We start from the raw sequence: 57,671 nt of genomic DNA on the forward strand, positions 1-57,671 counted from the left end.
AACTCAGTAGTGAAACGATGCATCGCCGATGGTAGTGTGGGGTTTCCCCATGTGAGAGTAGGTCATCGTCAAGATTAAATTCCGAAACCCCTGATTGCTAACGCAATCAGGGGTTTTGTTTTGGGCGCTCGAAAAGCGCCAACTTCAAAACCTCTACGCCTTGATCAGCTCAATCGGCATCATCCCGATCGCCATTCTCACACGCGCCCTGCACAAAGCTGGAAGGTCATGTGATTGATCGCACTTGCGTGATTAAGGCCTTTTGCAGCCCAAATCGGTCCGTGTCTGACAAAACAGCATGCCGTTGGGGAAATCGATGCAAAGTGTTTCTGCATTTTTGGTATGGTGCAGCACATTTTCACAAGGATTGATCTTTCAACCGCAGGACGCGGCGTCGAACTTCTTCAACGAGATGCTGTAGAAATGCCTGAACCGATACCGATCAAGGATCACGAAAAAGAAAACCGCCTGGTCAACAAGCGCTTGCTCGCCTGCGCACTCTTGGTGATTGGTATTACCTGCGCCCTGGTCGGGCGCATGTATTTCCTGCAGGTGGTGCAGTACGACTATCACTCGACGATTTCCGAGAACAACCGGGTCCACGTACTGCCGATCACGCCGACGCGCGGGCTGATTTATGACCGCAACGGCGTGGTGCTGGCCGACAACCGTCCCAGCTACAACCTGACCATCACTCGCGAGCGCACCACCGACCTCAAGGGCGAGCTGGACGCTATCGTCAGCCTGTTGCACTTACCCGCGGAAGACCGAGCAGTATTCGACAAGGCATTGAAACAAGCCCGCCATCCTTTTGTGCCGGTAACGCTGTTCTACGAATTGACCGAAGAGCAGATTGCCTTGCTGGCCGTTAACGAGTTCCGCTTGCCGGGCGTCGATGTTGAACCTCAGTTCGTGCGGCATTACCCGTTGGGCGCGCATTTTGCCCACTCGATTGGCTACGTTGGCCGAATCAACGAGAAAGAATCCAAGGCCCTCGACTCGGTGGAATACCGCGGTACCCAGTCCATCGGCAAGACCGGTATCGAGCGTTTCTACGAGTCCGAGCTGCACGGCCATGTCGGCTATGAAGAGGTCGAGACCAATGCCCAGGGCCGCGTGTTGCGCGTGCTCAAGCATACCGACCCGATCCCCGGCAAAAACATCGTGCTGAGCCTCGACGTCAAGCTCCAGGAAGCCGCGGAAGAGGCCTTGGGCGATCGCCGTGGTTCGGTGGTGGCCCTCGACCCGCAGACCGGCGAAGTGCTGGCCATGGTGAGTAAGCCGAGCTTTGACCCGAATCTGTTCGTCACCGGCATCAGTTTCAAGGAATATGCCGCGCTGCACGACTCCATCGACCGACCGCTGTTTAACCGCGTGCTACGCGGGCTTTACGCGCCTGGCTCGACCATCAAGCCGGAAGTGGCCATCGCCGGTCTCGACAGTGGTGTGGTGACCGCGCAAACCCGAGTGTTCGACCCCGGTTATTACCAACTGCCCGATTTTGACCACAAATACCGCAACTGGAACCACAGCGGTGACGGCTGGGTGGACATGGATGCGGCGATCATGCGCTCCAACGACACCTACTTTTACGACTTGGCCCACAAGCTGGGTATTGATCGCCTGCACGACTACCTGGCCGAGTTCGGCCTCGGTCAGAAAGTCTCTCTCGACATGTTCGAAGAATCAGCTGGCCTGATGCCTTCCCAGGCCTGGAAGCGTGCAACCCGTCGCCAGCCCTGGTTCCCGGGCGAAACCGTGATCCTCGGCATTGGCCAGGGCTATATGCAGGTCACGCCATTGCAGTTGGCCCAGGCCACCGCGTTGATCGCCAACAAAGGTGTGTGGAACCGTCCGCACTTGGCCAAGACCATCAATGGCGTGCCGCCGGTGGACGAGAACCCAATGCCTAACGTAGTGCTCAAGGATCCGCGTGATTGGGAGCAGGTCAACCACGGCATGCAGCTGGTGATGCATGACCCTCGCGGTATCGCCCGTGCAGCAGCGGCCGGTGCTCAGTACCGGATCGCTGGCAAGAGTGGTACTGCGCAGGTGGTGGCGATCAAGCAGGGTGAGCGCTATGACCGCAACAAGACGCTGGAACGGCATCGCGACAACGCCTTGTTCGTCGGTTTTGCGCCGGCCGAACATCCGAAAATCGTGATCTCGGTGATGATCGAAAACGGCGAGGCCGGTGGCCGCGTGGCGGGCCCGGTGGTGCGGCAGATCATGGACGCCTGGCTGCTTGACCAGGAAGGCCATCTCAAGCCGCAATATGCGACGCCGGCCAAGGCGCCCGGTGACCCGCACGTCTAGTCAAACCTTCCACTCATCCCAGTGCTCTACGCCTGCGTAAGCAAGCCAGGGCACATCATGGGCCGTCCAGATGTGCGAGGTGGGCCGCACGCCAGGGTCATCATCCAGTGTCGCCACCCGCACAATCACATGGGGCTGATGCCCACGCTCAGCCATCAGGTGTGACCCGCAGCGCGAACAGAAATGCCTGAGCTTGCCCGGTGAAGATTCAAACGACGACAGCAGCGCCTCACCCTGCATCCAGCGAAAGTGCTCGCGCATCACTCCGGCGGTGGCCACGAATGCGGCTGCGTGCACCTTGCGGCAACTGTCGCAATGGCAGTGGCTGATGGGCATGTCCAAGCTGTCGATTTGATAGCGCACGGCTTTGCAGAAGCAACTTCCATTCAGCGGGTCAGTCATACACGTATTGCCTGATTAAGGACGGGGACAATCATCATTGCTTACAACCTGAGGTTGCGCATTGTTTGTTGTCGCCTACTTTCAATGGAGGAGGTGACTTATGCACGTGTTAGATCGCATCGAACGAAAAGTCCTGCTCAACGTACCGCGCAAGCAGATCTGGGAAGCGCTCACCAAAGCCGAGCAATTTGGCGAGTGGTTTGGCATCGCCCTCAAGGGTAAAACCTTTACCGCTGGAAAAAACATCGAGGCGCCGATCACCTACCCAGGCTATGAACATGTGGTGTGGAAGGCGGAAATCGTGCGCATCCTGCCCCAAACCCTGTTCTCATTCAGATGGCACCCTTACGCTGTCGAGAAGGGCGTCGACTACGACCACGAAACTCCGACCCTGGTAGAGTTCACCCTCGAAGACCGCGCGCCGGGCATCCTGCTGCGGGTGGTCGAATCCGGTTTTGACGCAGTGCCCGAACCCCGTCGCCAAAAAGCCTTCAGGATGAATTCCCGAGGCTGGGACGAGCAAATGGGTAACATCGAAAATTATCTGAACCAGGCCCACCGCGCCTGAGCCAGCGATGCGCAAATCCGCTGACTCATGTGGTTACAACGCGTTTAGAAATCCACCGTCGCCGAGAACTTGGCGACCCGCGGATCACCTTGGGTCAGATAACCGCCCAGCGCCGATTCCCAGTATTTGGTATTCGCCACGTTCTCCACCGTGGCACCCAGGCTCACATCACGCTGGGCCACCTTGAAGTTGTAGCGGGCGCCCACATCGAAGCGATTCCATGCCGGCAGGCTGAGGTTGTTCGCCGCATCGGCGTACTGGCCGCCGGTACGCAGCATACGGCCGTTGACGCTCACGCCTTGCAGACCCGGCACATCCCAATCCACGCCGGCATTAAGTTGGAAGGACGGCACGCCAATGGCGCGGTTGCCGTCGTTGGCGCCGTTTGCCGTGCCGTTGACTTCGGTGTGGATGATGGTCGCGCCGCCCAGCAGGCGCAAGCCGCTGACAGGTTCGCCGAAGACGTTCAGCTCTACACCTTTGTTGACTTGCTCGCCTTCGAAGACAAAGGTCGCGGTGCCGTCCGCATTCAGTTGGGAAAAACCCTGGGTCGGCTGTTCGATTCGGTACACACCCAGCGTTGCGCCGTAGGTGCCCATGTCGAGCTTGACGCCAGCCTCGGTCTGTTTCGAACGCGCGGGTGCAAAGGTCTGGTTGGCGTTGGTTACGATGGCGCTGCTGAAGGTGGAGGGAGCCGTCGGCCCTGACGCCAGGCCTTCGATGTGGTTGGCGTAGAGAGACACATGCTCCCATGGCTTGAACACCAGGCCATACACCGGCGTGGTGATGCCCTTGGCGTAGTTGGCGGTGCGTGTGCCGGTGCCGTAGGCGTAGCCCTGAACCACCAGCTCCTGGCGGCGCAGGCCGGCGGTGAACAGCAAACGGTCATCCATAAAGCCGAAGGTGTCCGACACCGCCGCGCTGCGGGCGAAGGTCTTGGCGGTGATGCCGGGGTCGTTCAGGTCGCTGCCGGAGGTGAAGCCGCCTTTGGCTGGAGCGGTCACATCGGCCGGGCTGTAAATATTGGTCGGCTGGCTGCCGGAGGCAAAGTCAAAGGCGTTGCGGGTCTGGGTCCAGATGCCGGTCAAGCCGAGGTTCAATTTGTGGCTGACAGCACCGGTCTTGAACTTGCCGTTCAGGCCGGCCATCAGGCTGGTGTTGTCTTCCTGATGCGCAATGTTCGAGCCGCTGACTGTGGCATTGCCTAGTGTGTCCCTCAGGGTCACCGACGAATAGCGGCCCAGCTCGTTGGTGTGCTTGGCGCCCCCGGCGATGTAGGCGGTCCAGTTATCGTTGAGGTCATACTCGCCGCGCAACATGCCGAAGGTGTCTTCCAGGCTGGTGGTGCCCCAGTTCGGCGCGTAGTTGGTGTCGGCCGACGGCGCATTCGGGATATGGGTCAGCCCGCTGCCAAGCAACACCGTGTTGCGTCCGCCATTGACCTGCTGCTTCTGATAAACAAAGTCGCCTGACACCCGCAGGGCATCGCCGCGATAGTCCAGGCCGACCGAAAACAGCTTCGAACGCTGGCTTTCGTCGTCGATGGCGGTGTCGCCTTCGCGCTGGGAAATATTCACCCGCGCGCCAAAACGGTTGTCTTCGCCGAAGCGCTGGCCGATGTCCAGGTGTTCACCCACCCGGCCGTCACTGCTGATGTCGGTGCTCAAACGGCGCAAAGGCACATCATCAGCGCGCTTGGGTTGCAGGTTAACGCCGCCGCCGATGCCGGAGCCGCTGGGTGTGACGCCGTTGATAAACGCGTTGGGGCCTTTGAACACTTCAACCCGTTCCAGGGCGTCGGTGGACATGATCTGGCGCGGCAGGATGCCGTACAAACCGTTGAACGAAATATCGTCGCCGTTGAGCGGCAGGCCACGAATCACAAAGGCTTGAGCCTGGTTCGCATAGCCCGATGCCTGGCGCACGGACGAGTCATTGAGCAACACATCGCCGACGGTTTGCGCATGCTGCTCGCGGATCAACTTCTCGGTGTAGGAGGACATGCTGAACGGCGCGTCCATGATGTCCTGGTTGCCCAGCACGCCTAGCTGACCGCCGCGCGCGACCTGGCCGCCAGCGTAAACCGGCGGCAATGCATTCGGTGCAGGTGCGTCGGCGCTGATGTTGGTTGCACCCAATTCCAGTGTGTTGCCGTCTGGACGGTTGTTAGTTTCTGGGGCTGCCGCGTGAGCGGCAAGGCTCAGTGAGCAGCAAAGGGCAAGCAGGGCAGGGCGAAACGGCACAGAAATTTGGTTGCAGGTGGGCATGGTCGATCCGGACGGCGAACCGTCAATGTGAGGAAAAGGGCAACAACGTTGCGCTTCCTCACTGCGCGGATACGACTCCGGTGCGAATGATAGTAATTGTCATTAATGTTTCGCAACCAGTTTGTGAAATCGTCGTCCGCGCAGGCGCGAGCTGCCGACCAGCGGCGGCAAAGGTGCGTGCGGCGCACGCTTCTTCGGGCGCCTGGGCAAGGGTGATAGACCGTGCGCTGAGTACAAACGCAAAGGTAAATGCCATCGCCCATCGCGTTTGCCCGGATGCCGAGTAGAATCACGCCCTGAAAGCGATTCCTGAGGTGCGGTACGGTGGATTTACAGCAGGGTTTTGTCCTGACCCGGCATTGGCGCGACACGGCGGCGGGCACGGAGGTGAGTTTCTGGCTGGCCACCGACCAAGGCCCACGGTGCGTGCGCCTACCCGTGCAAACCTCGGTGATGTTTATTCCGCAAGCCCATCGCAAGCCGCTCGACTGGCTACTCAAGGGCGAGCGCGAGATTGAACTGCGCCCGTTGCAATTGTGCGACTTCCATCATCGCCCTGTCCTTGGTCTCTACACCCGCCAGCACCGCCAGTTGATGGACCTGGAAAAGCGCCTGCGCGCCGCCGGTGTCGACGTCTACGAAGCCGACGTGCGCCCGCCCGAGCGTTACATGATGGAACGCTTCATCACCGCGCCCGTGTGGTTTGGCGGCACACCGGATGCCAGCGGCACCTTGCTTGAGGCGCAGATGAAACCCGCGCCGGACTACCGCCCGCCGCTCAAACTGGTGTCCCTGGACATCGAGACCACCGCCCAAGGCGACCTGTATTCCATTGCCCTGGAAGGCTGCGGCGAGCGCCAGGTGTACATGCTCGGCCCGCCAAACAAAGCCGATGCGGTGGACTTCAAACTCGACTACTGCGATACCCGCGCCCAACTGCTCGAGTGCCTCAACCAATGGCTGGCTACCCACGACCCCGATGCCATCATCGGCTGGAACCTGGTGCAGTTCGACCTGCGCGTGCTCCACGAACATGCCCAGCGCCTCAACGTGCCGCTGTTGCTCGGGCGTGGCGGCGAGGCGATGGCCTGGCGTGAACATGGCAGCCGCAACCACTACTTCGCCGCTGCCGCCGGGCGGCTGATCATCGATGGCATCGAAGCCTTGCGTTCGGCCACCTGGAGTTTCGAATCCTTCAGCCTGGAAAACGTCGCGCAAACCCTGCTCGGCGAAGGCAAGGACATCTCCACGCCGTACCAGCGCATGGACGAAATCAACCGCATGTTCGCCGAGGACAAGCCCGCATTGGCGCGCTACAACCTCAAGGACTGCGAGCTGGTCACGCGGATTTTCGCCAAGACCGAACTGCTCAAGTTCCTGCTCGAACGCGCCAGCGTCACCGGGCTGCCGGCCGACCGTAATGGCGGCTCCGTGGCGGCGTTTACGCACCTGTATATGCCGCTGATGCACCGCCAGGGCTTCGTCGCGCCAAACCTGGGCGACAAACCGCCCCAGGCCAGCCCCGGCGGGTTCGTGATGGACTCGCGTCCCGGCCTCTATGAATCGGTGCTGGTGCTGGACTACAAAAGCCTTTATCCGTCGATCATCCGCAGTTTTCTCATCGACCCGGTGGGCCTGATCGAAGGCCTCAAACATCCCGAGGACAGCGAATCGGTAGAGGGCTTTCGCGGTGCGCGTTTTTCCCGCACCCGGCATTGCCTGCCCTCGATTGTCGCGCGGGTTTCCGAAGGCCGCGAAGTGGCCAAGCGTGAACACAACGCGCCGTTGTCCCAAGCCCTTAAAATCATCATGAACGCGTTTTACGGCGTGCTTGGCTCCAGCGGTTGCCGCTTCTTCGACACGCGGCTGGCGTCCTCGATCACGATGCGTGGGCACCAGATCATGCGCCAGACCCGCGAGCTGGTCGAAGCCAAGGGTTATGACGTGATCTACGGCGACACCGACTCCACCTTCGTCTGGCTCGGCAGCGCGCATGCTGCGGAGGACGCCAGCCGCATCGGTCGGGAACTGGTGCAGCACGTCAACGAGTGGTGGCGCGCGCATCTGCACAACGAATTCGGCCTGCAAAGCGCCCTGGAACTGCAATACGAAACCCACTTCAGCCGCTTCCTCATGCCGACCATCCGCGGCGCTGAGGAGGGCAGCAAAAAGCGCTACGCCGGCTTGGTTGTACGCGCCGACGGCAGCGAAGAAATGGTCTACAAAGGCCTGGAAACCGTGCGCAGCGACTGGTCGCCGCTGGCCCGGCAATTCCAGCAGGAACTCTATCAGCGCATCTTCCATCGCCAGCCGTATCAAGACTACGTTCGCGACTATGTGCGGCGTACCTTGAGCGGCGAACTCGACGACTTGCTGATCTACCGCAAACGCCTGCGCCGCCCACTCGACGATTACGAGCGCAACGTGCCGCCGCATGTGCGCGCCGCACGCCTGGCGGATGAATATAACGACCGTCTGGGGCGCCCGCGCCAGTATCAGCGCGGCGGCTGGATCAGCTATGTGATCACGGTCAACGGCCCGCAGCCGCTGGAAGTACGCCAGGCGCCGATCGACTACGACCACTACGTCACCCGGCAATTGCAGCCGGTGGCCGATGCGATCCTGCCGTTCGTAAATGATGATTTCGGCACGCTGGTCGGCGGGCAAATGGGCTTGTTTTAAAACGCTTGCCTGTACGTGGGGCGAGCCTGCACTCTTGGCCGCTGACGACCACTCTCAGACGGCGCAGCTTCCATGACTCAGATCACGTTGACCGGCAGCACGGTCGAACTCCAGCCCCTGCAACGCGAACACAAAACCGCCTTGCTTGAAGCGGCCGCCGACGGCCAATTGTGGAACCTCAAGGTCACCAACGTGCCAGGTCCGGACACCATCGACACCTACATCGACACGGCCTTGGCCGGCCGCGACGCGGGCAGCGTGATCCCCTTCACCCTGGTGCGCGCAGGCACTGGCCAGGTGGTGGGCAGCACGCGGTTCTGGAAGGTCGATCGGGCCAATCGCAAGCTGGAAATCGGTCACACCTGGCTGGCCGAGTCCACGCAAAAAACCGGCATCAACACCGAAGCCAAGCTCTTGCTGCTGACCTACGCTTTTGAAGTGCTCGACTGTGTGCGGGTGCAGTTCACTACCGATGAACTCAACGAAAAATCCCGTGCCGCGATCCTGCGCCTTGGCGCCGTGCAAGAGGGCATTGTGCGCCACGAGCGCATCATGCCCGATGGGCGCAAGCGCAATTCGGTGCGGTTCAGCATCATCGATTCGGAATGGCTGCAGGTGAAGGCCAGCTTGCAGGCCAAACTGCAGCGATAAGGAGACAACCCCCATGTACACGCTCTACGGCATCGACGAATCCGGCTCCTGCATGATCGAAATCGCCCTGCAGCGTTGCGCGGTGGCATGGCGGCGCATCGACGCCAGCTCTTGGGAAGACGGCGAAGGCAGCGACGCCCTGGCCCGCATCAACCCACTCAAACAAATTCCCACGTTGGTGACGCCCGAGGGCCAGGTGCTGACCGAAAGCGCCGCGATCCTGATCCACCTGGGCCTGGAGTTTCCCGCCTCCGAGCTGCTCGCCGGCAACCGTGCGCAGATCCTGCGCGGGCTGGTATACATCGCCGCCAATTGCTATTCGGCGGTCGGCATCATCGACTACCCGCAACGCTGGCTCGGTAATGTGGATGACGCCGCACAGGCGCAATTGATCAGCGGCACGCGCCGTTACCTGCACCAGGCCTGGGTGGTGTTTGCCGAGCAGTTTGCCGACCAGCTGTTCGGCCCCGGCAATGTGCCGAACGCGCTGGGCATTATGGCGGCCGCGGTGTCGCGTTGGGACGCGGCGCGGGAGGTGTTGAACAACCTCGCGCCAGGCTTTGCCCAAACGCTGGCGCGAGTGGATGCAGACCCGGTGGTGGCGCCGGTATTTGCGCGGCATTGGCCGCAATAGAACGCCTCGTAATGGTTCCGCAATCTGAAGAAACAATGACTGATAACCCCATTCGAGCCCTTGCGTGGCAGGCTTACTGACCTACGCTTCTTAACGAGGTGTAGGAATCATCCTTGAAATTGACTGTCGCAGACATGAAACTCAAGAACCCTGCATGGAATTCAAAGGAGGTGCGCATGCTCATCCGGTCGCTGACCCTGGCTACCTTGATGGCTTTTACGGGGCCGCTGTTGGCCGCTGATGATATCAACCCGCTCAAGCAGGACTTGGGCAAGGCTCGGCCGCTGGTGGTGGTGGAGCTCGATTCCGGCAACGACACTTTGGCGACCCTCAAGAAACAATTGGATGAGCCTGCTACCAAGCAGTCCTTTGAAGAGCGCAGCATGGTGTTCTACACCGTGAAGTTCGGCAGCATCGGTGCTGAAGGCGAAAAATTCGCCAAGGACCCCAAGGACAACAAGAAGCTCACGCCACCTGAAACCAACGCGCTGATCCGTGCCCTCAAGCTCGGCGCCGGCAGCGGTACAAAGGTGATCCTGATCGGCAAGGATGGCGAGAAGAAACTGGAGAAGACCGTACCGCCGGATCCCCTCGACCTGAAGGTGTTCTTCAGCACCATCGACCAGATGCCGATGGCCGAGAAAGAAGCAGCTGCTCCGGTTGTGCCAGAACCTGCGCCTGCGCCTGGCAAGAACGCTACCAAAGCGGGTAAGGCAGCCAAGCCGGCTGCGCCTCAACAGCTGGATGACTGAGTCCGTGCAGGAGCTGGCTTACCAGCTCCTGCGCAGGCCGTTGCGGTGGTGGTTCCAGTTCACTGTTTCCACGGCTTGAACCACCCAGCCAACCCTCCCAATACCAGGGCTGCCGTCACGGTACTCAAGCCCAGTTGCCAGCCATCGTTTTGCAGTGGATGCAAGATGACGGCTGCAAAACCCAGTAATACCGCACTCAGCCCCCATTGCAGCGGCCAGCCCAGTTGGCCAAGCAATTGCTGGCGTTGCATCAGCAGCAGGTTGGTGACGATAACCCCGCCCAATGCCGCCAAGGCGATACCCGGTAAACCCAGAAAGTACGGCAGCAGCACCAACAGCAAAGCGTTGACCCCGCTGCCCAGCAATTCGCAGCGCAAGGGCAGGCGCGTGTCGCCGCTGGCATAGGCATAGCGGGCGAGCATGGCGTTCCAGGCGCCGAACACCAGTGGCGTCGCGAACCAGGCCAGCAGCGCCGGCAGTGGGCCGTCGGCGCTTTGGGTGGGCATCAGCAGATGAATCAGCACCGGGCTGGCGCCGATCAGTCCGAGGGCGGCCGGCAGGCTGAGCAGGGTCGCAGCATCCAGGCCGCGACGCAGCAGGGCCAGGCGCTGTTGGCCTTGTTCGCCGCTCATCATGCCCAGCAGCACCTGGTTGAGGCTCATCAGGGCGATCAATGGCAGGTTGATCAACTTGCGGGCAAGGTTGACCCACGTGACGGCACCTTCTCCCAGATAACTGGCGATCAAGCGTTCGAGCAGCGCCAGTCCCTGGCTGGCGACATTGCTGGCCAACAATGGCCCGATGCGCCCCAACAGTTCGCGGCCCGCCAGCTTGTCGCCAGTGACTTGCCATGGCCGCCAGCCGAAAGACCAGACCGGCGCCAGCAGCGGCAGGCACATCAACACACTGCCGGCAAAAAAGCTCATGGCCAGTTCGCCGCTGTCGCTTGCGCTGCCACGGATAAACAGGTACAGCACCGGTGGCAGATTGAACAGTAAAGAGCCCAGGCCCGGCAGCACAAAACGTTGGCGTGCCTGCAAGGGAATACTGAACAACCCATGCATCACCAGGCCCGGCGCACAGGCCGCAAGCCAACGCAAGTTAGCGGCGGCTTCGGCATGGGCCTCGGCGTCCAGGCCGGGGCCGATCAGGCGCACCCACAGCGGCGCGCCCAGCGCCAGTACGGCAAACAGGGCCAGGCCCACGCCCAGCAGGCGTGGGGAAAGACTGGCCAGCCAGGCTTGCTGGCGTTGTGGGTCGCGTTGTTGATAAAGGGGCAGGGCAGCCGCCGCAAGCAAGCCGGCGGCCAGGGTCATGCGCAACGCTTCGGGCAAAAACACCGCCACCAGAAACCCGTCGCTGCGACTGCCCGCGCCCCAGGCCGCCACCAGCAGCCATTCGCGGGCAAAACCGGCGACCAGCCCGGCGAGGGTCGCGACGGTCAGCCAGAGCGTGCTGCCGAACATCAGTGGAACAGGGTGAACAGGCCCTTGCCACCCACCTTATAGTTCAGATCATGGCAGCGTTCGCCCATGATTTTGGCCCCGGAACCGCCAATGATTTTGTAGGGGGCCACAGCCTTGGCCACCACGGTATTGGCGCTGATCACCGAGCCATGCCCCAGGTGCGTGCCGTAGCCGATCAACGCCCGGCTGCCGATCCACACATAGTCGTCGATGTAGATCGGCCCGGAAATCGACCAGAACTCCGGAGCCTGCAAGTCATGACTGCCGGCGATGATCAGCACGTGGGAGGCGATCGCCACGTGGTTGCCGATCACCAGCCCGGCGCGGGCGTCCACCTGGCAATGCCAGGCGATCACCGTATCGTCACCGACTCTCAAGTTGTGGATGCCCAACACTTCGGTGTTACGCCACAAGCTTGTGCCCTTGCCGATCTTCGCGCCGCCCAGGCGCAGCCAGGCAATGCGCACATGGTGGCTGGGGATCTTGTTGATCAAAATGTTGTAGGCCATGTCCCAGGCGTTGCGCCAGCGATCCTTGATAGTTGCCCAGTTTTTGCCATAGCGCGGAAGTAGCTTGCCCGGCAGGTCCTGTTTCATACGACGGAACAAAAGGCGGGCCACCGGGTGCTCAAGGGCGGGTTCCAGGTCGATGGAGTTTATCCAGAAGCGCTTGTTGTCGCCTTCGCCCTCTTCAAACACCACGTCGTTGGCCAGGCACCAGTCCAGCGCCTCTTCCAGGTCCGGCAGGCTCACGCCTATTTCAGCGGCCAGTGTGGGGAGGCGGTCGCGCAAATCGGTGGAGTGAATCATCCGGTGCTTCATGGTTGGTTATCCTTTGGCGCAATAGCAGCAACAGGGGCGGTAATGGAGGGGCGCAGACGCACCTGTTGCAGGCTCATGCCCATCAACAGCCAGAACAGCGCGATCAGTACAAAGGTGAAGCTGAAATAGTGGTCGAAAATCCCCGTCAACAGCGCTGCCATCACGCCGCAGATACACCCCAGCCACAGGGCGTTGTCGGCGGTGACCTTGCGCACCTGGCCCAGGGGCCGCACTTCCCGCCACCACAACACAGTGACGGTGATAAACAACAGCATCCCAGGAATGCCGACCTTGTAGATGAAGTTCAGCCACAGGTTAGAGATGCCCAGCAGGTTGGTGCCGGGTACGGGTGGGTCTATCTTGAAGCCGATCCCCAGGGGATATGTCGACATGGCCTCGGGGAATCTTGCGTACTCGTCGAAGCGGATTTCGGTACTGGCATTGGTGGACGAGAAGATGGTCAGCAAGCGCTCCTGCAACGGCGGATAGAACATCACCAGCGCAACCCCAAACGCCACGCCGATACCGATGATGCGCCCGCTGTTAGGCACGCGCTTATAGGTCAGCCAGATCAGCACCAGCGCCAGGGCCACGATGGCGCCACGGGAAATACTCAGCAGCAGGCCGGCGCACCCCAGCACCGCCACCGCCAGGCCCAGCGCCCGGCGCCAGCCGCTGCGGGTCCAGCCGTAGAACAGCGCCAGGGGGATAAACAGCACCAGCACGCCACCCGTCAGGTTCGGGTGCACCCAGGGCGAGGCCATGCGCGTGTAGTTGGCGGAAAAAATATCCTTCACCGCTTCCGGGTGGGCGTACTTGAGGTCGGTGAGCACCTCGATCATCGACATGGCGTTGCGCGTCTTCAGAAACATGAAAATCGACAGCAACAGCATCGCCAGGTTGCCCAGCAGCAGGGCGACCACCACCTTGTCGCGGTCGGCGTCGGTGCGCAGCAGCAACGGCACGATAAACAGCAACGACAGGTTCATCAGCCAGCGTACCCAGTTCACCGGCCCGTTGCCTTCGGCATGGATGATGACCATGCCCCAGATAAACGGAATAGTGCTGAACAGCATCAGCCACATCAGCGCGCGCTCGGTCGGACGCCACAGGATCAAGCCGCGGGTCTTGCCGATAAACGATTGCCAGAACACCCCGACCCAGGTCAGCCCCAACACCGCTTCGCTGATGGTGGTGCGGATCCCCAGTTCCAACGTGGTGTAGGGAATGCTGGTGGCCAACACCGCGAAAATCAGCAAGCCCCACAGGGGAAAGCGGATCAGGGTCAAGGCCACACCCGCGCCGGCCACGACCAGCAAGGTCTTGATCGGCGACAGGGCCAACAGCAAAATGCCGAAGACCAGGCCCAGGAGCAGGCTGATGAATTTTCCTGGCAGCATTAGCGGTCCAATTCCTTGAGCAAAGTATCCAGGCGCGAGCGATAGGCCGGTTCGGCAAATTGCCGGGCCCAGGCGCGCTGCGTTTCGGCGTCTGCCGTGTTGCCTGCGGTTGCCATTTGCTGCATGACGTTCTGCAATTGCCTGGCAACGCGTGGGTCGAAGCGCGGGGCGCCGGGCGGCGCGACTTCATCCAGTGCGGAACCGCGTGCCACCGCCACCGGCGTGCCCACACTCAAGGCTTCCACCACCGGCAGGCCAAAGCCCTCGGCATAAGACGGCTGCCATAGGCAGTCGGTATGACGGTAAAGGGCTTGCAGTTGGCCGTCGGATAAACCGCTGCACCAGTGCAGGCCCGGCAGTTCGCCAAGGGCGGACGGTACATCGCTGGCGTGGCCCACCAGTACCAGGTCCGGCACCTCAGGGTTCGCCGTACGGCAGGCCTGCCATTGGCGCAGGAAAAATGCCATGTTCTTGCGCGGCTCCCGTGTGCCCACCACCAACCAGTAACGCGCCGGCAGTTTGTCTGGCAGCGGTTCTGGCGCTGCATTCAATTCGGGCACCAGGTTGCTCAACACCCGGAACTTGGCCCGGGCCCAGGGGAATACGCGGGCGGCTTCGTTGCAGGAAAACTGCGAAGGGCACCACACCCGGTCAGCCTGCCACACCGACCAGGCAATCGAGGCACCGTCGATCAAGCGATAGGCCAGGGCCTTGAGCCTGGAGCGATGGAAGTTACGCTGAGTCAGCTGAAACAGGTCATGCAGCACCAGGACATAACGGGTGCCGGCGGGTTTGCGGCACAGCGGCAAGCCCATATTGGCCGTGGCGATGTGCAGGTCGATCTGTTGCTCATGCAAGGATCTGGGCAAAAATTTTCGCTCAAACCGCAAGCGTACCTGCGGCCGTTGCAGGCCATCCAGCGGGCTGGCCCACGGTGGGCATATGGCGGTCTGGCGTTGCGGGTGGTCCAGGGGCGCCTCAGTGAACAGCAGCACCTCAGTGTTGTCCCGCGCGCGCAGGGCATCTTCCAGCGCCAGGACCTGGCGGGCGATGCCCGACGAGGGCGCAACCGTGGCGGGGCGATAGTCCAGGGCTACGCGCATGGCTGAAATTCCTTAGAGTCGATCAAGGTGTTGTAGATGTGCTCCAGTTCGTCACCGGCCACCGCCCAGTCGTGGTACTGCCGCGCATACTCGCGTGCCGCATCGGCCAGTTGCCGGGCCAGCAGCGGCTGATCGAGCAGGCGCACGATGGCGTCGGCCAGAGCCTCGGCGCTTTCGCCCGCCAGATAATGCGCCTGTGGTTGCACCGCCAACCCGGAAACACCCTGGGCCGTGCTGACCAGCGGCAAGCCGGCGGCCATTGCCTCCAACACCTTGAGCTTGGAGCCGCCGCCATGGCGCAACGCGGCGACAAAACCGGCGCAGCGCCGTTGCAGAGCGCACAGATCAGGAACAAACCCCAGCCACTCGACACGTTCATCCGGCCAACGGTCGCGCCAGTGTTCGGGCAAGCCGTAACCGGCCACCGCCAGGCGCGCGTTCGGACACTGCAGCCAGACCCGGGGGAATATCTCCTCAAGCAACCACTGCACAGCGTCCAGGTTCGGTGCGTATTCGTAATTGCCGACAAACAACAAACGCTGGCTCTGCGCATCGGCACTGACCTGGGCGAAGGCACGGCTGTCGACGCCATTGACCACCACGCTTACCGGCGTTGCAGTCAACGGCCGCATGGCCTGGGCGTCCGCCTCGGTCACCGCAATCACATGGGCGGCGGCATCGAAGGCCTTGCGCTCCCATTGTCGGCAGCGCCATTGGTCGTACTGCACGAACGGCGCGGCCCACTTGGGGAAACGGTCATAAGTGGCGCCGCCCAGGCTTGATTCCAGGTTGTGCTCGGTCAGCACAAACTCGCGCTTGCGCTGCTGCAAGGTGCGCAGAAACGGTTGCAGGCTGTAGCTGTGTTCCACTTGAATCACGTCCCAGCGCTCGTTCAACAGTTGCGCAAATTGGGCTTGCAACGGTGCCGACAGGCCATTGACCGTGGTCAGCAACGGCCACGGTGCGAATACGCCCGCGAGCAGGGTCATCGGGTGTTTCAGTGGCCGGCGCGGCACCACGATCAGGCGCTCGAGCAAGGGTTCAAGGGCTGCGTGCGCCGCGTCATCGGCCGGTGTCTTCGATTGCGCCAGCAGCGTGATGCGATGCCCGCGCTCACTCAAGGTGCGCAGCAAATGATACTGCCGGGTCTTGCCGCCGCTGGTGGTCGGCCACGGCAGGTAGGGCACAATCCATAGGATTCTCATGTACAGCTCTCCATGCCCGGGGCTACCACACCAGTATCTGCAAACTCGGCTTCACCACTGGGCGAATACCGTTGTCGTCGCTCAGGGTTTGCCGGGCTCCGGTCAGCGGGTCCAGCAGTTCTGCGCGTTTAATATCCGGCAGGCTGATGCTGCTGCCTTCGGCACTCCAGTACATCAACAGGTGTTTTCCGTCAGGCCGTGTCCAGGCCACGCTGTAGAAACTGTCCGGCACGTCCTTGAGTTGTGGCGTGGTGCCGGGTTTAAGAGAGGGACCGGTGATCTCAAGGAAGCGGGCGAGGGCGGTGTACACCGGCTTGGGTTCGCCGTCCAGGTTCAGCAGGCCGTAATGCTGGTCGCGTGGCGAGGCGCGTTGGTCGAGGTCGGACAGCGCGAACAGGAAAATCTTCTGATAGTCCTGGGACGCCATCAACGCCAGACGGCGCAAGGTGTAGTCGGCCTGCCCGTCGATACCGATCAGGTCCTGCATCTCTTTGGGGCCGGCATAGCTGGACCAGCCCCACTCGGTAGCCCATACGTTCTTGATCCCGGCGCCGTGCAGCATGGTATTGAGTTGATCACCGCGCAGCAGCACTTCGTTCTTGCCCGGTTCATCGGTTTCCGGGGTCATCGAATAAGGGTGATAGGCCGCGACCATGCCCAGGTTTTGCACGCCCAGCGCGCCGAGCGCTTCGAACATCAGGGTTTTGCCACGCGGCGGCATTTGGCTGTAGTACGCCATGCCGCCCATGACCTGCAGTTTGCCGGGCGCGGCAATATTCAACGCCTGGTGACTGGCCAATAACAATTGCCCGTACTCCTTGGCGTTGACTTCGGGGCGCCAGTTGTTCGGCAGGTTCTGCTCGTTCCATACCTGCCAGGCATCAATATTGGGGTAGCGCTTGGCCAGGAGTGCCAGGCGCAGCGCATAGATTTCGGGGTCCCGCGGGCGATACTGGTCCTGGAACTTCGCGCCCTTGGGGGCGGTGGTGATAAAGGGCGCCGAACCGACCAGGTAAAACACCGAGCGGATTTTTTCAGCGCTCAGGGTGCGGTCCAGTTCATCGAAGGTGCTGAGTTGATAACCGTCTTCTGTGGGCTCCAGGCGATCCCAGTGCAGGTCGACCCGCACCCATTGCAATCCAAGTTTCTTGTATTGCGTGATCTGCTGGCGGTACTGCTCGGGCGTGAACCACAGAAAGTGCGCGTTCACGCCGAGGAAGTCCTTCCATACCACACTGCGCTCCGGGGCCAGGTTCACCGGCTGCGCATCGACTTTTTCACTCGACAGCAGGGCGCCACCCACGGCGATTGCCAGCACCAGCGGCAGATAGCGCCACATCGGGCGAACAGATGAAATATTCATCGCAACGGCTCCTCACAAGCATCTCGAAATAGTTCGGCAAAACGTCGGGCCGTGGTGGCCCACTGGCGTTGGTGGCCGATTTCCGCTGCCCGGGTAGCCCATTGCCGGGCCTGCTGCGGGTCGAGGATCAAGCGGTTCAAGGCGTTGCTCAAGGAATCGATATCGCCCTGCTGATAGGTGATGCCATTGCCGCCGGCCACCTCTTCAGCAAAGGCACGCGCATTGGAGGTGATCACCCCGCGCCCGCAGGCATTGGCCCATGACAGCGCGCCACTGGTGCCACGCATCTGTCCCAGGAAACCGAGTTTTTTCGATTCGCGGTAGGGCAGCACCATCACATGGTGCGCCTGGATCGTAGCGGCGATCTGCGCTGATGGCAGGTCCAACTGCCAGTCCACCACATCCTCCAGGTGCAGCGCGATGATCTGTTGGCGCAGGCCGTCGAGGTAGTTGCCGGCCGGGTCAAAGGTCATTTCCGGGGCGGTGCCGCCGGCCAGGGTCAGGCGCACCTGGCCTCGGCATTGCGGGTGGGTGGCCAGTGACTGGGCCAGGGCCTGGAGCAGGTCCTCAATGCCCTTGCCGCGATAGATAAAGCCGAAATACAACAGACGCAACGGCGCAAGTGGCGGCAAGTCCTGGGCCGCGATGGGTAGGTTGCCGTGAGCAATCACCGCCACTTGCTGCGGACGCAGGCCCATGCGTTGGCGCAGGCAGTCGCCTCCCAGGTGGGTGAGGGTGATCAGCCGGCGCATCCCTTTGGCCAGGCGTCGTTCTTCGTGCAAGGTCAGCGGGTCGGCCAGCAGTGCCGCCGCCTGGGGCAACGGGTGGGGCAGGCGTTCGAGCAGGGTCAAGGGGAAAAACAGCTTGGCCCGGCGCCAGATCAAGCGCTCCGGGTCATGCACCGTAGCGGTCAACGGCAGTTGTGGTTGTGCCCGACGCAGGTAGTCAAGCGCCTGGAACTCACCGAAGCGCCCACCTCCCAGTTCGGCATGGACCAGATCCACACCGTGCCAGTCAAAGGCTTGCAAGCGCCGCAACTGTTCAGCCAGGTCCTGGCAACCCGCGAGGGGGGTCACCACTTCAAGGCCCAGTTCGATCAACGCGTTGCGCAAATGCGCGGCGTAATCGGCGATCCCGGTCTGCTCCGGCGGCAGAGGTGCCAGCAATGCAATACGCATCAGGCCGCACCGCGCCAGCTGTTGATCCGCGCCAGGACCTTGGCCGGTACTTCGAAGCGGCGGCGGTTGAGGATCATGCCGTCGACTTTGCCGAACGCGGTGGTCAGCAGCGACACCGCGTTTTCGATGGTCGGTACGGTACTGGTGCGGGCTTCGATCACCAGCACGATCTGGTCGGCACGGCGCAGCGTCAGGAAGGCCTGCGGGTTGGATGACAAGGCCGAGGCATCCAGCAACAGCACTTCACCCGCCGTGGGCGCGTTCGCCCCGTCGACCGAGACGCGATGGCCACGTTCTTCCAGCAGGCGCTTGAGCTGCTCGATGATAAACGTCACACCCTCGCCATGCCGCGCCGAGGTCAGGCCCAGGGCAAAGCCTTCACTGGCGATGCGCTCCAGGGGCAGCAGGCTGTACAAGCGATAGAGGCTGGCGGTGACGGCGGCCGGCGTGGCGTCTTGCACGTCGGGGATGCTGCTCCACAACGGCACCTGGAACATCTCCTGCAAGCGTGTGCCATCGTGGATGCGTTGGTCCAGCAGGTACAGCACATAAATGGTCAAGAAGCCCACGGCCACGCCGGCGGGAATGGCGAACAACAGAATCAGCAGGCTTTTGGGAAACACACGTGACGGGTTCAGGGTGGCGTGTTCGATCAGGGCGATGTTGCTGATCTGGCTGTTGTCCAGTTCATGATCGATTCGCGCCTGTTCAAGGTTGTCCGAGTACAACGCGTAGCTTTTTTCGGCGGCGCGCAGTTGTTGGCTCAGCTTGTTGAGTTCCGGCTCATCGGTCATCGCCTTGTCACGCTGATCGCGCAGCTCGGCAAGGGTTTTGTCGTAGTTCTCGATTTCGCCGGCCAGTTTGCGCTCTTGTAATTGGGCGTCGATCACTTGCTGCTTGATGTTGATCACCAGGCTGTTGGGCGCGGTGTTTTGCGAGCGTTCCAGGCGCGTGGCTTCCTGAGCGCTGAGGGCTTCGATGTCGCGAATATTCTGCTCGATCTGATTGACCTGCGGCGTGCCCGGCAGGTAGGTGCGCAACAGGCGTGCGCGTTCCACTTGCAGCGCATTGAGCTGGCGCTTGAGGTCCAGTTGGGTGGGGTTGAGGCTGGTTTCGCGCATCGTCACCACGTCTGCCGGCTGGCTCTTGATCTGCTGGCTGGCGTTGGCCAGGAGGCTGCGAATGCCCGAGATCTGGTTTTGTGCGCTGACCTTGGCGTCGGTGACACGGTCGATCTGGCTGGTGAGGTTCTTCAGGCGCGCATCGACACTGATCGAATCGATCTGCTTCAAACGGACTTGCAGTTGGTCCTTCAGGCTCTGGATATTTTCCGCCACCTTGGCGCGTTCGGTTTCATAGAAGGTATGCAGGCTCTTGCGCCCGAGAATCCGCGCACGTTCCTCAAGGTAGGCGTTGACCCATTCTTCGACGACTTTTTGCGCCACCGCCGGGTCGTCCCAGGTGAAGGAAATCTCGATCACCGAAGAGCCTGGCTCGTGAGCGGCTTTGAAGTTCTTCTCCAGCGAGGTCGCCAGGCGCTCCAGCGGGCTTTGTTTCTCGGCAAGGCCTACGAACTGCAGCACGCTGCGCACGCCGTTGACGACTTCGCCAACGCCCTTCTTGACGTAGAACTTGGTGACCTTCCAGAAGCCCTGCGGCGGCTCGGAGGTCATCGCCATATAGCGCTCGGCAACGATATGCACGATGGGCCGGCCCGTGAGCATTTTTTCTTCGTCGACAATCGGGTCGTGCTGGGTGCTCGGGGCAATCAGCGTCTGGCGGTTGGCGGCTTCGATCGGCAAGGTGGTGTTGTCCCGCCCCGGCTTGACCAGCAAGCGCGCGTCGGACTCGTAGCGAGCCGGCAGCAGGAAGGCACCCAGCACCGCGACGACGATCGTGGTGATCACTGCCAGTTTGAATTCGCGGCGGTAGATGAAAAACAGCCGCAGCAGGTCGCGAAGAGAGCGGATTTCGATCACAGGATCACTCCATTGCATATGGGGTTTACGAAAAACGGGAACGCTTGGTTCGAGTGATACGACGCCCGCTTCATAATCCTTGGCCTGTGTTGATGGTTGGGTTGTTGTAGATGGTGTTGCCGCTGTTTTTCACGTCGCTCTTGTTCAGGTCGTAATTCAAGCCAATGCCAATCCCCTTGTTGATCGGAAACAGCTTGGTGAAGTACATATCCACGGCCTCCACCGTCGCGCCGATGCCCGACTGCGGCACGAAGATCAAATCGCCGCGCTGCAACGCCACCCGCGGGTGATTGGGGTTGGTCAACATGCTCTCCAGGCTGATGAAGTATGTCCTGTACTTGCCATCTGGCCCGGTGCGCAACAAGGCCACGTTGGAGGCATCCGCCGAGGGCAATACACCACCGGAACTGAGCAGCGCCTGCTCGACGCTGACGTTGCCGGCCAAGTCGAAAAACGCCGGGTTGGACACCGCTCCGCCGATAAACACCTTGTTGCTCGGCGCGCTGGCGATGTTCACCGTCACCGCCGGTTCGCGGTAGATGCGCTTGTACTTCTCGGTGATTTCCTTGCCCAGGTCTTCGGGCGTGCGCAAGGCGGCCTTGACCCGGCCAATATTGGGCACCGAGATCACGCCGTCGGGGCGCACGACGAATACGGTCATGTCATCGGCCGCCGCCGGCTCCTGGGCATCGCGCACGATCCGCAGCGAGTCGCCGGTCTGGATCAGCACCTGCGGCGGTGGCAGGTCGGCCAGGGTCAGCGCCGCTTGATGGCCGGCCTTGAGCGTATTGTTGTCAGGAAGCGGCACCCGCGCGGGGGTCGAACAGCCCGTCAGCCAGATTGAGGCACTCAAGAGGCTGAGCAGGGTAAGACGGGAACGTCGGTTGGTAGTCTTCATGACGGCTCAAGTCCAGTAGGTGGAAAACATGCCCAGGCGCCGTTTAAGCGCGTTGGGCAAGTGGCGTTCAAGGTGGCCGAGGCGATAACCCAGCAATTTAAAGGCGCTGCGCACCACCACTTCCGGCGCGCGGTGCAGCGCGTTGGCCTCGCGCAATGCGCGCAGTTCGGCCAGCACATAACGTTTACCTTCGCCGCCGGCGTCGCCGAACGCCTGGCGAATCCACGCCTCGCGGCCGTAGAACACACCGATATCGAAGTAGCGCCTGAACTCGTCCAGCAAGCGGTAATCATGGGAGTGATACACCTGCGCGCTGGCGGCGTAGCGCACTTGGTAGCCGGCCAGCAACATGCGTGCGGCGACGTAGGCGTCTTCGCTGCCAATCACATCCTGGGGAAAACCACCCACCGCCTGCAGGGCGCTGCGCCGGTACACCGAAAACGAGTCGGAGCTGAAGCAGGTCTTGATCCCTAGCTGCGGTGCATCGGCCAGGCTTTTGCTGCGGCTGGCCGCCGGGTAATTGAAGTGCCGCGACTGTGCCCCCAGCACCCCTGCACCGGGGTGCGGCAGTTGCCGGCCGTAGGCCACGCCATTGAGCGGCTCCCGTTGCAATTCGGCGATCAGGTTGGCGAAGGTCTCGGCCGTGGCGGGGATCGCGTCCTGGGTCATGACGATCAAAGCGTCGCCGCCCACCTGTTCACTGGCCCAGCGCCGGGTGCCGCCGTGGTTGAAGTCGCGGGCATCAATCACCTCCACACGCGCGCCAAACTCGCGAAAGCGCGCCACGGTGTCATCGCTCGATGCGCTGTCGACCACCAGCATCTCGTCCGGTTGCAAGGTCTGCATGCGCAGCGCTGGCAGCAGGCGGTCCAGATGGCTGGCCGCGTTGCGGGTGGGGATGATCAGGGACGTGCGCATCAGGGTTTCACTTCCACCGGAGCGCGGCCGTAGATGTCGTCATAACGCACGATGTCGTCTTCGCCCAGGTACTCACCGCTCTGTACCTCGATCATCACCAGGTCAATGATGCCGGGGTTGGTCAGGCGGTGTTTGTGGCCGGCGGGAATGTAGGTGGACTCGTTCATGTTGAGCAGGATCTCGCGCTCGCCATTGGTGATCATCGCTGCGCCGCTGACCACTACCCAATGCTCGCTGCGGTGATGGTGCATTTGCAGGGACAGCGAGCCTTTGGGCTTGACCACAATGCGCTTGATTTTGAAGCGCGTGCTTTCTTCCAGCACCGTGTAGGTGCCCCACGGGCGGGTGACCGTGCGATGCAGGCTGAACGCCGGGTGATTCTGGCGCTTGAGTTCGGCGACGATATAGCGCACGTCCTGGCTGCGGTGGGCGTCGGCGATCAACAGTGCGTCCGGGGTGTCGACGATGATCAGGTCGCGCACGCCCACTGCACCGAGTACCCGCTTGGGCGAGTCGATGTAGCAGTTATGCACGTCGTGCAGGATCGCCTCGCCATTGATCTGGTTGCCATTGTCATCACTGGGGGTGAGTTGGCGCAGCGCTTCCCAGGAGCCGATATCGCTCCAGCCAATGTTGCAGGGCACGACCGCGACCTTTGCGGATTTTTCCATCAGGGCCACGTCGATGGAGATGTCCGGCGCGGTACTGAAACCTTCCGGGCTCAGTTCACGCTGGCGACTGCTGCTGTTCTGCAGGCTCTGGCTGTGCTCGAGTGCGGCCTTGGCAGCCTCCAGGACTGCCGGGGCGTGGCTGGCCAATTCTTCCAACAGGCTGGCAGCCTTGAAGCAGAACATGCCGGCATTCCACAGGTGCTTGCCGCCGTCCAAATAGCCTTGGGCGGTGGCCAGGTCGGGCTTCTCGACAAAGCGCCGGACCTGAAACCCGGCCCCTAACGCTGCGCCTTGTTCGATATAGCCAAAGCCGGTTTCGGCACGGTCAGGCTGAATGCCGAAGGTCACCAGGTAACCGGCCTCGGCCAGTGCGCGGGCTTTTTCTACCGCTTGGGCGAAGGCCGCTTCATCAAGGATCAGGTGGTCGGCGGGCATCACCAGCAACTGCGCTTCAGCGCCGAAATGCTCCTGCACATGCAAGGCGGCCACGGCGATGGCGGCGGCGGTGTTACGTCCAAACGGCTCCAGCAGCAGCTCGAGGGCCAATCGCTGGGTGTTCACCGCGCGGTAGTCGTCGAGGGTGCGAAACAGCAGGTCGCGGTTGGTTACCGTCAGGATGCTCTCCACCCCTGGCAAGTGGCTGGCGCGCAGGAAGGTCTTTTGCAGCAGGCTCTGGTCGTCGCGCATGCGCATGAAGGGTTTGGGCATGTTCTGCCGCGAAACCGGCCACAGCCGCGTGCCCGAACCACCGGAGATGATGCACGGGATCAATCCGTTAAGAGGGTTCATCAATAGACTTCCTTGGTGGAAAGGACGGCCGGAACCGTCATGAAAACGATGTACAGATCCAGCCACACCGACCATTTAGCGATGTATTCCAGGTCGTATTCGACTCGCTTCTGGATTTTGAACAGGGTGTCGGTCTCGCCACGGTAGCCATTGATCTGTGCCCAGCCGGTGATGCCTGGCTTGACCCGGTGGCGTGAGCTGTATTCGCTGACCGCTTGCTCGAACGGAACCCCGGCGGCCTTGGTGGCCGTGGCGTGAGGGCGCGGGCCGACCATCGACATATTGCCCAGCAGCACGTTGAACAGTTGTGGCAGCTCATCGATGCTGGTCTTGCGAATGATCCTGCCTACCCGGGTGATGCGCGGGTCCTGGCGTGTGGTCTGGTTCTCGGCGTTCAGGTCGGTCTGTTCGACGTACATCGAGCGGAACTTGAACACCCGGATCAGGTTGTCGTTGTAGCCAAAGCGCTTCTGGCGGAACAGCACCGGGCCCTTGGAATCGAGCTTGATCGCGATGGCCGTCGCCAGCATCACCGGTGACAGCAACAACAGGCCGATGCTGGCCAGCAGCAGGTCTTCGCAACGCTTGATAAAGGGCGACCAGCCGCGCAGCGGCAACTGCGAGGTATTGAACATCAGGATGCCGCCCACATCGGTGATGCGGTTATGCCCATAACGCAAGGCAGCCATGTCGGGCACCAGCATGACGTTCACCGACATCTGCCGCAGGCGCTTGACCAGCCCGTTGATACGCTGCTCGGCGGCCCAGGGCAGGGTGATCATGACCTGGCTGACCTGTTCGGAGCGGATCAGCTTTTCCAGGTCGCGGGTATTGCCCAGCAAGGGCAGGCGGCTCAATTCCTTGGGAATGCGCTCGGTACGGTCGTCGATAAAGCCGATCAGGCCGGAACGGATATCGCTGTTGCGCGACAGGTGTTCAGCCACATGCACCGCCGTCTCGGTAAAGCCCAGGATCACCGTACGTTGCAAGAACTTGCCGTTCTTCATCAAATGGCGATACAGGCGCAGCATCAATATCCGCTCCACGCCAAAAAGCACCAGGCTCATGGAGAACCAGGCCGTCAGGTTGCGTGGGCTCAACTGTGGGAACAGCAGCAGGATCTGGTACATGAACAGCAAGATGCAAAACGCCGAGACCCAGGCCACCAGCATCACGCGAAAACGCAGGCGATTGCTGAACAGATCCTCGGAGTACACCCCCAGGGCCTGGAACAGAATGATGGTCAAGAGCGCAAAGAATACCAGCAGGCCCAGGTAGTGGTTGCGCATGTGCTCGGCGACAGGTTCCGGGTAGAACAACAGGATAATTGCCGGCACCACAGCAGTGAGGCCGTGGATCAGTTTGACGAAGACGACAAAAAACTCAACGAAACCGGGACGAGTCAAAAACAGGCTATCGACCGACGATTTACCGCGCATAGATCAGATCCTCAATACACCACCAGAACGTTCCTGTTCGTTTTGCTCATCCATAAGGCAGGTTTGCTTTACAAGTGGTGCAAATCGAACAACTGCAGTTGCTGGGTAATACGTAATGCCTGTTCAGACGCAGGAATTTACGGAATGATGGCTAAATAGTGGCTTCCTTGAGGTTTCGTGTCAATGTTTTGGCTTTTTTTCGCCGTCGCCCTCAATGGCTCTCATGAGACCCATGGTATGACGATTTATTGACATTAGAGGCCGTGTTTTCAGAAAAATCGAGAATCGATGATGGCTTTTTGGAGTGTAGGAACAAACGTGGGGATTTGCCTGCCAGCGAAAAAAGCTTTTTTTGACAGAAGCAGGGCGGGGGAAGGGGGGTTGTCGAACCAGAGCCGGCTTGCCGGCTCTGGTGCAAGGACTGGTGATGTTTAGAAGTTGCCTTTGAGGCTCAGCGTGAGGTTGCGCGGCTCTCCATAAAGATTACCCCAGCCTGAGGTACCCACGGTCTGGTAGTAGTTTTTATCGAACAGGTTGTTGCCGTTGAGCGCCACAGTCCAGGTGTCGTCCACCTGATACGCAATGCGCGCATTCCACAACGCATACCCGGCCTGCTCCAGTTTGATGGTTTGCAGGCGGTAGTTACTGCTCTGGGCGTTGACCCCTGCGCCCACTGTCCATTTTGACAGTGCACCGTCCAACTGGTAGTCGCCCCATAAACGCAGCATATGCCGGGGTACGTAGGTGTTGGACACCGCGCCTTCGGCTGCGCTGTCGATGTTCTTCAGGTTTTTGGTTTGCGTGTAGGTGTAGCCGCCAAACACTTGCAGACGTTCAAGCAATTCGCCGCTCAGCTCGGCCTCGACCCCTTGGGCGCGAACTTTGCCAGTGTCGGTGTAGCAGTAGCCGTCGGAGGAACTGCCGCAGCGGGTGATGAAATCGGTTTGGGCGGCGTTTTTTTCGATGGCGCGAAACAGCGCCAGGGAACTGTTAAGGCGCCCGTCAAACCATTCGCCCTTGATACCCAGCTCATAATTCTCACCCATTTTCGGCTTGAGGGCCGAACCGCTGACCGTGGCGTAGGAGCTTTGTGGCTGGAAGATATCGGCGTAGCTGGCGTACACCGAAAGGTTGTCATTGAGGTCGTAGATCAGCGCGGCAAACGGCGTGACCACCCCGGTTTCCTTGGTGCGCGCATCCTGGTCGGCCCACTCGCCCCAGGCCAGGTTCAAGGACTCACGGCGGTTTTCATACCAACTGACGCGACTGCCGAGAACCAGCATCAACGGTTCGGCCAGGCGCAGGCGCAAGGTGGCGTAGGCGCCGTATTGGGTGGCGGTTTCCTTGACCGTACCGCCCCGGTACATATTCGGCCAGAAGGTGTCGTTGGCCGGCTCCGGGAAGTGGTGGTCGGGTTGATAGATGCTCTGGCGAGTCGGCAGATTCCGGATCGCGTAGACGTCGTCCTGAGTGCCACGGCTGCCGTTGGCGCCGATGATCAGTTCATGCGCCAGGCCGAAGGCTTCGAACTTGCCGTCCAGGTAGGCGTCGAGGCCGAAGTCCTTGTGATCGTAGTCCATCAGCGCGGCGTAGGAATTGGCCGTGGGCGCGGGATCACCATAGGCGATAGTGCCTTCGCTGGCGGCGTACTTGGTGTCTTGCAGGTTGCGGCTATGCACGGCGGCGACCTTGAGTTGCCAGTCGTCGTTGAAGTGGTGGGTGAGGTCGGCGAAGAAGGTGGCGCGCTGGCTTTGCCAGTCGTTCCAGGATTGGCCAAGGCAGGTGGAGCGGCTCAATTTGGCGCTCTTGCCATCCTTGTAACGCGGTAGACCGCCCCAGCACGGGCTGGCGTCGATGTCTTCGTAGCTGGCGCCCAGCCCCAGGGTGGTGTCGGGGTTGAGGTCGACATCCAGCGCGGCGTAGAAGGCCTGGTCCTTGCGTTTGGAAATATCCATGTAGGAACCGCGATCCTGCTGGCTGAATGCCGCGCGGCCGCGCACGGTGCCGCTGTCATTCAAGGGGCCGCCGGTGTCGACGTCGGCCCGGTAGTTGTCCCAGGTGCCAGCGGCCAGCGACAGGCTGGACGTCGGCTTGGCCTGGGGGCGTTTACGCACAAAATTGACGGCACCACTGGCGGTACCGGCACCCTTGAGCATGCCGGCTGCGCCCTTGAGCACTTCCACGCGGTCGTAGATCGCCATGTTGGCGCTGAAACTGTCGGCCTGTACGTAGTCTTTGCCCATGTCCAGCGGTACGCCGTCGTACTGGTATTGGCCGAGCATCTTGAAGCCACGGGAATAGAAATATTTACCGCCCATGGGGGATGCGTAGGCGGTGATTCCCGGGGTGTGTTCCATCACGTCTTCGATGGTGGTGAGGTTCTGGTCGTCCATCAATTGGCGGGTCATCACACTGACCGATTGCGGGGTTTCCCGCAGGCTGTGTTGACCTTTACCGATGGTGACCGCGCCCGTGGTGTAGGAACCGCTGCCATCGGTGGTGGCACCCAGACGCTCGCCGGTGACGGTGGTGGCGCCCAGGTTCAGCGCGCCGGTCTCGGCGATGTGTGGCAATAGCAGCCAAGTGCTTGCGCCTTGACGTTGTGCCTGCAAGCCGTGGCCACGCAAGAGTTCGCCCAAGGCTTGCTCGCGCTCATAGCGCCCGTTCAAGCCTGGGCTCGACTTGTTGGCGACGCTGGTAGCGTCGTAGGACAGGCTGATGCCGGCCTGGCGGGCGAACTGGTCCAGCACGTTGGCCAGCGCACCTGGGGCAATCTGCCAATCGCGTGCCTGGGTGTCGTTGGCGAGTGTTTCGGCCATCACGGCCAGCGGCAGGGCGCCGCCGCTCAGGCAGGCGCCCAGCAGGGCGGCCTGCACCGTGCGCTTGAGGGGGGAACGTTGGGAAGGGAACGCTTGCATGACCGCGGGATGCTCCTTTAAGGAAGTGAACAGAACCGGCCTGTTGATCGGCCTTTCCTTACAGGTCGAGCGGCAATGAGAAATAACCTCATTTATTTTTTATGCACTAAGCGCGGGACGTAACCGTCACCCAATAACGGCTGCGATAGGTGACGTTCACCGCCAGCGACTGAGCCACCAGGTTGAGCACCTGGTCGGTGTCATCCAACTGGTAAGTGCCCGATACGCGCAACCCGGCCACGGCCTCGCTGCAGCGCACCAAACCGTTGCGGTAGCGGCTCAGCTCGGCGAGGAAATCATCCAGGCGCATGTTGTGGGCGCTGATCACGCCGTCGCTCCAGGCCCAGGGATCCAGGCCGTTGGCGATCGGTGGGCGCAGGTGGGTGCGGTCGAACAGCACCTGTTCGCCGGGGTTGATCAATTGGCGCGCGCTGCTGTCGTGCAGGTCGGCATACACCGCCACGCTGCCTTGTTGCACGGCGAGCAACGTGCCTTGGCCTTCTTCGCGCACCAGAAAGCGCGTGCCGAGGGCACGCAGGTAGCCGTCACGGGTTTGCACCCAGAACGGTCGACTGTCGGCGCCGGTGTTGATCAGCATTTCACCCTGGCGCAGGTGGACCCGGCGCCGTTCGGTACTGAGCGCAACATCGATCGCACTGGCGCTGTTGAGCTGGATATGGCTGCCATCGTTGAGCGTCACCCAGCGTCGCTCGCCAGTGGCGGTGCGGTAGTCGGCCATCAGCACGGGCAGGGGTGTGTAGTCGCGCCCGAGCCAGGCGAGGCCGGCGGCGCCGGCAAACAGGCCCAGCACCTTCAAGGTGTCACGGCGGCTGATGCGTTGGCGTGCGCCGTTGAGGGCATGGCGCCCGGCACCGGCGGGCACGTGGCTGAACTCATCGCTCATGGTGGCCACCCGTTGCCACACCCGTTGGTGCTCGGGGCTGCTCTGCAGCCACTGTTCGAACGCAGCAGTGCTGACGTCATCGGCGATGTTGAAACGCAGCCGGATCATCCACTGGATGGCCTGGTCGACCAGGCGCGGGTCAAAGTTCGGCATAACGTAACCGGTAGCAGGCATGCAGGGCTTTGGCCAGATCGCGCTCAACCGTGGCCTTGGACACGCCCAAACGCAGGGCAATTTGTGCGCAGGTCAGGCCGTCCAGTTGCGCCAGCAAAAACGCTTCGCGCACCCGTGGCTTGAGCTGGTCGAGCAAGCGGTCGATGCGCTCCAGGCTGTCAAGGATCAACAGGCGGGTTTCTTCCGACGGCACATCCACTTGCGGGAAGTGCGCCAGGCTTTCAAGGTAGGCGCGCTCCAGCTCGCGGCGCCGGTACTGGTCGATCATCAGGCTGCGCGCAATGCTGCTCAGGTAGGCGCGCGGTTGTTGCAAGGTCTGTTGTTTGCGCGCGTTGAGCAGCCGCACAAAGGTTTCCTGCGCCAGGTCAGCGGCATGTTCACGACAGCCCGTGCGCCGGCTCAACCAGCCGCGCAACCAGGAAGAATGGGCATGGTAGAGCTGGCCGATAGCGGCAGAGTCCAGAGGATGGTCGCTCAACAGGGGCATCCTGACGCAGGGTCTTATTGATAATGTTTCGCATTCTAATCGTTGGTTGTGGCAATGAGCAATCACCCGACATGACCGTTGGCGAAGAATGTATCCAGCACAATTTTTTGTTGCCGCACGGCGCGCCGTTTAATCTGCAGGCTTTCTCTGGTGGAGGGCTTGAGCATGATCGACCTTGCAACCCTTGCGGTGTTTTCCGGCGCTGTTTTGCTGTTGCTGCTGTCGCCGGGGCCGAACATGGCGTTTGTGATCAGCCATGGCGTGAGTTATGGCTGGCGCGGTGGCGTGGCTTCAAGCCTGGGGATCTGCGTGGCGGATTTGCTGTTGACCGCCTTGACGGCGAGCGGGGTCACCGCCTTGGTCGCCAGTTGGCCGCCGGCGTTTGATTTGATTCGTTACGCCGGGGTGATCTACCTGCTGTGGCTGGTGTTCAAGACCTTGCAAAAAAACACCGGCCTGGACATGAGCCAGGTCCGGCGCGTGCGTTTACGGCATGTGTTTGTGCAGGCCATGCTCAACAGTTTGCTCAACCCTAAGGCGTTGCTGTTTTTCATGGTGTTTCTGCCCCAATTCGTCAGGCCCGAGGCCGGCTCCATTGCGGTGCAGCTGTGGGTGCTGGGCGGCGTTCTGACCCTGAACGCCGGGGTTTTCCACGTCTTGCTGGGCGTTTTTGGCGGGGCGATCAGCCGAGTGTTTGCGGGCAGCAGCCACAGCGCCAGGCTGCAGAAATGGGGCCTGGCGACCGTGCTGACGCTATTGGCGGCGCGGTTGGCGTTTATGTCCCGGCCTGCCTGACCCACCGCCATTACAGCACTACCGCCACAGAATTTGCTGCGCAGGTGCCATCAGCCCAACCGCGCCGCCGCCCGCGCCACAATTTCACCGCGCACCCGACGCGATTCCGCCGTGCGCTTGTGGGCTTCTTCCAGCACATGTTCAGGCGCGGTGCTCGGGCTGCCCGCGTCAAACGGCGGTGCCGGCGCGTATTCGATCTGCAACTGCACCAGCTGTGCGGCGGCTTCACTGTACAGCTCGGCGGCCAGGGTCAGTGCGAAATCGATCCCCGCAGTAATCCCGCCACCGGTGAACAGGTTGCCGTCACGCACCACGCGCGCTTGCACCGGGATGGCGCCCAGCGGGGCGAGCAGGTCGTGGTAGGCCCAGTGCGTGGTGGCCTTGCGGCCGCGCAGCAAACCGGCCGCGCCGAGCACCAGTGAGCCGGTGCATACCGAGGTCACGTAGCGGGCGGTCTGCGCCTGGGCTTTGAGGAAGTCGAGTGTTTGCGGGTCTTCCATCAAGGCACCGACGCCGGAGCCGCCGGGCACGCACAGCACATCCAGGCGCGGGCAGTCGGCATACGTCATGGTCGGAGTGAACACCAGTCCGGTGCTGGAGGTGATCGGTGCCAGGTCTTTCCACACCAGATGCAGCTTCACATCCGGCAGCGACCCCAGCACGTCATAGGGGCCGGTAAGGTCAAGCTGCTGGATACCGGGGAACAACAGAAAACCGATCTGCAAGGTCATGAATCAAGCTCCGATAAAGGGGTGGACGGCTTCACTGTAGAGGCCTAGGCTTTGGCGAATACGCCATTGAGCCCACAAATCACGCCAATCATGACCCGGATCATCCACGTTCTCGCTTTTGAAAATGCCCAAGTGCTCGACGTGACCGGGCCGTTGCAGGTGTTCGCCTCAACCAATGACCTGGCGCGCCAGCGCGGCCTGCCGTTGCCTTACGCGGTTTCGGTGGTCGCCGCGCAGGATGCGCCGGTGATGACCTCCGCCGGCCTGGCGTTGGTGGCCGAGCCGCTGCCCGCGCTGGATACACCCTGCGACACATTGGTGATCGCAGGCGGCTGGGGCGTGTATGGCGCTGCCGAAGACCCCGCGTTGGTGCAGTGGGTGCGCGAAAAGGCCAGGCACACACGGCGCATGACGTCGGTGTGCACCGGGGCTTTTTTGCTCGCCGCCAGCGGCTTGCTCGACGGCTGCCGCGTGGCCACCCACTGGACGCGCTGTGAAGAGCTGGCGCGCAAGTTTCCCGCGCTGACGGTGGAGTCCAACCCGATCTTTATCCAGCAAGGTGCGGTGTGGACCTCCGCCGGTGTCACCGCCGGCATCGACCTGTGCCTGGCCCTGGTGGAAGAAGACCTGGGCCGCGCCGTCGCCCTTGAAGTGGCGCGGCATTTGGTGGTGTTCCTCAAGCGTCCGGGCGGGCAATCGCAATTCAGCGCGACGTTATCGCTGCAAAAGGGCGACAGCCGTTTTGCCGACTTGCACGCCTGGATGGCCGAAAACCTTACCCTGGATTTGAACATCGCCACGTTGGCCGCTCAGGCTGGCATGAGCGAGCGCAGTTTTGTGCGCCACTACCGCACCGAAACCGGCCAAACCCCGGCACGCGCCGTCGAACTGATCCGCGTGGAAACGGCGCGGCGGCAGTTGGCCGACAGCACGGCGTCAATCAAACGCATTGCCGTGCAGTGCGGGTTCGGCTGCGAAGAAACCTTGCGCCGCAGCTTTCTGCGCGCGTTATCGGTGACGCCCCAGGCTTACCGCGAACGCTTTTCGCCGGTGTCGTGAGCGAGCAGTTCAAACAGCGCCTCAAGGGTCACCTGCGGCGCTTCCTGGAACACATTGTGGCCAACGCCCGGCAACACCTGGCGCCGATACTCGCCGCTGAAGCACGCCACATCGTCGTCCTCGACCGGGGCCGGGCCGACGCCATCATCGGCACCGCACAGCGAAATGCTCGGCACCGAGATCGGCGGTTGCAGCGCCAGTGCCTGTTCGATCGCTTCCAACGCCGGGTCGCCGGGGGCGTACATGAAGCGATGGCGATAGGAGTGAATGACCACCTCGACAAAATCCGGGTTATCAAATGACGGCGCGGTCTTGGCGTAGAGGCTCGGCCCTTCGGCCCAGGTCGGCGACCACAGCTTCCACAGCAGCTCGCACAGCTCGCGGCGATTGGCAGTCAAACCGTCCACACCGCGCTGGGTGTGAAAGTAAAACTGATACCACAAGCGATGCTCTGTCTCGGGCGCACCCGGCTTGAGTGAGTTGGCGATGTCCTGAATGTTATAGCCATCTCCCGTCACCAACCCACGTACGCGCTCGGGCCACAGCGCGGCGACGATACACGCGGCGCGGCCACCCCAGTCATATCCCGCCAAAGTGGCTTGCGGGATGTGAAGGGCATCCATGAAGTCCAGCAAATCCTTGGCCAACGCCGCCTGTTGGCCGGAGCGCATGACCTGCTCATTGATAAACCGCGTCGGGCCATAGCCGCGCAGGTAAGGCACCAGCACGCGGTAGCCACGCTCGGCCAGCACCGGCGCGATGTCATCGTAGCCACGCGGGTCGTAGGGGAAACCGTGCAGCAGGATAATCGGCGCGCCGCCTTCGGGGCCGTGGGCTTCATAGGCCACGTCGAGCATGGAGGTGCGCACGTAGAGCAGCTGGGCGAGTGGGTTCATGGTGTAAATACCAAATGATTGATCGAACGATAGATACCTGTGGCGAGCGAGCTTGCTCGCCACAGGTCAGGGTCAGGCCAACGTTGCTGGAACTCTAGCTCAAGCCGATGACGGTGCATTGCACGCTTGAAGTCAGTTGCCTGACTTGTCTAGCCCGTCGGTTGCGGTGCGCCAGTCTGGGACGTGAATGAGGATGGAAATGATGGGATTCAACCGAACACCACCTGTTGCCAGTGGCTTTCGCTGATGATTGCGATGGGAACGCCGCTGTTTCGCAACGCCACTGCTTTCTTGATTTTCGTACCGTAGGAACTGTGGAGCCACTGCTCATTGCCAATGCTGCCCACCACCAGGAAATGGACTTTTTTACTAACAGAGTTTCCGATCACGCCTCCTCGTTCGAGTACGAGCGACTCGCAGTCTTTGCGAGGGCCGTATGCCATGACTCCTGTAAACAGGAAAACCCTGCCCTGCCAATCGAGCTCAGGAACCGGGTCGTTCAACGGCAGGCTGCTAACGCCTGTCGTGCGCTGAGGCGCCCCAATTGGAAGGCCCGAGAATTGATGCAGCATTTCCAATAGCTCGTTCGACTCATCTTCATCCAGCACACCGTCGCTCAGCATATTGGCGAGACGTTGATAAAGAATGTTAACGACCGGATCTTCAAGTTGTATCAGATGGGTCTCTATCCAAGTTTTGAGAAACTCGGCTTCCCTTTGGTTGATTTTTCCATCAGCCGTCAAGCCGGCGGTAATCCCGACCAATGCATCGGCAGAGCGTCGGTCAATACGTGCCTGGTGAAAGAAAATGCTTCGCTCGAATTCCTTATGAAGATCCATGCGTCCTGCTCCTTAACCTTCAGATTCCGTGGTCTGATTGATGTACTTCGCTTTGTCGGGCGTGAACGTAACCATCATGTGAGTACGCGAGCACGTTTTAGGGACCTCCTGCGCAGGATCAATATCCAGTTGCCAGTGCCCGACCAACCTCCCAACATTTGATCAAGCCTTTATCGTAGCTTTCCCACGTTTCGCTCCAGCTCAATATAGGTCGGATCGGTGTGCTTACATCTCTTTCTAGGCACAGGATCATATTCATTCCTTGAATATCAGGGCGCGTTAAGTGGCATCGGTATCGTTATAGGCCTCTCAGTGGTTGTCTATACACTCTTGCGCCAATAACCCCAGCACCCTCAGGTCATGCCGCTGGCCATTCCAGAACCCTGCGTCTCGTAATGTGCCTTCGGTTTTAAAACCCAGGCGTTTCAATAGCGCTACAGAAGCAGTGTTCTGCGGGTGCACCAAGGCTTCGACGCGATGCAACTGCATATGCTCAAAGCCCCAATCGAGCATGGCCTGCAAGGCTTCGCTCATCAAGCCCTGCCCACGAGCAGCAGGTGCCAGCTCGCAGGACAAAGCGCAACTGTTCCAGGCGCGGTTCCACTTGAACAGGCCGCAGTTGCCGATCAACTTGCCTTGGTGTTCAAGGCCCCAACGTGTGCCTGGGTTTGGGTGGGTGCGCCACTGGGCGAACGTTTCGATCAGGGCTTCGGCCTGGGGGAGGTCAGTCATCGGGTCGGCGCCGAACCAGCGTATGCTCGCGGCATCCGCGTGGATGGCGAACAGCGCGGGGGCGTCGCTCACTTGCAGTTCTCGCAGGTGCAGGCGCGGGGTAGCGAGGGCAGGAAATCCGCTCATGGCGCTAGTGTCGCGAAAACCGGCTCGCGATCAATGATTTTGGCAAAAGCATGCCACCCCATATCTGCCTCCAAGTTTTCCGAGCAGTCTAACGACGGGACTGCCCATTGTGCACAGCCCACCTCAGGGTTGCCACACGGTCTTTTCCCCACTGAGCTTACGGTCCAAAAACGTCGCCGCACTGATCAATGCCAGGTGGCTCAGCGCCTGGGGCGTATTGCCCAGGTGACGGGCCTGGCTGTCGAACTCTTCGGCGTACAGGCCCAGTGGGTTGGCGTAGCGCAGCAGTTGTTCGAATTCCAGGTGGGCTTTCTCCACTTGGCCGGCGCGGGCCAGGCATTCGACGTACCAGAACGAGCACGCAGTAAAGGCGCCTTCGGTGCCTTGCAGGCCGTCGATCTGGCTGTCGTCGTTGCGGTAGCGATAGACCATGCCGTCACGCACCAGGCTTTTCTGGATTGCTTGGAGGGTCGACAGCCAGCGCGGGTCGGTGGCCGCGACGAAGCGCACCAGCGGCATCAGCAGCATCGAGCCATCCAGTGCGGTGCTGCCGATATGTTGCACAAAGTGCCCGCGCTCTTCGTTCCAGAAATTGCTCCAGATATCGGCGTAGATGGCCTGACGGGTCTGGTCCCAGCGTGCGAATGGGGCCGGCAGCGAGCGTTTTGAGGCCAGGCGGATTGCGCGGTCCAGCGCCACCCAGCACATCAGCCGCGAATGCAGGAAGTGATGCTGCTCGCCGCGCATCTCCCAAATCCCGACATCTTTCTGGTTCCAGATTTCGCAGACCTGGTCGGCCACTTCCACCGTGTGTTTCCAGCCTTCGTGGGAAATCGCCTCGCCATATTTGTTAACCAGGTACACCGCGTCCATCAGCTCGCCGTAGATATCCAACTGGATCTGGTCGAACGCCTCATTGCCGACGCGCACCGGCTTGGCGCCGCCGTGCCCGGTCAAGTGATCGAGTGTGGTTTCCGGCAGCTCCTGGCGCCCATCAATGCCGTAGAGGATATTGATTTTGGTCGGCTGGCCGCAGCAATCGCTGACTCGGCCTTTGAGCCAGCGCATGTAGCTGTTGGCTTCCTCGACAAAGCCCAGGCGCATAAACGCGTAAACGGTGAACGAGGCGTCGCGGATCCATGTGTAGCGGTAATCCCAGTTGCGTTCGCCGCCGGGTGATTCCGGCAGGCCGAAGGTGGCGGCAGCGATGATTGCGCCGTGTTTGCGTGAGGTCAAAAGCTTCAAGGCCAATGCCGAGCGGTTGACCATTTCACGCCAGCGCCCACGGTAATTGGATTGCGCGATCCAGCCGCGCCAGAACTTCAGAGTGCGTTCCAGGTACAGGTCGGTGCAGTCATTGGTGACGCGTGGGTCGTCGGCGCCACCGAGGACAAATTCGGCGCCTTCCTCCTGGCTCAGGCTAAAGCTTGCGACTGCCGCGTGGTCTTCGAGGTTCAGCGGATGGCTACCGACCAGGCGCAGGGCGGGCTGGCCGTCAGCCGTAAACAGCACGCCATCGTTATCGGCCTTCGCTTGGGTCGCTGCGCGGGCGTAGTCATGGCGCACGGCGCAGCGCAGGTGAAGGGTCGCTTTGCCACTGACCACACGCACGCGGCGAATCAGCAGCGGCAGTTCATCGACGTCTTCGCTGACGGTCAGCAGGTCGGTGATTTCTACCACCGCTTCATCACTCAGCCAGCGGGTTTGCAGCACATTGGTGTCGGGCAGGTAGATTTGCTCGCGGCGTGCGTTGGGCAGGTCGGGGGTGAGTTGGAAAACACCGGCTTCGGGCGTGTCCAGCAGTGAGCAGAAGATTGATGGACTGTCGAATTCCGGCCAGCAGAAAAAATCGATGCTGCCTGTGTCGTTCACCAGTGCCGCGCTGCGCATATCGCCGATGATGCCATGGGCATCGATGGCGCTTTGGGGTTCGTTCTTGAAATCAACCATTGCCACGAAACTCCGGATAAAGGCTCATGCCGCCATCAATAAACAAGGTGCTGCCCACCACGTAGTCGGAGGCATCACTGGCCAGCCAGACCACCGCATTGGCCACGTCTTCCACGTCGCCTACGCGGCCGTAGGGAATCAACTTGAGCAATTCTTTTTCAGCCGCGCCTTCAGTGGCCGCACGGTTGATTGCCGTGCGAATCGCCCCTGGCGCGATGCCATTGATGCGGATGCGCTGTTCACTGACTTCCTGGGCGAGGGTGCGCATCAGCATCTCCACGCCGCCCTTGGAGGCTGCGTAGTTCACATGCCCGGCCCACGGGATGACCTGGTGCACCGAACTCATATGGATGATTTTGCCGGCCGCCCGCGAGACGCCGTCGCGAATGCCTTGGCGATTGAAGATCCGCACGGCGGCGCGGGCGCACAGGAACTGGCCGGTGAGGTTGACGCCGATCACGGTGTTCCAATCGTCGAGGGTCATGTCGACCAGATTGGCGTCTTTTTGCAGGCCCGAGTTGGCCACCAGAATGTCCAGGTGACCGAAGGCCTCAAGGGTCTGGGCGAACAGGCGCTCCACGTCGGCTTCTTTGGACACGTCACCGCCGATGGCAATTGCCCGCCCGCCGCCTGCGTTGATCTGCGCAGCGAGGGCTTCGGCTGGCGCCGCCTGGGAGTTGTAGTTGAGCACCACGGCCGCGCCGGCTTCGGCCAACGCCTTGGCTGCGCCTGCGCCGATGCCGGAACTGGCGCCGGTGACCAGGGCCACTTGTTGCTGCAAGGAGATCTGCATTGCCCACCCACCGTTCTATGAGAGTCCTTTGTGCTGACTGACACGTGTCGGTAGAAGTTCAGCAGTCGCAAATGGGTTTTTCGATTGAAGCGCTTAGCTTTTAGGAATAAAAAACACAATATAGATAATTAAAAGTAATTAATAAACCGCTAAAAATCGTTTGACAGGATTTTTCTCTAGGCGTCTTATAAGCACACCTAAATGTGCTCCGCTGGTAGTTCAGAAGTCATCGCGGATATACCTATAAGAGATGCCCATGTACCCATTGGCCTTTATAGGGGAACTACCAGTTCAGGAGGCTGCGCCTGTCCGCGTGGGCGTGCCTAAGTTAGTGATCTTCGACTGCGACGGTGTACTTGTACACAGCGAAGAAATCACCCTGTCTGTATTGATCTCCCTGCTGAATGAACAAGCACGTCGTGACGCACCAGAGGCTACGGGCCTTGACTTAGTAGAATTTATTGAGCGCTTTCGTGGGCGCAAGATTGCCGACTGCTTACGTGAAGCTGAACGGGTATTGAGTATTTGCCTGGACAGTCAGTTTGAAGAAGCTTTCCGTCAGCGTGCACGGATCGATTTGACGGCGCAGTTAAAACCTACCGATGGAATAAGAGAAGTACTGGAGGGCCTGACGCGACCTTTTTGCGTAGCCTCCAGTGCGCCCCGTAATAAAATAGAACACTGTTTACGTCTCACGGGACTGTTGTCTTATTTTGACGGGCACATATTCAGTTGTTATGAGTTAGGGCGTTGGAAACCAGACCCTTTAGTATTTTTAACGGCGTGCGCTGCTTATAACGTCGACCCCCGTGATGCATTGGTTATTGAAGACAGTGTTGCCGGCATTCGCGCGGCGGTTGCGGCGAATATAAGCGTGTTGGGTTTTGGGCCCGTGGACCGACATTTAATTTTGGCTGATGCCGGGGCGTTGCCTTTTTCCAATATGCGTGAATTACGCAAGGCGCTAGCGTGATATGACTACTCAGGGAGGAGGCGTTGTGAAGACTTCAGGTTATACAGAGCGGCTAAAGGGTAATGATCAACGTTCGGAGGTCTGGTGGGATTCGTCGCCTGCCGTCTATGTGCCTTATAAGAAACACTTGCTTGAAAAATACCCGGCAGCGTCTGGCTGCATAGAGCAGTTAATGCCAGACACATTTTCGCAACCCGGTGGGTTCAGCAATGTGACGACAAACCCTCGACTGGTCACTGCGGTGATTCTTGAAAAACGCGAGTATTGGTTGTCGCGGTTTAATCTTGCCAAACTGGCGCCCCAAGAGTTGCGCAGGAAACTGTACGACGAAGTGATCGTGCAGGGGGCTGCGGACCTGAAGCAACGCTGGGTTCAATCCGGGCAGTGTGAAGGCTGGATTAGCGCTCAAGTTGATCCGGTCGATGTGCGCTGCGCTGAACGCATGACTGCCAGGGGAGTGGCGCTGCGTCAGTTGTCTGCGAATGTGATGGTGAAGGTCCCCGCAAGCCAGGAAGGCCTTACGACTGTCGAGCACTTAGTGGCGCAAGGAAGTTCTCTCAACATCACGTTCTGCTTCACTGTTTCGCAATTCAAGGCAGGCATCCAGGCAATAGAGCGTGGAAGGGTGACTGCACGCAGCAAGGGTGTTGACACAAGCCATTGCAAGTACGTGATCACGTTCATGATCGGCCGCTTCGCCTGTCAACCCGAGCTTGCGTTACAAGCGGCGGAGCGTGGCCTGACGCTGAGTCCAGAGGATCTGCGCTGGGCCGAGTTGCTGGTTTATGAGCAGATACAGGCGCTGGTCTCGGCGTCTTCCGTTCCTGTCAAAACCCTGCTTTCCAGTATAAAAGTCGATGTCGACGAGCGTGGAAACAAGCATTGCTGGCACTTGGAGAAGACCGGCTTGTCGGCGACGTGCTACACACTGACGCCGGAGGTGGTTGAGTTTTTGATTGAGCGCGAAAGTCGCGGTAAACCTGTATTTCCTGCAGGGGAACCCTTGAAGCCCCCGGCTTCGACGCTCTCGAAGTTGTTTCGTATTCCGTACTTCTGCGAAGCCTACTGCCTGGACGGCATTGAACCTTATGACTTTTGCAATCATGAGGCTTTTATCAACACGTGCAATGAGGCCAACAGTGCGCACCGACGCTTGGCCGATTTTTGCACTCGACTCTGCCCCCCTGTGCACGCTTTCAGTCGCTCGCTCAGTGCGATCATGGCGGCCGAATATGGGGTGCTCGTATGAACAAGATGGTCGGGTTATGGGCGCACCCCCGTTCTCGTTCAACGGTGTTGGAGCGCGTGTTTATCGAGCGCAAAGACTTTGAAGTCTTCCACGAGCCGTTTGCTCATATGGCATTTTCTGCAGACTCTGCCATTCCTTCGGATGAATGGGATCATAGTTTTCCAACCACGTATCAGGGCATAAAAGAACGACTGGTCAAGGCCAGGGAGACGGCCAGCGTATTTCACAAAGACATGTGTTATCACTGCCTCGATGACTTAAAAGTAGACGTGGACTTTCTGGCGCAACAAGACAATATCTTTCTTATTCGGGAGCCCGCCAGCAGCATTCTTTCGCATTATCGAATACACCCCAACATGCCGTTGCAAGCCATCGGGCATAAAGCCTTGTATGAGATCTTTTGTGTGGTCACCAAACTCACCGGCAAAGTGCCCTATGTGATTAATGCTGATGACCTGGCGGCAGCGCCGGAGCGCGTGATTGGCAAACTGTGTGACTATTTGGATATTGAATTTCTGCCGCAAGCCATGGTGTGGAAACGCGAGTGCCCTCCGCAATGGAAAACCTGGCGAAGTTGGCACGTCGCCGCAGAAAACAGTGAGTGCATTATTTCGTCGAGTAAGACTCAGCCCGATAAAGAGGTTCTCGATAATACGCCAGCGTTAAAAGCGATGTATGACTATCACCGGGTTTTTTACGCGCGCATGAACGAATTCTGTCAATAGGAAACAGGGCATGAAAAAATTGATTATTACCGGTGCCGCTAATGGAATTGGTAGGGCGACACTGGAGCAGGCGATTGTTGATGGTTACTTTGTGATTGCCGTCGATAAGGACGTGGATGCGCTCAACACCTTGCAACAGACTTACAGTGCGAGTGTATTAGAGACACAGGTTGCCGATCTTTCCAGTGACGCTGTGATCAAGGGCTTTATTCCAAGCCTGTATGAGCGTCATGCCACTATCTATGGGTTAATTAATAATGCAGGGCTGTATCACGGCAAAAGCATTTATGCCTATTCCGATAACGAAGTGGATGAAATGCTTAACGTTAACCTTAAAGCCTTGGTTTACCTTTCCAAAGATTTCGCCGAACGCGAAATGAAGCACGAAGCACCGCGCAGCATCGTCAATATCACCTCAGTGGCAGGGGAAGTGGGCAGTTGTGATGCCCTGTACGGCGCCACGAAGGCTGCAGTGATCGGTTTGACCAAGGCCAATGCCTGGAACTTCGCCCCTTTTGTGCGGGTAAACGCGGTGTCTCCGGCACTGATTCACGACACGGCCATCTACGACACTATTCCTGAATATCGGCGGGCTGAATACGCGCGCCAGGAAATTCTTAAAGACCCCATCCTGCCCAGTGGTGTTGCTGAGGTCATTTTGCTGTTGGTCGGTGAAGGTTTTCGTCATATGACCGGCAAGGTTATCCCGGTTGATAACGGAGCCTACCCACGGTGAGCCAGCCCATACCGAAGAAAAAGTTGCTGTTGGTGGGCGCAGGTAATTTGTGCCTGCACATTCTCAAGATTCTGGCGCCCAGGAACAGGTTCGAGTTTGTCGTGCTGGGGCGCAACGAAGAAATGACCATCCGGATGTGTAACCTGGTGACGCTGTCGTGCGCACAACTGGAGCAGTATGTTGCTATCTCGCCAGTGATCGCGGACTTGACGGATATCGGCAGCGTTACCCAAGTGCTTCGGGAACATGCGCCGGACATCATCGTGAACTGCGCCTCGTTGCAGTCATGGAGAGTGATCACCGGGTTGCCCAAACACTCGTTCGAACAACTTGACCAGGCACAGTTCGGTCCCTGGTTACCCATGCACCTGACACTGATGCATGACTTGATGCAGGCAGTGAAGGCTTCCGGTATCACGACCCTGACCGTCAATGCGGCCTTTCCTGACGCCGTCAATCCGATTCTGGCCAGGGTCGGTCTGGCCCCTGACATCGGGGTGGGTAATGTCGCCAACCTGATTCCGGCCGTGCGTTTCTCCATCGCGCGGTTGCTGAAGTGTTCTCCCGCTGACGTGGAGGTGATGCTGTATGCCCAGCATTATTTCAGCCACTACGTGCCACGGGGCGGACGGCCCCCGCGTGCCAGCTATCGCTTGTTGTATGAGGTTCGCGGCCGGCGCGAAGTCGCTCGTCTGTCCGATGAGGTGATTTTTTCTACGGTGAAATCCGAGTTTCGTCGCTTGGGCGGGGTTGATGGGCAGTTTCTAACCGCGTGTTCTGCGGTCACCGTGATCGAAGGGCTGTTCTCACCGACGCCGGTACTGGTGCACGCGCCCGGTCCGTTGGGGCTTCCGGGCGGCTATCCGGTCTGGCTTCAGGACGGACGCATCAATGTGCAGTTCTCCGACAAATGCCCCTACGACGACGCGGTGCGCCTTAACAGCATTTGCCAAAGCCACGACGGTATCGACGAAATCCATTGTGACGGCTCGGTCACCTTCAACCCCAGGTGCATGGCAATCATGCAGACGATGCTGGGGTACTCCAAGGACATCATGTCGGTTCGGCAGTCCGCGGACTGTGCTCGGGAGTTGGCGGGAAAGTACCTGTCTTTCAAGAATTCAATCGGCTAGGAGCGGTGTGCCATGAGTCAAATCCTGGGGTATGAACACGAGGAAGTAGCCAATTACTCAACTCAATATTCGTCGGACTTTGTCGAGCGCTGGGACGCGTTGATTGATTGGGAAAAAAGAAAGGCCGGCGAGAAGGGGTTCTTTGAGCAGTTGCTGAAAAGTCACGGTGTGAGATCGGTGCTGGATGTATCCACGGGCAGTGGTTTTCATGCCGTACAACTCACACAGGCAGGTTTCAAGGTGGTCGCTACGGACGGTAGCGGCACGATGTTGAAAAAAGCCCGGCAGAACTTCCTTGAACGTGAATTGGCTATTGAATCCCACCATATGGAGTGGCTTGACCTCGACCCGGACGTGCTGGGCACGTTCGATGCCGTAGTGTGCCTGGGCAGTTCACTGTGCCATGTGTTTGAGGCGCACGACCGCATGAGCGTGCTGCGCAAGTTCAGGGCATTGCTCAAGCCAGGCGGTGTGTTGATTGTTGATCAGCGTAATTTTTTTGCTATCCGCGCGGGCAACTTCAAATCCAGCGGCAATTATTATTACTGCGGGGCCAGTGCGTCGGTCAGCCTGGGAAGGGTCGATGCACAGGTGTGCGAGTTCATTTACGACTTTGAAGATAAACAACGCTACAGCCTGAAAGTGTATCCGTTATTACCCAAGGAACTGGCCGACGAGATTCAGGCTAGCGGCTTCTCTGCCCATGAAGATTACGGTGATTTTCAGCGTGACTTCGACAGGATGAATTGTGATTTTGTCATCCACACCGCCCGCGCCGTGTGAGGGCGTCATGATGAGCACACTCGTACAGAATAATTCTCGCGCGCTGGACAGCGTGGTGCTGGCAGTCGTACTGACAGGGTTTGTGGCCAGTACCTATGGATTCGGCGTTTACTTGTTCGCCAACCTGGTCGTTGATATGCGCCGAGATATCGGCTTTGACTACACCACTGTGGGCTTGATCACCGGCGGCGCACAGATCGGCTTTCTGCTGTTTTCTTCGGTCACCAGTTACATCAGCCGTTTTTTCGAAGGTTGGAAAATCAGCCTGGTATCCACCGTGGTGACGTCTCTGGCCCTGCTGGGCTTGAGCGTCAGCGACAGCATTTGGTTGTCGGGTGGGTTGTTGATTTTGCTGGGAGGGTGCTCCGCTTCGGTTTACATCCCGCTGGCAGAAATCGTCACCAAGGGTTTCAGTCCAGGTAATCGCTCCCGGGTCATGGGGCTGATCTCCAGTGGCACCAGCTATGGCGTGTTCATCAACGGGTTACTGGTGTCGTTTCTCACCTTGCAGGGTGGCTGGCGCTCGATCTGGTTGACCGCCGGCCTTGTGTCATTGGGCCTCTGTTTCGTGGCCTGGTTTCTGTTGCGTAACATGGGGGCGGAGCAGGCGGCTGGTTTTTCAGGTGAGCGCTCGCGGTCGCTCGATGGCCACACGCCATGGCTGAGCCGTTCGCTGTACCTGATCTGGGGCATCGCCTTTCTCAATGGGATGGCACTGCTGCCGTTTCAGACTTACCTGGCACCTTACCTGCGCGATGAATTAGGCGTTTCGGTACAGGACGCAGGGTTTATCTGGACGACGATCGGCGCTGTGGGGATGGCGTCGGGCTTTTTGGTGGGGTGGGTTGCGGACAAAGTGGGTGCCAGGGCGGCCTTGGCCATGTGCTTTCTGAGTGCGGGTCTGGCAGCCATGCTGGTGTTCAGTTTTAACGCTATCGCGTTGTTCTATTTGGCGGCTTTTTTGTTTGCGCTGGCGTTCTACCCTATCTTCGGGCTGGTCCCCAGCTATATCGGACAAATCGTTCCGGTCAACCGGCTGACGCAGGCATTTGGCATTGCCAATGTGCTGATTGGCCTGGGTGGCGTGTGCGGTAACTTTCTGGGCGGGCTGTCCAAAGACCTGACAGGGTCGTTCGCGACAGTCTATTGGGTGGTTTCGCTGCTTCTGTTATTGCAATGCGTGATGGTGTTCATGTTGGGCAAACAGCCTGTTTCGCTGACGGAGGGAGAACGGTCATGAGCTATTTTCCACAGGGCCCACAACAGAATTTGCATGAGTTTGCGTTCAGCCACGCGCGTGCCGAACAGTCACTTATGAAGCAAATACCTAGGGTCATTTGGATGACTGGCCTTTCTGCCTCCGGGAAATCGACCATTGCCGATGCGCTGGATATTGCCTTAAGGGCCCAAGGCCGGTTTACCTGCATCATTGACGGCGATTCGGTACGCAGTGGGCTTTGTCGTGACTTGGGGTTTACCGACAGTGATCGGGATGAAAACATTCGGCGGGTCGCTGAGGTGGCGGGTTTGATGGTGGAGGCGGGACTTATCGTCATTGTCGCGCTGATCTCGCCGTCATCGGCCAGTCGGCATTACGCGCGCTCGATTATTGGCAACGACCATTTTGTAGAAGTCCACGTGGATGCCCCACTGGCAACTGTCGAACAGCGGGACCCTAAAGGTTTGTATAAAAAGGCGCGATCCGGGCTGCTCAAGAACTTTACGGGTATTGATTCGAACTACGACACTCCACTGTTTCCTGAAGTGCATCTGCAGACCCACGTGTTTTCGGTTGAACAATCGGTCGGGATCATTCTTGATTGGATGGCGCGTGCGCAGGCCCCTGCTTAGCCATTGGTCTTCCAGCTACGGGGTGGCGACTTCGACTCCAAGAAACGAGGTATTCTCTGCCAAGGCAGAGCGTGCAGGTTTTTCGGGAGTTGGAATGACACATTTCACGGGCACTGCAAAATCAATCCGGCTGATCGGCGGCGCCCGGGTATTGGATTTTATCAATACCACTAATGGGCGCAGGCCGTATTCCACACTTAAGGTGACGGAAGAGCGGCTCACCAGTTTTAAGTTCTTCATTGAGTGGGCATTACACGCCTCTTTGCTCTCTGAGCAAGAGTACGATGCATACTCGCCTATGGTGTTTGACTCGCCTATATCCTTCCAGCCAGACCTGGACGCTGTTATTGCATTCAGAGAGCGTCTGTACGGCGTCTTCCACAACCTGTCATTACGCCAGAACGTCACCGATGAGGCATTACAGCAGATCAATCTGCACTACCAGCAGGGCACGGCGTGGCGAGTGTTGCGCTCCATCGACGGGGTGCCCGCGTGGGGCTGGCGCACCTGCAGCTCTGCGCAAGAGTTGACGTCGATGCTGATAGCGCGCCTGGCCACAGACGCGACGCAACTGCTGGTATCGAGCCAGCTTCACGCGTTGAGGAGCTGCAGTTGTACCGATTGCGATTGGATATTTCTCGACCTCTCCAAAAGTAAACAACGCAAATGGTGCCAGATGAGTGTGTGTGGCAGTCGAGAGAAGCTGAGCCGACTCAAACAGGTGGCCGGTCATCTTTAGTTGCAACGCAGTAAGGCGAGCGATGGGAAGCAATTGCTCCGCTTAATAGGAAGCATTACTATTCACGCCCCGCCTCCCAGTGCTCACGCGATGATTCCTCAGCCGCCCCGCAGAACAGGCTTTTTCGAGCATTACGAAGAGTTGATCGGTACCTGGACACGCCGCCTGAGAAACCGTCAGCAGGCTGAAGACCTGGCTCACGACACCTTCGTGCGCGTGCTTGAGTCGCGTTCGAGCGACGTTGAGCAACCGCGCGCCTATCTGCATCAAACGGCGCGCAACATTGCGGTGGACGCTTACCGTCGCGAAGACCGGCGTGAGGCGCGGGCATTGGACGCCTTTGATCAGCGTTCGCCCCACAACGGTGACCCGGAGCATGTCATGCACGCGATCCAATTGGCGGACTCCATCGAGCGGGCCTTGGCCGAGTTGCCGCTTAACTGTCGCAAGATATTTATCTGGCAGAAAATCGAGGGCCTCACCCAGCAAGAAATCGCCGTACGCCTGGGCCTGTCTAAAAACATGGTGGAAAAGTATATGATCCGCACCTTGCGGCATCTGCGCGACCGTCTGGACGCGATGGCCCCATGAACTCTGCCCGTTTTGAAACAGGATCTTCCACGATGGATAGCCGTGCTCGCGACGAAGCCGCGCAATGGTTTGTACGCCTGCAAAACGCCGAGTTGAACCCCGAAGAACAACAGAGTTTTGATGCGTGGTGTGCCGAGCAGCCTGAGCATCAATACGAATTTGAAGTGCTGCAAGGCCTGTGGAACGCCGCCGACCTTGTGCCCACGGCGCGTTTGCAAGCGCTGTGCGAGGCCTCGGTCGAACGCCCCAAACGTCGCGCTATTGTGCGTTACGCCGTGGCTGCCAGTGTGGTGGCCATCGCCTTGGGGCTTGGCCTGTTCAGCGGGCTTGATCATCCCAAACCCTACAGTGCCGAGTTCAGCACGCGCTTGGGCGAGCATCGCCAAGTGGCATTGCCCGACGGTTCGGTGATGGACCTGAATAGCCGCAGCGTGGTGGCGGTGCACTATGAAAAGGGGCGGCGCGGCGTAGAAATCAAACAGGGCGAAGCCATGTTCAGCGTCGAGCACGACACCCGCCGCCCATTTGTGGTGGCCGCCGGAGCAGGGCAGGTCACGGTCACCGGCACGCGTTTTGATGTTCGCCGTGATGACGACCAGACCCGCGTGGTGGTCGAGGCCGGCACGGTCAAGGTGCAGGGGCGTGCGTCGGATCAGATCGTGATGCTCACGGCAGGGCTGGGCACGCATGTCGATTCTACCGGGCAAGTCGTTACGGCGTATGCCGTGAATGCTGATGAGCTGACAGCCTGGCGCACGGGCAAGTTGGTGTTCAACAACGCCACCCTCGGCGAAGTCGCGCGGGAAGTATCGCGCTATCGCGAGCAGCCGTTGCGGGTCAACACGGCGGCGGTGAGCAACCTGCGGCTGACCAGCGTGTTCAAATCCAGCGACACCGACGCCTTGCTCAAAGCGCTGCCACATATCCTGCCGGTGGCCGTACGAGCCTTGCCGGACGGCAGTCAGGAAATTATTTCACGCTGATATTCAGGTTTTTTTCGAGTTCTTCGTCTTCTTCTGCAACTGCAACTGGTTTGCATTAACAGCCGCACACTCTTGCGATCACAGGACTAGGTTCGACGTGAAAAAACTTGTCGTGAACAACAATAAAGTCTCCCGTTGGGCGCCCCTGGCGCTGGCGCTTGCGGTCAGTTCCGCCCTGCCTGCGGCCTCTGCGGCCGACGGCATCCATATTCGCTCGCAGCCGCTGGGCGCTGCGCTGAGTCAACTGGGCCAGCAGACTTCCCTGCAAGTGTTCTTCAGCCCTGACATGGTCGCGGGCAAGCATGCGCCTGCAGTGGACGGCAATCTGTCTCCCGAGCAGGCTCTGCGCCAATTGCTCCAGGGCAGCGGCCTGGATTACCAGATCGATGCCGGTTCCGTGACCCTTCGCCCACTGCGCAGCGGCACGGGGGAAGCCGGCTCGCCGGTGGAACTGGGCGTCACTGACATCAAAGTGGTCGGCGACTGGCTGGGCGATGCCAATGCCGAAGTGGTGCAGAACCATCCGGGCGCACGTACTGTGATCCGCCGTGAAGCCATGGTGGAGCAGGGGGCGATGAATGTCAGTGACGTGCTGCGCCGCGTCCCTGGCGTGCAGGTGCAAGAGGCCAACGGCACGGGTGGCAGCGATATTTCCCTCAACGTCGGCGTGCGTGGCCTGACCTCGCGCCTGTCGCCGCGCTCCACCGTATTGATCGACGGTGTGCCGGCGGCGTTCGCTCCGTATGGTCAGCCGCAACTGTCGATGGCGCCGATTTCTGCCGGTAACCTGGACAGCATCGACGTGGTGCGCGGCGCAGGTTCTGTCCGTTACGGGCCGCAGAACGTCGGCGGCGTGATCAACTTCGTGACCCGCGCGATTCCTGAGCAAGCCTCGGGCGAAGTCGGCACCACCCTGGAAACCTCTGCCCACGGCGGCTGGAAACACGTCGACAATGCTTTTGTCGGCGGTACTGCCGATAACGGCATGGGCGTGGCGTTGCTGTATACCGGGGTAAATGGCAACGGCTACCGCAACAGCAACAACTCCAACGACATCGACGACGTGATCCTCAAGACCCACTGGGCGCCGACCGATCAAGACGATTTCTCGCTGAACCTTCACTATTACAATGCCAACGCCGATATGCCCGGCGGCCTGACCCAGAAGCAATTTGACGCCAACCCGTATCAGTCGATGCGCGATTGGGACAATTTCAGCGGCCGTCGCAAGGATGTGTCCTTCAAGTACCTCCGCCAGATCGACGACCGTACCCAGGCCGAAGTGCTGACCTATTACATCGACAGCTTCCGTGGCAGCAACATTGCCAACCGCGACCTCAAGACCATCAGTTCCTACCCGCGCAGCTACTACACCTTCGGCATCGAGCCGCGGATCTCCCATGTGTTCGACGTGGGCCCGAGCACCCAGGAAGTCAGCGTCGGTTATCGCTACCTCAAAGAAGGCATGCATGAACAGGCCAGCAGCCTCAATCTGGTCAACAACGTGCCGACGCCGGGTGGGCAAAATGACGGGCATGTTTACCAGGATCGCACTGGCGGCACCGTCGCCAACGCGTTCTACATCGACAACAAAATCGATATCGGCAAGTGGACCGTCACGCCGGGCATTCGCTTTGAACACATTGAAACCAACTGGCATGACCGCCCGGTGGTTGCCTTGAACGGTGTGCGCACCGTGGAAAAGAATCGCAAAATCAATAGTAACGAGCCGTTGCCGGCGTTGAGCGTGATGTACCACATTTCCGATGCCTGGAAAGTCTTCGCCAACTACGAAACCTCATTCGGCAGCCTGCAGTACGCGCAGATCGGGCAGGGCGGTCGCGTCAACCAGGCGGCCGACGGCCTGAACCCGGAAAAAGCCAAGACCTACGAGATCGGCACACGCTACAACGACAGTGTCTGGGGCGGCGAAGTGACGCTGTTCTACATCGACTTCTCGGATGAGCTGCAATATGTGAGCAACGACGTGGGTTGGACCAACCTCGGCGCCACCAGGCACCAGGGTATCGAAACCTCGGCCCACTACGACCTGTCGAACCTGGACCCACGCCTCGATGGCCTGACTGCCAACGCGGGCTTCACCTACACCAAGGCGACTGCCGAGGGTGATGTGCCGTTCAAGGGCCGCGACCTGCCGCTCTACTCCCGTGAAGTGCTGACGGCGGGCCTGCGCTATGACATCAATCACTGGACCCATAACCTGGACGTCTATGCCCAATCCGGTCAACGTGCGCCGGGTACTGGCACCACCTACATCACCCAGGGCACCGCCGATGGGCAGTACGGCGATATCCCCGGCTATGTCTCGGTCAACGTGCGCAGCGGGTATGACTTCGGCGCGCAACTGTCGAACCTGAAACTGGGTGTGGGCGTGAAGAACGTCTTTGACCAACAGCACTACACGCGATCCAGTGACAACAACGCCGGGTTGTACCTCGGTCAGCCGCGTACGTTCTTCGTGCAGGCGAGCGTCGGCTTCTGACCGACCGTTTGTAAGAAAAATCGCAGCTCAAGGGCTGCGATTTTTTTTGACTTGTTTTTCAAGGTGCTCACCAAGCTGCCCGGGCCCGGGCAGGAACTGTTTCCGCGCGTTTGCCACACAGGTTGTAACCAGCGACGTTGATCGTACTGGTCGTTTTCAGACGCTGAACCAGGGGCCAGACATGACTTCACCTTCGTTTCAATCCGGCCAGACCGATGGCCGGTGCACCTTTGATGGCTGGCATGAAGTTGCTTGCTCGACATCGTCAAGTAAGGAAGACACCTGCGCAGCCTTGTCGACGGTATACGCCACCGAAACGCTACGAATGAAAGCATTTGTGGGTCAAAAAAAATTCCAGGCGCCCGTCGCAGATGATTTTGCCCGCGGGCTGCATGCGTCAGGGCCTGCCGACAACGCTAACGCTCACTGCTTGAGGCGCCCCATTTTTCGCTGGGCTGCGCTGATCAATGGCCTCTGCTCCCGGTTGCGTGGGCAAACACCTGGGTGATCCAGTGTTACATGCTGTTATTGGGATGCTCCTGCCGGCCGGAACTATCGCGTGGCGCTAACCACATATCGGTTGCTTGCTGCCCAGAGGGCGAATCGATGATTCGGGCCACTCTGGTACTGACTTTCAGGCAAGCATGGATCTGCAAAAGGCGAGAGATGAAGCATGAAGATTGAGGGTGCAATACTGCGCGCGCAGCCAATCGGCCTGGGCGGGCCAGAGGTAGGTCGGGTTTCATCGTCCCGCGTTTTTCATTCGCCCGGCGATGAGTCATTCGCAACGCGGGAGTTGCCGTCGCAGCGACCCATGTTGTGGCGTGGAGGCTTGTCTTCGCTGCGCCAGCAGGCGCTGCAAAATGCACCCACGGCTCGCGCCAACACCACACCGCCAGGTCCGAGTTCCACTGATAGCCAATTGGCGGGCGAGCTGGAAAAACACTTTGGCGAGCTGCACGGTTTTTTAAAAGAAGGCCGCTTGACGCAGGCGTCGTTGCGCCAGATCGCAGCTCAAACCTTGAGTGGAGAGTAAGGTGCGCGACCGTATGATCCTGCTGGTCAGGGAAATTCTCAACCGCCCGCTGCTGAACGACGCGATCATCGACGGCGCGGGATACATCACCCGCGACAGCCTGAGCGCAGCCGCTGCAGCGTTGCTGGGTAACAGCTCCCCTGGCGCCTTCAGCCAGGACCCTTTTCATGATCAGGGCAACGCCGAGGTCGTAATGGCTTTGCAAGGCTATTTCAAACAGTTGCGGGACATACCCAAAGACCGCACGGTATTTTTTGAAGCGCTTGAATACGTGGAAATAACCCAGCTCAAAATCGTGATGAGTGATCCTGACGACCTCGATTCGCAGGGCCGCCCCCTGTTGGAGCCCGCTACTGGGCTACCGAGGAAAAAGTACAGTGAACACTGCGTCTACACCGCCAAAAATATCATTGAGCGCCCAGGCCTGCTGCGTTCGCTGGAGCGTGCCAACAACATGCGTTTGCTGGGGCGTCCCAGGCATGAGGGTTGGCTTTGTAACAAAAGCCTGGAACGCTGGCTGGAACAATACGAAGCGCACAAAGCCAGATAGCCCATGGCCTTGTGCGGTGAGCTTGTTACACCTTGAGAATTTTACCGCTGATGGCCACCCCGGCCAGCAGCAGCGCAATCAGCACAAAGGCCGTGCTCAGGCTACTGCCGTGGGCGATAAACCCGATAACTGCAGGCCCGGCGAGAATACCGGCATACCCCAGCGTGGTGATGGCCGGCACGGCGATATGTTCCGGCATGACCGTTTGTTTACCGACGGCGGTGTACAGCACCGGTACGATATTCGAGCAGCCGGCGCCCACCAAGGCATACCCCAACAGCGCCGTTTCCCAGGCCGGCAATAATGTCGCGAGCAACATGCCGGCAGTCGCCAGCGCGCCGCCAATGACGATCACGCGGGTGGCGCCCAGGCGGCGGACAATCGAATCACCGGTCAGGCGCCCTGCGGTCATGGTCAAGGCAAACGCCGCGTAACCCAAGCCTGCGTAAGCTTCATCCAGACCGCGTTCTGCATTGAGAAACACCGCGCTCCAATCCAGCACGGCGCCTTCGGCCAGGAACACGATGAAACACAGGCAGCCGATAAACAACACCACACCGTGCGGCACGGCAAACGCCGGGCCTGAGCTTTCGCTGCCGTAGGGCAGTAGATGAGGCCCGGCCTTGAACAATGCAAGCGCCATGATGACGATCACCACCAGGGTCGCCTGCAACGGCGACAAGCCCAGCCCCAGCAGCCCGGCAACCCCTGCTGCGCCGACGATGCCGCCAAGGCTGAACAACCCGTGGAAGCCCGACATCATGGTTTTGCCGCTGGCACGTTCAACGATGACCGCCTGCAGGTTGACCGTCGAATCCACAGTGCCCAGGCCCCCACCGAACAGGAACAGCCCGGCGATCAGCAAGGGGATTGAACTGACCGTGGCGAGCATCGGCAGTGCCAGGCAGATCATGATTGTGCCGGCGGTCAGCACCCGGCGGCAGCCGAAGCGTGAAGCCAGGGCGCCAGCCATCGGCATGGCGATGATCGATCCGACGCCCAGGCACAACAGCAACAGGCCCAGCGTGCCTTCATTGAGGTTTGCCCGTGCCTTGGCGTAGGGCACCAGCGGCGCCCAGGCCGCGATACCGAAGCCGGCGATGAAAAAGGCAATGCGCGTCGACATTTGTTCCAGCCGTCCGGGAACCACGGGCGCTGGGGTGGGGATGGCAGTCATGAAAAATCCTTGGTTTTGCGTTCAACGAACGATGTCCGGCGCGACATCCTTGCACATCAGGCCCTGTCGAGCGAGCCGGGTTCCCTTGAAGAGAGGGGCTGACACGCAGGTGCAGGTTTATTGTTACAGCAGCGGAACGTCATGGACGGTGGCGACCACACAGAGGCTATCGGATTGTTGGGCGGTGGTCTGGAAGGTGCGTAATCTGCGTGAAAACGGATGAACCCCAGGTTTTTGCGTTGGATTACCACCTTCCAGTCCACTTCCCACTGCGCCGGTTTTCTGTAATACGCTGCTACCAAGTGTGTAGGCAATCGGAGAAATTTTCCGGTGAATTTTCTTGGGAAGGTGTCTCGATGACTCTGTTCTATGACGCGCGGGGCAATATTTACGGTGTGGCCAGCCCCGACTACCTACGCAGCAGGGGCATTGCCGTGCCTGAATGTGCCGACCGCGCTGCCAGCACTCGAAAAGAGTGGGCAGCATTGGCTATCGCCTCGGAGTGTGAATGGGGCACGTTACCGCGTGCGGCCACTCCCAAGACACACCGCTGCGATGGTTTGCTGGTCGGGCCGTTCCAGTCTGCGCCGCCGTTTGACGTGTTGATCGTCAATACTGACGGCACGCTCGCCGAACGCAGTGGTAACGGGTTGACGATTTTTTCCCAGGCGCTGACGGATCAAGGTTTGATGACGCAAGGGTGTGAGTTGCAGGTGCATCACGACAAGCAGGATTCAGTCTCTGTGCTGGTGACCTATTCACAACCGGCGATCTTTGAACAGGTTGCAGGCTTCTGGCTGGCCTTGGGCCGGCCGAGTTTCGGGCCAGCAGCGGTGGCCGCTACCGGTACTGGCGCAGCAACATTGGGGCAATGTGAATTCAGCCATGTGGCTGCACTGGCGGCGATTGACCCGCAATGGGCCGTCAGCCAGTTCGTCCGTGTGGGCAATCCTCATTGTGTGACGCTCGTCGAGCACGCACAGGCCTTGCCGGACAATCAGTCGATGCACCAGCCCGCACTGTTTGAGTCGTTACGGGCCATTGCCTTTGCACCGCCAGGTGGGCGCGGCCAACCTTGTTTGGCGGGGATCAATCTGCAATGGGCCGCACATGCTTCGGGCAATCGGGTCATCGCGCGGGTATTTGAGCGAGGAGAAGGACCCACCGCGTCCTCGGGTACCAGCGCGAGCGCAGTTGCCTGCGCGGCATGGCGCGCGGGTTGGGTTGACGCCGGCGAGGTGGCTGTGGTCATGCCAGGTGGCACAGTGCCGGTGCGTTTACAGTGCCAGGCCGAAACGCTGCTGAGCGTCAGTCTGTTCGGGACTGCATGCGTGCAAGCCTGAAGGCGCAGAAGTGGCTGATATCTTGAATGCGTGTCAGCCGTTTCTTTATCGGTTAGTTGTGTGGTTAAAGTTGGCGTAAGAAGTTTCTTGTTGTTGAATGCTACTAAATTCTGCGAATTTATTATTTTGTAAAAGACACGTCCTACCACGTTGTGCGAAACGTCTTTTTTATTTTTAAAGGGTCAAATTCCGCCTGAAATCGCTAAGATTTATTGGGTTCAGGCGCTTTTTCCCGGCAGTTCAATCAATGCCCGATGGGGGGAGGCCTTTCAGTCAAATAATTGATGATGGGTAACTTAGGGATGGTTGAAACATCTGCCGCGCCACGTTTCAAGTTGATACTTCCAGAAATAAACAATGACTTCCAGGTGCTCGCTTTCAAAGGCCGAGAAGGCCTTGATCAGCCTTACTTCATTACAGTGCACTTAGTCAGCGAAAACCCCTCTCTGGATCTGGAGGCGCTGCTTCACCAGCCGGCTTATCTGGACTTTGGCGAATCAGGTGCGGGGCTGCATGGGCGCATCTACGCTATCGGCCGTGAGGGGCCCGGCGTTCGGCTCACTCGCTATCGTCTCACCCTGGCACCACGCCTGGCGTGTCTTGCCCATCGACACAACCAGCGGATCTTCCAGCAACGCAGTGTGCCGCAGATTATTGCGGCGGTCCTTGAGCACCACGGCATTCTGGCGGACGCCTATGCCTTCGAACTGGGCCCTGTGGCCTACCCATCCCGTCCGTTCTGCGTTCAGTACGCGGAAACCGACCTGCACTTTATTCAGCGGTTGTGCGAGGAGGAGGGTATTCACTACCACTTTCGCCATGGCCCGAATAATCACGTGCTGGTGTTCGGTGATGACCAGACGGTGTTTCGGCGTCTGGCTGCACAGCGATTTTGCGCGACGCACGAGCTGGCAGCCAAAACGAGAGCTATCCGGCAGTTCGACGTGCGCCTGGAGACCCGTACCCAGCTGACGGTGCGCCGTGATCATGACTTCGAGCATCCTTCGCTGCGCCTGGAAGACAAGGCCGGGCCTGCATTGACGCAGCGCCTTGAGGATTACCATTACCCTGGTGGTTTCAGCGACCATGCGCGAGGTCGGCAATTGGCGCAAAGGGGCTTGGAGCGGCATCTGCGTGACCGCCATCGTGCCGTGGGCAAAAGTGATCAACCGGCGCTGGGCAGCGGCCATTTTCTTGAGCTGTGTGACCACCCGGATCCCACCTGCAACGATTTGTGGTTGCTCACGTCGGTGCAGCACGAAGGCTATCAACCGCAGGTGCTGGAGGAAGCAGCACCCGTGGCGGGCACATTCCACGGCTACCGAAACCGGTTTACCGCAACACCCTGGCGCGCCGTGCATCGGCCCCCCATCAGACACCCGAAACCTACCCTCCACGGCAGCCAAACCGCCATCGTGACGGGGCCAGCAGACGAGGAGGTGCACTGCGACGCCTACGGTCGAGTAAAGGTACGTTTTCATTGGGACCGCCTGGACCCCACCGATGACAACAGCAGTTGTTGGGTACGGGTAGCATCCGGTTGGGCGGGCGATGGCTTCGGCGCCATGCTGATTCCGCGGGTGGGCATGGAGGTGCTGGTGACCTTTCTGGAAGGCGACCCGGACCAGCCGTTGATCAACGGCTGCCTGCCCAATGCGCTGCACAGGCCGGCTTACCCTTTGCCGCAACACAAGACACGCAGCGTGTTGCGCAGCCGCAGTGTTCCGGGGGGGACGGGTGCCAACGAACTGCACCTTGAGGATCGCCACGGCGAGGAACTCATCTTCCTGCGCGCCCAACGGGACCTGGAACAGCAGGTCGGCCATGACAGTCGTCTTGAGGTGGCGGGAGAGCGGCGTGAAATCATCCGCGGGTTAAGCACGGTTCATTTGGAAAGTGGCGAGCAGCGACACATCACCGGAGACCGCACTGTCATGCTTGGCACGAACGATCGGCTGGATGTGCAGGGAGACAGCCAGACGCATATCGGTCAGTCCATGGTTATCCAGGCCGGGCAGCAGATCGTCCTCAAGGCCGGCGCCAGCCTGATCATCGATGCGGGCGCACAATTGAGCCTCAAGGCTGGAGGCGAGCACCTGATTATCCAGGCGGGCGGCATTTTCAGCAGCCGGCCTGTCACCGTTGGCGGCTTGCCGCCCCTCACTCGGTCCGCGAACCCATTATCGGCCATGGATGCGCCGAACCTCTCGACGGCCCAAGGCACCCTTCTGGACGAGGCCCGGCAGTTGGGCGCGGACTTCTGCCCGGTGTGCGAGGCGTGTCGTGAAGGCCAGTGCACACTCATGCGGAGGGCTGCCTGATGCCAAGTGAGCCAGGCCAGTGGATGGCCGAACAGCATCAGGCGGGGCGCCGACTGTGCTTGATCCTTGATGGTCACCACGGCGCACGTCAACAGCTGTTGGCGGTGCGTAACCTGTCGCAGTATTGCAGCCTGTACGCTGAGACCGCCCTGGTCGAGTTGGCAGCGGCAGGCCCGTTGATTCTGTTGGTGGAGCAGGCGGACGAGCCTGCGCTGGTTGATCTGCTGCAACACCCCGAGACGAACTGGGGCTGGCTGGGCAGCCTGCCCGGTGATGATCTGGCTGGCGTGGTTCGGCATTGGCGCGAACGTCTGCTGGTAGGGCGCCAGGGAAGCCAGGCCGTGTATCGCTTTCACGATAACCGTACCTTGGCACGTGTTTTGACCCATTTACAGGGCGAGCACTGGCCAGTGTTTCTCGGTCCCTTGATCAGTGTGTGCTATTGGCACCAAGGCTGTTGGTGTCGGGGTGAAAACCCAATGCCGGGGGAGTATCCCGTGCCTGTGCCTGTGCCCTGGCTGAACACGCCCAACCCTCAGGCCGAAGTGATCCTGCACGCCAATATCCTGCGTTATCTGCTGACTGAACACAGCGAAAAACTCGCCGGCTTGGTCGAGTTTCAGAACCCCAGAATCTGGCTGGCGCAGGTTCTGGAGCAGGCCCGTGCCTGGCAATGGCGAGGCCCCCAGCAGCTCGAGTTTCTGGTGGTGCGTCGGTTGGAGGAGGCGACGCAAGGCAGCACGATTCGGTGGCAGCCGATAGAGGGCGAGGCGCCGTCGGAACATTTTGAGCGGGTGTTACGGGAGTGGCAAAAGCATGAATAGTTGGACGCGCAGCGTTTTGATAACGCTCGGTGCAGGATGGCTCTCGGGTTGTGCGCTGGCACCGCCGGCTAAGCGTTTTACCCTGGAGGTGGATTTACCCGCACAGTTTCGATTCATCGGTGCCGCTAACTACCGTCCCGCCAGATATGAACTCTGCACCTTGCCGCAGCGTCGAGGCAAAAGGCCGGAACGCAAGATCTTTATTGCCGATTACAAACCCGTGGCCGAACGAGTGAGCTATGAGTTCC

50 protein-coding genes and 1 pseudogene (1 of these 51 running past the window's edge) are annotated in these 57,671 nt (G+C 59.9%); 26 read left to right on the plus strand and 25 right to left on the minus strand.

The window, feature by feature from the left end; translation table 11 throughout:
- Positions 1-423 precede the first annotated feature (423 nt).
- Positions 424-2,316 carry a penicillin-binding protein 2 gene (gene mrdA / locus GIW48_RS21630; protein WP_099550099.1) on the plus strand — a complete coding sequence of 631 codons (1,893 nt, stop codon included), beginning with the start codon at positions 424-426 and terminating at the stop codon, positions 2,314-2,316.
- Here mrdA and GIW48_RS21635 read toward each other — a convergent pair whose 3' ends face one another.
- Positions 2,317-2,718 (minus strand): GFA family protein, encoded by a 402-nt coding sequence (locus GIW48_RS21635; protein WP_017135350.1) that lies wholly within the window; start codon positions 2,716-2,718, stop codon positions 2,317-2,319.
- 100 nt (positions 2,719-2,818) lie between these two features.
- Between GIW48_RS21635 and GIW48_RS21640 the strand changes: the two genes are divergently transcribed.
- Positions 2,819-3,286 carry an SRPBCC family protein gene (locus tag GIW48_RS21640; RefSeq protein ID WP_170040655.1) on the plus strand — a complete coding sequence of 156 codons (468 nt, stop codon included), beginning with the start codon at positions 2,819-2,821 and terminating at the stop codon, positions 3,284-3,286.
- A 44-nt stretch (positions 3,287-3,330) separates the two neighbouring features.
- Here the strand turns inward: GIW48_RS21640 and GIW48_RS21645 are convergent, their stop codons facing one another.
- Positions 3,331-5,553, minus strand: a complete 2,223-nt coding sequence (locus GIW48_RS21645; protein ID WP_138449861.1) for a TonB-dependent receptor — start codon at positions 5,551-5,553, stop codon at positions 3,331-3,333.
- A 324-nt stretch (positions 5,554-5,877) separates the two neighbouring features.
- Here GIW48_RS21645 and GIW48_RS21650 point away from each other — a divergent pair, with 324 nt between their 5' ends.
- From GIW48_RS21650 to GIW48_RS21665, 4 genes are all read left to right on the plus strand, one after another.
- A complete protein-coding gene (locus tag GIW48_RS21650) occupies positions 5,878-8,235 on the plus strand; it encodes a DNA polymerase II (protein WP_177034954.1) in 2,358 nt (785 codons plus the stop codon).
- Between the two features lie 72 nt (positions 8,236-8,307).
- Positions 8,308-8,886, plus strand: coding sequence for a GNAT family N-acetyltransferase (locus GIW48_RS21655; RefSeq protein ID WP_099550095.1), 579 nt, complete (start codon positions 8,308-8,310; stop codon positions 8,884-8,886).
- Between the two features lie 13 nt (positions 8,887-8,899).
- Positions 8,900-9,520, plus strand: a complete 621-nt coding sequence (locus tag GIW48_RS21660) for a glutathione S-transferase N-terminal domain-containing protein (protein ID WP_236461242.1) — start codon at positions 8,900-8,902, stop codon at positions 9,518-9,520.
- 176 nt (positions 9,521-9,696) lie between these two features.
- Positions 9,697-10,272 carry a DUF4174 domain-containing protein gene (locus GIW48_RS21665; RefSeq protein ID WP_017135343.1) on the plus strand — a complete coding sequence of 192 codons (576 nt, stop codon included), beginning with the start codon at positions 9,697-9,699 and terminating at the stop codon, positions 10,270-10,272.
- A gap of 59 nt (positions 10,273-10,331) precedes the next feature.
- Here GIW48_RS21665 and GIW48_RS21670 read toward each other — a convergent pair whose 3' ends face one another.
- From GIW48_RS21670 to GIW48_RS21740, 15 genes are all read right to left on the minus strand, one after another.
- Entirely contained in the window at positions 10,332-11,738 is a 1,407-nt protein-coding gene (locus GIW48_RS21670) for a lipid II flippase MurJ (protein ID WP_017135342.1), read from the minus strand.
- Entirely contained in the window at positions 11,738-12,559 is an 822-nt protein-coding gene (locus GIW48_RS21675; protein WP_017135341.1) for an acyltransferase, read from the minus strand. Before GIW48_RS21675 ends, GIW48_RS21670 begins: the two co-directional genes overlap by 1 nt.
- On the minus strand, positions 12,556-13,959 hold the full coding sequence (locus GIW48_RS21680; protein ID WP_017135340.1) for an O-antigen ligase family protein: 1,404 nt from the start codon (positions 13,957-13,959) through the stop codon (positions 12,556-12,558). Before GIW48_RS21680 ends, GIW48_RS21675 begins: the two co-directional genes overlap by 4 nt.
- Positions 13,959-15,062: a glycosyltransferase family 4 protein gene (locus GIW48_RS21685; RefSeq protein ID WP_236461240.1), complete on the minus strand. Its 1,104-nt coding sequence runs from the start codon at positions 15,060-15,062 to the stop codon at positions 13,959-13,961. Before GIW48_RS21685 ends, GIW48_RS21680 begins: the two co-directional genes overlap by 1 nt.
- Positions 15,053-16,267: a glycosyltransferase family 4 protein gene (locus GIW48_RS21690; protein WP_017135338.1), complete on the minus strand. Its 1,215-nt coding sequence runs from the start codon at positions 16,265-16,267 to the stop codon at positions 15,053-15,055. The genes GIW48_RS21685 and GIW48_RS21690 overlap by 10 nt, the downstream gene beginning before the upstream one ends.
- 22 nt (positions 16,268-16,289) lie before the next feature.
- Positions 16,290-17,630 carry a beta-xylosidase gene (locus GIW48_RS21695; RefSeq protein WP_032865434.1) on the minus strand — a complete coding sequence of 447 codons (1,341 nt, stop codon included), beginning with the start codon at positions 17,628-17,630 and terminating at the stop codon, positions 16,290-16,292.
- The gene (locus GIW48_RS21700) at positions 17,627-18,808 is read right to left on the minus strand and encodes a glycosyltransferase (RefSeq protein WP_017135336.1); all 1,182 of its coding nucleotides are present in this window, start codon (positions 18,806-18,808) and stop codon (positions 17,627-17,629) included. Before GIW48_RS21700 ends, GIW48_RS21695 begins: the two co-directional genes overlap by 4 nt.
- On the minus strand, positions 18,808-20,787 hold the full coding sequence (locus tag GIW48_RS21705; protein WP_169987008.1) for a GumC family protein: 1,980 nt from the start codon (positions 20,785-20,787) through the stop codon (positions 18,808-18,810). Before GIW48_RS21705 ends, GIW48_RS21700 begins: the two co-directional genes overlap by 1 nt.
- A gap of 70 nt (positions 20,788-20,857) precedes the next feature.
- Complete coding sequence (locus tag GIW48_RS21710; protein WP_236461238.1) at positions 20,858-21,685, minus strand: polysaccharide biosynthesis/export family protein; 828 nt, start codon at positions 21,683-21,685, stop codon at positions 20,858-20,860.
- Between the two features lie 6 nt (positions 21,686-21,691).
- Complete coding sequence (locus GIW48_RS21715) at positions 21,692-22,603, minus strand: glycosyltransferase family 2 protein (protein ID WP_236461236.1); 912 nt, start codon at positions 22,601-22,603, stop codon at positions 21,692-21,694.
- Complete coding sequence (locus tag GIW48_RS21720; protein WP_017135332.1) at positions 22,603-24,063, minus strand: mannose-1-phosphate guanylyltransferase/mannose-6-phosphate isomerase; 1,461 nt, start codon at positions 24,061-24,063, stop codon at positions 22,603-22,605. The genes GIW48_RS21715 and GIW48_RS21720 overlap by 1 nt, the downstream gene beginning before the upstream one ends.
- On the minus strand, positions 24,063-25,502 hold the full coding sequence (locus tag GIW48_RS21725; protein WP_017135331.1) for an undecaprenyl-phosphate glucose phosphotransferase: 1,440 nt from the start codon (positions 25,500-25,502) through the stop codon (positions 24,063-24,065). The genes GIW48_RS21720 and GIW48_RS21725 overlap by 1 nt, the downstream gene beginning before the upstream one ends.
- Positions 25,503-25,933: 431 nt before the next feature.
- Positions 25,934-28,420 carry a TonB-dependent siderophore receptor gene (locus GIW48_RS21730; RefSeq protein ID WP_236461234.1) on the minus strand — a complete coding sequence of 829 codons (2,487 nt, stop codon included), beginning with the start codon at positions 28,418-28,420 and terminating at the stop codon, positions 25,934-25,936.
- Between the two features lie 106 nt (positions 28,421-28,526).
- Entirely contained in the window at positions 28,527-29,477 is a 951-nt protein-coding gene (locus tag GIW48_RS21735; RefSeq protein ID WP_017135329.1) for a FecR domain-containing protein, read from the minus strand.
- Positions 29,464-29,985 (minus strand): sigma-70 family RNA polymerase sigma factor, encoded by a 522-nt coding sequence (locus tag GIW48_RS21740; protein WP_419789521.1) that lies wholly within the window; start codon positions 29,983-29,985, stop codon positions 29,464-29,466. Before GIW48_RS21740 ends, GIW48_RS21735 begins: the two co-directional genes overlap by 14 nt.
- Before the next feature lie 165 nt (positions 29,986-30,150).
- On the opposite strand from GIW48_RS21740, the gene GIW48_RS21745 reads away from it, so the two are divergent.
- Positions 30,151-30,780 (plus strand): LysE family translocator, encoded by a 630-nt coding sequence (locus GIW48_RS21745; RefSeq protein WP_236461231.1) that lies wholly within the window; start codon positions 30,151-30,153, stop codon positions 30,778-30,780.
- Positions 30,781-30,830: 50 nt separating this feature from the next.
- On the opposite strand, the gene inhA is transcribed toward GIW48_RS21745, so the two are convergent.
- A complete protein-coding gene (inhA, locus tag GIW48_RS21750) occupies positions 30,831-31,511 on the minus strand; it encodes an isonitrile hydratase (RefSeq protein WP_170040665.1) in 681 nt (226 codons plus the stop codon).
- Positions 31,512-31,601: 90 nt separating this feature from the next.
- On the opposite strand from inhA, the gene GIW48_RS21755 reads away from it, so the two are divergent.
- Positions 31,602-32,570 (plus strand): GlxA family transcriptional regulator, encoded by a 969-nt coding sequence (locus GIW48_RS21755; RefSeq protein WP_017135325.1) that lies wholly within the window; start codon positions 31,602-31,604, stop codon positions 32,568-32,570.
- On the opposite strand, the gene GIW48_RS21760 is transcribed toward GIW48_RS21755, so the two are convergent.
- The 6 genes and pseudogenes from GIW48_RS21760 to GIW48_RS21785 form a co-directional block, all read right to left on the minus strand.
- Positions 32,540-33,466 (minus strand): alpha/beta fold hydrolase, encoded by a 927-nt coding sequence (locus GIW48_RS21760; protein WP_099550087.1) that lies wholly within the window; start codon positions 33,464-33,466, stop codon positions 32,540-32,542. The two genes, GIW48_RS21755 and GIW48_RS21760, sit on opposite strands and share 31 nt — an antisense overlap.
- Before the next feature lie 209 nt (positions 33,467-33,675).
- Complete coding sequence (locus tag GIW48_RS21765; RefSeq protein ID WP_138452028.1) at positions 33,676-34,305, minus strand: BRCT domain-containing protein; 630 nt, start codon at positions 34,303-34,305, stop codon at positions 33,676-33,678.
- A gap of 12 nt (positions 34,306-34,317) precedes the next feature.
- Positions 34,318-34,558 (minus strand): annotated as a pseudogene (locus GIW48_RS21770) (hypothetical protein).
- A gap of 56 nt (positions 34,559-34,614) precedes the next feature.
- Complete coding sequence (locus GIW48_RS21775; protein WP_236461230.1) at positions 34,615-35,163, minus strand: GNAT family N-acetyltransferase; 549 nt, start codon at positions 35,161-35,163, stop codon at positions 34,615-34,617.
- A gap of 123 nt (positions 35,164-35,286) precedes the next feature.
- Positions 35,287-37,113, minus strand: a complete 1,827-nt coding sequence (locus GIW48_RS21780; RefSeq protein ID WP_236461228.1) for a glycoside hydrolase family 15 protein — start codon at positions 37,111-37,113, stop codon at positions 35,287-35,289.
- Positions 37,106-37,906 carry a glucose 1-dehydrogenase gene (locus GIW48_RS21785; protein ID WP_017135320.1) on the minus strand — a complete coding sequence of 267 codons (801 nt, stop codon included), beginning with the start codon at positions 37,904-37,906 and terminating at the stop codon, positions 37,106-37,108. Before GIW48_RS21785 ends, GIW48_RS21780 begins: the two co-directional genes overlap by 8 nt.
- Positions 37,907-38,162: 256 nt before the next feature.
- Here GIW48_RS21785 and GIW48_RS21790 point away from each other — a divergent pair, with 256 nt between their 5' ends.
- The 14 genes from GIW48_RS21790 (at position 38,163) to GIW48_RS21855 (ending at position 51,758) form a co-directional block, all read left to right on the plus strand.
- On the plus strand, positions 38,163-38,879 hold the full coding sequence (locus GIW48_RS21790; RefSeq protein ID WP_236461227.1) for an HAD family hydrolase: 717 nt from the start codon (positions 38,163-38,165) through the stop codon (positions 38,877-38,879).
- A 25-nt stretch (positions 38,880-38,904) separates the two neighbouring features.
- Positions 38,905-40,128 carry a transaldolase family protein gene (locus tag GIW48_RS21795; RefSeq protein ID WP_170040669.1) on the plus strand — a complete coding sequence of 408 codons (1,224 nt, stop codon included), beginning with the start codon at positions 38,905-38,907 and terminating at the stop codon, positions 40,126-40,128.
- Positions 40,125-40,853, plus strand: coding sequence for a sulfotransferase family protein (locus GIW48_RS21800; protein ID WP_099550082.1), 729 nt, complete (start codon positions 40,125-40,127; stop codon positions 40,851-40,853). Before GIW48_RS21795 ends, GIW48_RS21800 begins: the two co-directional genes overlap by 4 nt.
- 10 nt (positions 40,854-40,863) lie before the next feature.
- Positions 40,864-41,589, plus strand: coding sequence for an SDR family oxidoreductase (locus GIW48_RS21805; RefSeq protein WP_017135316.1), 726 nt, complete (start codon positions 40,864-40,866; stop codon positions 41,587-41,589).
- Positions 41,586-42,722, plus strand: coding sequence for a hypothetical protein (locus tag GIW48_RS21810; protein WP_017135315.1), 1,137 nt, complete (start codon positions 41,586-41,588; stop codon positions 42,720-42,722). The genes GIW48_RS21805 and GIW48_RS21810 overlap by 4 nt, the downstream gene beginning before the upstream one ends.
- A 12-nt stretch (positions 42,723-42,734) precedes the next feature.
- Positions 42,735-43,505 (plus strand): class I SAM-dependent methyltransferase, encoded by a 771-nt coding sequence (locus GIW48_RS21815; protein WP_138454194.1) that lies wholly within the window; start codon positions 42,735-42,737, stop codon positions 43,503-43,505.
- 10 nt (positions 43,506-43,515) lie between these two features.
- On the plus strand, positions 43,516-44,745 hold the full coding sequence (locus tag GIW48_RS21820) for an MFS transporter (RefSeq protein ID WP_186618187.1): 1,230 nt from the start codon (positions 43,516-43,518) through the stop codon (positions 44,743-44,745).
- On the plus strand, positions 44,742-45,356 hold the full coding sequence (gene cysC / locus GIW48_RS21825) for an adenylyl-sulfate kinase (protein ID WP_186618189.1): 615 nt from the start codon (positions 44,742-44,744) through the stop codon (positions 45,354-45,356). Before GIW48_RS21820 ends, cysC begins: the two co-directional genes overlap by 4 nt.
- Before the next feature lie 94 nt (positions 45,357-45,450).
- Complete coding sequence (locus GIW48_RS21830) at positions 45,451-46,095, plus strand: CGNR zinc finger domain-containing protein (RefSeq protein ID WP_236461689.1); 645 nt, start codon at positions 45,451-45,453, stop codon at positions 46,093-46,095.
- A 90-nt stretch (positions 46,096-46,185) separates the two neighbouring features.
- Positions 46,186-46,686 (plus strand): sigma-70 family RNA polymerase sigma factor, encoded by a 501-nt coding sequence (locus GIW48_RS21835; protein ID WP_170040676.1) that lies wholly within the window; start codon positions 46,186-46,188, stop codon positions 46,684-46,686.
- 32 nt (positions 46,687-46,718) lie between these two features.
- Positions 46,719-47,669, plus strand: coding sequence for a FecR family protein (locus GIW48_RS21840; protein WP_236461692.1), 951 nt, complete (start codon positions 46,719-46,721; stop codon positions 47,667-47,669).
- A gap of 97 nt (positions 47,670-47,766) precedes the next feature.
- Positions 47,767-50,172, plus strand: coding sequence for a TonB-dependent siderophore receptor (locus tag GIW48_RS21845; RefSeq protein ID WP_099550077.1), 2,406 nt, complete (start codon positions 47,767-47,769; stop codon positions 50,170-50,172).
- An 814-nt stretch (positions 50,173-50,986) separates the two neighbouring features.
- Positions 50,987-51,208, plus strand: coding sequence for a hypothetical protein (locus tag GIW48_RS21850; protein ID WP_099550076.1), 222 nt, complete (start codon positions 50,987-50,989; stop codon positions 51,206-51,208).
- Between the two features lie 13 nt (positions 51,209-51,221).
- Positions 51,222-51,758, plus strand: a complete 537-nt coding sequence (locus GIW48_RS21855) for a type III secretion effector protein (RefSeq protein WP_178110951.1) — start codon at positions 51,222-51,224, stop codon at positions 51,756-51,758.
- 25 nt (positions 51,759-51,783) lie between these two features.
- On the opposite strand, the gene GIW48_RS21860 is transcribed toward GIW48_RS21855, so the two are convergent.
- The gene (locus GIW48_RS21860) at positions 51,784-52,935 is read right to left on the minus strand and encodes an MFS transporter (RefSeq protein WP_017135306.1); all 1,152 of its coding nucleotides are present in this window, start codon (positions 52,933-52,935) and stop codon (positions 51,784-51,786) included.
- 356 nt (positions 52,936-53,291) lie between these two features.
- Here GIW48_RS21860 and GIW48_RS21865 point away from each other — a divergent pair, with 356 nt between their 5' ends.
- From GIW48_RS21865 to GIW48_RS21880, 4 genes are all read left to right on the plus strand, one after another.
- A complete protein-coding gene (locus GIW48_RS21865; protein ID WP_236461698.1) occupies positions 53,292-54,278 on the plus strand; it encodes a diaminopimelate epimerase in 987 nt (328 codons plus the stop codon).
- 302 nt (positions 54,279-54,580) lie between these two features.
- A complete protein-coding gene (gene tssI / locus GIW48_RS21870) occupies positions 54,581-56,599 on the plus strand; it encodes a type VI secretion system tip protein TssI/VgrG (protein ID WP_236461700.1) in 2,019 nt (672 codons plus the stop codon).
- Entirely contained in the window at positions 56,599-57,423 is an 825-nt protein-coding gene (locus GIW48_RS21875; protein WP_170040679.1) for a DUF4123 domain-containing protein, read from the plus strand. Before tssI ends, GIW48_RS21875 begins: the two co-directional genes overlap by 1 nt.
- Positions 57,416-57,671: the beginning of a hypothetical protein gene (locus GIW48_RS21880; RefSeq protein ID WP_099550070.1), read on the plus strand. It continues 530 nt past the right edge of the window; 256 of the gene's 786 nt are visible here — the first part of the coding sequence; the start codon lies at positions 57,416-57,418; its stop codon lies beyond the right edge, outside the window. The genes GIW48_RS21875 and GIW48_RS21880 overlap by 8 nt, the downstream gene beginning before the upstream one ends.

Origin of the sequence: Pseudomonas sp. PA-6-3C (genome assembly GCF_021605825.1) — a bacterium.
Taxonomy (GTDB): domain Bacteria; phylum Pseudomonadota; class Gammaproteobacteria; order Pseudomonadales; family Pseudomonadaceae; genus Aquipseudomonas; species Aquipseudomonas edaphica.

Coding starts and splice junctions, on each gene's coding strand:
- mrdA (WP_099550099.1), top strand. CDS start 424: ATGCCTGAACCGATACCGATCAAGGATCACGAAAAAGAAAACCGCCTG.
- GIW48_RS21635 (WP_017135350.1), bottom strand. CDS start 2,718: ATGACTGACCCGCTGAATGGAAGTTGCTTCTGCAAAGCCGTGCGCTAT.
- GIW48_RS21640 (WP_170040655.1), top strand. CDS start 2,819: ATGCACGTGTTAGATCGCATCGAACGAAAAGTCCTGCTCAACGTACCG.
- GIW48_RS21645 (WP_138449861.1), bottom strand. CDS start 5,553: ATGCCCACCTGCAACCAAATTTCTGTGCCGTTTCGCCCTGCCCTGCTT.
- GIW48_RS21655 (WP_099550095.1), top strand. CDS start 8,308: ATGACTCAGATCACGTTGACCGGCAGCACGGTCGAACTCCAGCCCCTG.
- GIW48_RS21660 (WP_236461242.1), top strand. CDS start 8,900: ATGTACACGCTCTACGGCATCGACGAATCCGGCTCCTGCATGATCGAA.
- GIW48_RS21665 (WP_017135343.1), top strand. CDS start 9,697: ATGCTCATCCGGTCGCTGACCCTGGCTACCTTGATGGCTTTTACGGGG.
- GIW48_RS21670 (WP_017135342.1), bottom strand. CDS start 11,738: ATGTTCGGCAGCACGCTCTGGCTGACCGTCGCGACCCTCGCCGGGCTG.
- GIW48_RS21675 (WP_017135341.1), bottom strand. CDS start 12,559: ATGAAGCACCGGATGATTCACTCCACCGATTTGCGCGACCGCCTCCCC.
- GIW48_RS21680 (WP_017135340.1), bottom strand. CDS start 13,959: ATGCTGCCAGGAAAATTCATCAGCCTGCTCCTGGGCCTGGTCTTCGGC.
- GIW48_RS21685 (WP_236461240.1), bottom strand. CDS start 15,062: ATGCGCGTAGCCCTGGACTATCGCCCCGCCACGGTTGCGCCCTCGTCG.
- GIW48_RS21690 (WP_017135338.1), bottom strand. CDS start 16,267: ATGAGAATCCTATGGATTGTGCCCTACCTGCCGTGGCCGACCACCAGC.
- GIW48_RS21695 (WP_032865434.1), bottom strand. CDS start 17,630: ATGAATATTTCATCTGTTCGCCCGATGTGGCGCTATCTGCCGCTGGTG.
- GIW48_RS21700 (WP_017135336.1), bottom strand. CDS start 18,808: ATGCGTATTGCATTGCTGGCACCTCTGCCGCCGGAGCAGACCGGGATC.
- GIW48_RS21710 (WP_236461238.1), bottom strand. CDS start 21,685: ATGAAGACTACCAACCGACGTTCCCGTCTTACCCTGCTCAGCCTCTTG.
- GIW48_RS21715 (WP_236461236.1), bottom strand. CDS start 22,603: ATGCGCACGTCCCTGATCATCCCCACCCGCAACGCGGCCAGCCATCTG.
- GIW48_RS21720 (WP_017135332.1), bottom strand. CDS start 24,063: ATGAACCCTCTTAACGGATTGATCCCGTGCATCATCTCCGGTGGTTCG.
- GIW48_RS21725 (WP_017135331.1), bottom strand. CDS start 25,502: ATGCGCGGTAAATCGTCGGTCGATAGCCTGTTTTTGACTCGTCCCGGT.
- GIW48_RS21730 (WP_236461234.1), bottom strand. CDS start 28,420: ATGCAAGCGTTCCCTTCCCAACGTTCCCCCCTCAAGCGCACGGTGCAG.
- GIW48_RS21735 (WP_017135329.1), bottom strand. CDS start 29,477: ATGCCGAACTTTGACCCGCGCCTGGTCGACCAGGCCATCCAGTGGATG.
- GIW48_RS21740 (WP_419789521.1), bottom strand. CDS start 29,985: ATGCCCCTGTTGAGCGACCATCCTCTGGACTCTGCCGCTATCGGCCAG.
- GIW48_RS21745 (WP_236461231.1), top strand. CDS start 30,151: ATGATCGACCTTGCAACCCTTGCGGTGTTTTCCGGCGCTGTTTTGCTG.
- inhA (WP_170040665.1), bottom strand. CDS start 31,511: ATGACCTTGCAGATCGGTTTTCTGTTGTTCCCCGGTATCCAGCAGCTT.
- GIW48_RS21755 (WP_017135325.1), top strand. CDS start 31,602: ATGACCCGGATCATCCACGTTCTCGCTTTTGAAAATGCCCAAGTGCTC.
- GIW48_RS21760 (WP_099550087.1), bottom strand. CDS start 33,466: ATGAACCCACTCGCCCAGCTGCTCTACGTGCGCACCTCCATGCTCGAC.
- GIW48_RS21765 (WP_138452028.1), bottom strand. CDS start 34,305: ATGGATCTTCATAAGGAATTCGAGCGAAGCATTTTCTTTCACCAGGCA.
- GIW48_RS21775 (WP_236461230.1), bottom strand. CDS start 35,163: ATGAGCGGATTTCCTGCCCTCGCTACCCCGCGCCTGCACCTGCGAGAA.
- GIW48_RS21780 (WP_236461228.1), bottom strand. CDS start 37,113: ATGGTTGATTTCAAGAACGAACCCCAAAGCGCCATCGATGCCCATGGC.
- GIW48_RS21785 (WP_017135320.1), bottom strand. CDS start 37,906: ATGCAGATCTCCTTGCAGCAACAAGTGGCCCTGGTCACCGGCGCCAGT.
- GIW48_RS21790 (WP_236461227.1), top strand. CDS start 38,163: ATGTACCCATTGGCCTTTATAGGGGAACTACCAGTTCAGGAGGCTGCG.
- GIW48_RS21800 (WP_099550082.1), top strand. CDS start 40,125: ATGAACAAGATGGTCGGGTTATGGGCGCACCCCCGTTCTCGTTCAACG.
- GIW48_RS21805 (WP_017135316.1), top strand. CDS start 40,864: ATGAAAAAATTGATTATTACCGGTGCCGCTAATGGAATTGGTAGGGCG.
- GIW48_RS21815 (WP_138454194.1), top strand. CDS start 42,735: ATGAGTCAAATCCTGGGGTATGAACACGAGGAAGTAGCCAATTACTCA.
- GIW48_RS21820 (WP_186618187.1), top strand. CDS start 43,516: ATGAGCACACTCGTACAGAATAATTCTCGCGCGCTGGACAGCGTGGTG.
- cysC (WP_186618189.1), top strand. CDS start 44,742: ATGAGCTATTTTCCACAGGGCCCACAACAGAATTTGCATGAGTTTGCG.
- GIW48_RS21830 (WP_236461689.1), top strand. CDS start 45,451: ATGACACATTTCACGGGCACTGCAAAATCAATCCGGCTGATCGGCGGC.
- GIW48_RS21835 (WP_170040676.1), top strand. CDS start 46,186: ATGATTCCTCAGCCGCCCCGCAGAACAGGCTTTTTCGAGCATTACGAA.
- GIW48_RS21840 (WP_236461692.1), top strand. CDS start 46,719: ATGGATAGCCGTGCTCGCGACGAAGCCGCGCAATGGTTTGTACGCCTG.
- GIW48_RS21850 (WP_099550076.1), top strand. CDS start 50,987: ATGTTGTGGCGTGGAGGCTTGTCTTCGCTGCGCCAGCAGGCGCTGCAA.
- GIW48_RS21855 (WP_178110951.1), top strand. CDS start 51,222: ATGATCCTGCTGGTCAGGGAAATTCTCAACCGCCCGCTGCTGAACGAC.
- GIW48_RS21860 (WP_017135306.1), bottom strand. CDS start 52,935: ATGACTGCCATCCCCACCCCAGCGCCCGTGGTTCCCGGACGGCTGGAA.
- GIW48_RS21865 (WP_236461698.1), top strand. CDS start 53,292: ATGACTCTGTTCTATGACGCGCGGGGCAATATTTACGGTGTGGCCAGC.
- tssI (WP_236461700.1), top strand. CDS start 54,581: ATGGTTGAAACATCTGCCGCGCCACGTTTCAAGTTGATACTTCCAGAA.
- GIW48_RS21875 (WP_170040679.1), top strand. CDS start 56,599: ATGCCAAGTGAGCCAGGCCAGTGGATGGCCGAACAGCATCAGGCGGGG.